The sequence below is a fragment of the Bacteroides cutis genome (assembly GCF_900241005.1).
GTDB lineage: Bacteria > Bacteroidota > Bacteroidia > Bacteroidales > Bacteroidaceae > Bacteroides > Bacteroides cutis.
This window is the reverse complement of the sequence record NZ_OEST01000002.1, coordinates 115,344-173,014: the sequence shown is the minus strand read 5'-3', so window position 1 is coordinate 173,014 and position 57,671 is coordinate 115,344. Positions and strand designations below refer to the sequence as shown.

General features: G+C 38.2%; 59 protein-coding genes and 7 tRNA genes (2 of these 66 cut by a window edge). 21 read left to right on the top strand and 45 right to left on the bottom strand.

From position 1 onward, the window contains the following. Positions 1 to 528: the 5' end (the start) of a DUF2971 domain-containing protein gene (locus C1A09_RS04750; protein ID WP_101542593.1), read on the bottom strand. Its footprint begins 573 nt before the window's first position; only the first 528 of its 1,101 coding nucleotides appear in the window; the start codon lies at positions 526 to 528; the stop codon falls past the left edge of the window. Between the two features lie 291 nt (positions 529 to 819). On the opposite strand from C1A09_RS04750, the gene C1A09_RS04745 reads away from it, so the two are divergent. The 5 genes from C1A09_RS04745 to C1A09_RS04725 all read left to right on the top strand — a co-directional run bounded on the left by C1A09_RS04745 (position 820) and on the right by C1A09_RS04725 (position 3,927). Further along, positions 820 to 1,737, top strand: a complete 918-nt coding sequence (locus tag C1A09_RS04745) for a helix-turn-helix domain-containing protein (protein ID WP_011202722.1) — start codon at positions 820 to 822, stop codon at positions 1,735 to 1,737. 68 nt (positions 1,738 to 1,805) lie between these two features. After that, positions 1,806 to 2,804 (top strand): aldo/keto reductase, encoded by a 999-nt coding sequence (locus tag C1A09_RS04740; RefSeq protein ID WP_101542592.1) that lies wholly within the window; start codon positions 1,806 to 1,808, stop codon positions 2,802 to 2,804. Between the two features lie 57 nt (positions 2,805 to 2,861). After that, a complete protein-coding gene (locus C1A09_RS16475; protein WP_245874972.1) occupies positions 2,862 to 3,050 on the top strand; it encodes a hypothetical protein in 189 nt (62 codons plus the stop codon). A gap of 4 nt (positions 3,051 to 3,054) precedes the next feature. After that, entirely contained in the window at positions 3,055 to 3,474 is a 420-nt protein-coding gene (locus tag C1A09_RS04730; protein WP_180949190.1) for an RteC domain-containing protein, read from the top strand. 129 nt (positions 3,475 to 3,603) lie between these two features. Further along, entirely contained in the window at positions 3,604 to 3,927 is a 324-nt protein-coding gene (locus C1A09_RS04725; protein WP_101542590.1) for a helix-turn-helix domain-containing protein, read from the top strand. A gap of 68 nt (positions 3,928 to 3,995) precedes the next feature. Here the strand turns inward: C1A09_RS04725 and mobA are convergent, their stop codons facing one another. Beyond that, the gene (mobA, locus tag C1A09_RS04720; protein ID WP_008777163.1) at positions 3,996 to 4,445 is read right to left on the bottom strand and encodes a conjugal transfer protein MobA; all 450 of its coding nucleotides are present in this window, start codon (positions 4,443 to 4,445) and stop codon (positions 3,996 to 3,998) included. Between the two features lie 491 nt (positions 4,446 to 4,936). Between mobA and C1A09_RS04715 the strand changes: the two genes are divergently transcribed. Genes C1A09_RS04715 through C1A09_RS04695 form a run of 5 tightly spaced genes read left to right on the top strand, consistent with a single transcriptional unit; the run spans position 4,937 to position 6,395 of the window. Next, positions 4,937 to 5,236, top strand: a complete 300-nt coding sequence (locus C1A09_RS04715) for a DUF3408 domain-containing protein (RefSeq protein WP_101542589.1) — start codon at positions 4,937 to 4,939, stop codon at positions 5,234 to 5,236. Continuing rightward, complete coding sequence (locus tag C1A09_RS04710; RefSeq protein ID WP_101542588.1) at positions 5,233 to 5,538, top strand: helix-turn-helix domain-containing protein; 306 nt, start codon at positions 5,233 to 5,235, stop codon at positions 5,536 to 5,538. Before C1A09_RS04715 ends, C1A09_RS04710 begins: the two co-directional genes overlap by 4 nt. Before the next feature lie 10 nt (positions 5,539 to 5,548). Then, positions 5,549 to 5,851 carry a DUF3876 domain-containing protein gene (locus C1A09_RS04705; RefSeq protein ID WP_032588498.1) on the top strand — a complete coding sequence of 101 codons (303 nt, stop codon included), beginning with the start codon at positions 5,549 to 5,551 and terminating at the stop codon, positions 5,849 to 5,851. 59 nt (positions 5,852 to 5,910) lie between these two features. Further along, complete coding sequence (locus C1A09_RS04700) at positions 5,911 to 6,165, top strand: helix-turn-helix domain-containing protein (protein ID WP_101542969.1); 255 nt, start codon at positions 5,911 to 5,913, stop codon at positions 6,163 to 6,165. A 35-nt stretch (positions 6,166 to 6,200) separates the two neighbouring features. Beyond that, positions 6,201 to 6,395, top strand: a complete 195-nt coding sequence (locus C1A09_RS04695; RefSeq protein ID WP_101542587.1) for a hypothetical protein — start codon at positions 6,201 to 6,203, stop codon at positions 6,393 to 6,395. A gap of 88 nt (positions 6,396 to 6,483) precedes the next feature. Here C1A09_RS04695 and C1A09_RS04690 read toward each other — a convergent pair whose 3' ends face one another. The 3 genes from C1A09_RS04690 to C1A09_RS04675 all read right to left on the bottom strand — a co-directional run bounded on the left by C1A09_RS04690 (position 6,484) and on the right by C1A09_RS04675 (position 9,475). Beyond that, positions 6,484 to 7,803 (bottom strand): hypothetical protein, encoded by a 1,320-nt coding sequence (locus tag C1A09_RS04690; protein WP_101542586.1) that lies wholly within the window; start codon positions 7,801 to 7,803, stop codon positions 6,484 to 6,486. Positions 7,804 to 7,923: 120 nt separating this feature from the next. Beyond that, positions 7,924 to 9,156, bottom strand: a complete 1,233-nt coding sequence (locus C1A09_RS04685; RefSeq protein WP_101542585.1) for a site-specific integrase — start codon at positions 9,154 to 9,156, stop codon at positions 7,924 to 7,926. Positions 9,157 to 9,401: 245 nt separating this feature from the next. Then, positions 9,402 to 9,475 (bottom strand) — tRNA-Asp (locus C1A09_RS04675). Between the two features lie 165 nt (positions 9,476 to 9,640). Here C1A09_RS04675 and C1A09_RS04670 point away from each other — a divergent pair. Both C1A09_RS04670 and C1A09_RS04665 read left to right on the top strand, forming a co-directional pair. Further along, positions 9,641 to 10,957, top strand: coding sequence for an aminotransferase class I/II-fold pyridoxal phosphate-dependent enzyme (locus C1A09_RS04670; protein WP_101542583.1), 1,317 nt, complete (start codon positions 9,641 to 9,643; stop codon positions 10,955 to 10,957). A gap of 104 nt (positions 10,958 to 11,061) precedes the next feature. Then, entirely contained in the window at positions 11,062 to 11,655 is a 594-nt protein-coding gene (locus C1A09_RS04665; RefSeq protein ID WP_101542582.1) for a YqgE/AlgH family protein, read from the top strand. On the opposite strand, the gene C1A09_RS04660 is transcribed toward C1A09_RS04665, so the two are convergent. Genes C1A09_RS04660 through recR form a run of 3 tightly spaced genes read right to left on the bottom strand, consistent with a single transcriptional unit; the run spans position 11,648 to position 13,327 of the window. Then, positions 11,648 to 12,184 (bottom strand): GNAT family N-acetyltransferase, encoded by a 537-nt coding sequence (locus C1A09_RS04660; RefSeq protein ID WP_101542581.1) that lies wholly within the window; start codon positions 12,182 to 12,184, stop codon positions 11,648 to 11,650. The two genes, C1A09_RS04665 and C1A09_RS04660, sit on opposite strands and share 8 nt — an antisense overlap. A 26-nt stretch (positions 12,185 to 12,210) precedes the next feature. Then, the gene (locus tag C1A09_RS04655) at positions 12,211 to 12,666 is read right to left on the bottom strand and encodes a hypothetical protein (RefSeq protein ID WP_101542580.1); all 456 of its coding nucleotides are present in this window, start codon (positions 12,664 to 12,666) and stop codon (positions 12,211 to 12,213) included. A 43-nt stretch (positions 12,667 to 12,709) separates the two neighbouring features. Continuing rightward, entirely contained in the window at positions 12,710 to 13,327 is a 618-nt protein-coding gene (gene recR / locus C1A09_RS04650; protein ID WP_101542579.1) for a recombination mediator RecR, read from the bottom strand. Positions 13,328 to 13,442: 115 nt separating this feature from the next. On the opposite strand from recR, the gene yihA reads away from it, so the two are divergent. Continuing rightward, entirely contained in the window at positions 13,443 to 14,051 is a 609-nt protein-coding gene (yihA, locus tag C1A09_RS04645) for a ribosome biogenesis GTP-binding protein YihA/YsxC (protein WP_101542578.1), read from the top strand. A 6-nt stretch (positions 14,052 to 14,057) separates the two neighbouring features. Further along, complete coding sequence (locus tag C1A09_RS04640; RefSeq protein ID WP_101542577.1) at positions 14,058 to 14,654, top strand: DUF4923 family protein; 597 nt, start codon at positions 14,058 to 14,060, stop codon at positions 14,652 to 14,654. A 70-nt stretch (positions 14,655 to 14,724) separates the two neighbouring features. Here C1A09_RS04640 and C1A09_RS04635 read toward each other — a convergent pair. The 8 genes from C1A09_RS04635 to C1A09_RS04600 form a co-directional block, all read right to left on the bottom strand. Continuing rightward, positions 14,725 to 14,797 (bottom strand) — tRNA-Gly (locus tag C1A09_RS04635). A gap of 31 nt (positions 14,798 to 14,828) precedes the next feature. Next, positions 14,829 to 14,910 (bottom strand) — tRNA-Leu (locus C1A09_RS04630). A 28-nt stretch (positions 14,911 to 14,938) separates the two neighbouring features. Next, positions 14,939 to 15,011, bottom strand: a tRNA-Gly gene (locus C1A09_RS04625). A 15-nt stretch (positions 15,012 to 15,026) separates the two neighbouring features. Then, positions 15,027 to 15,110: transfer RNA gene (locus C1A09_RS04620), tRNA-Leu, on the bottom strand. 50 nt (positions 15,111 to 15,160) lie between these two features. Beyond that, positions 15,161 to 15,242: transfer RNA gene (locus tag C1A09_RS04615), tRNA-Leu, on the bottom strand. Between the two features lie 25 nt (positions 15,243 to 15,267). Next, positions 15,268 to 15,340, bottom strand: a tRNA-Gly gene (locus C1A09_RS04610). A gap of 111 nt (positions 15,341 to 15,451) precedes the next feature. After that, entirely contained in the window at positions 15,452 to 16,591 is a 1,140-nt protein-coding gene (gene nspC, locus C1A09_RS04605) for a carboxynorspermidine decarboxylase (protein WP_101542968.1), read from the bottom strand. A 64-nt stretch (positions 16,592 to 16,655) separates the two neighbouring features. Then, positions 16,656 to 19,025, bottom strand: coding sequence for an ATP-dependent helicase (locus C1A09_RS04600; protein ID WP_101542576.1), 2,370 nt, complete (start codon positions 19,023 to 19,025; stop codon positions 16,656 to 16,658). A 150-nt stretch (positions 19,026 to 19,175) separates the two neighbouring features. Between C1A09_RS04600 and C1A09_RS04595 the strand changes: the two genes are divergently transcribed. Both C1A09_RS04595 and C1A09_RS04590 read left to right on the top strand, forming a co-directional pair. Next, a complete protein-coding gene (locus C1A09_RS04595) occupies positions 19,176 to 19,796 on the top strand; it encodes a superoxide dismutase (RefSeq protein WP_281258220.1) in 621 nt (206 codons plus the stop codon). A 171-nt stretch (positions 19,797 to 19,967) separates the two neighbouring features. After that, positions 19,968 to 20,576 carry a thiamine phosphate synthase gene (locus tag C1A09_RS04590; protein ID WP_101542574.1) on the top strand — a complete coding sequence of 203 codons (609 nt, stop codon included), beginning with the start codon at positions 19,968 to 19,970 and terminating at the stop codon, positions 20,574 to 20,576. On the opposite strand, the gene C1A09_RS04585 is transcribed toward C1A09_RS04590, so the two are convergent. Both C1A09_RS04585 and ppdK read right to left on the bottom strand, forming a co-directional pair. Then, positions 20,573 to 21,454: a sensor histidine kinase gene (locus C1A09_RS04585; RefSeq protein ID WP_101542573.1), complete on the bottom strand. Its 882-nt coding sequence runs from the start codon at positions 21,452 to 21,454 to the stop codon at positions 20,573 to 20,575. The genes C1A09_RS04590 and C1A09_RS04585 overlap by 4 nt on opposite strands. Before the next feature lie 145 nt (positions 21,455 to 21,599). Continuing rightward, the gene (gene ppdK, locus C1A09_RS04580; RefSeq protein WP_101542572.1) at positions 21,600 to 24,320 is read right to left on the bottom strand and encodes a pyruvate, phosphate dikinase; all 2,721 of its coding nucleotides are present in this window, start codon (positions 24,318 to 24,320) and stop codon (positions 21,600 to 21,602) included. A gap of 206 nt (positions 24,321 to 24,526) precedes the next feature. On the opposite strand from ppdK, the gene rlmD reads away from it, so the two are divergent. After that, a complete protein-coding gene (rlmD, locus tag C1A09_RS04575) occupies positions 24,527 to 25,954 on the top strand; it encodes a 23S rRNA (uracil(1939)-C(5))-methyltransferase RlmD (protein ID WP_101542571.1) in 1,428 nt (475 codons plus the stop codon). 52 nt (positions 25,955 to 26,006) lie between these two features. Continuing rightward, positions 26,007 to 26,915 (top strand): RluA family pseudouridine synthase, encoded by a 909-nt coding sequence (locus tag C1A09_RS04570; protein WP_101542570.1) that lies wholly within the window; start codon positions 26,007 to 26,009, stop codon positions 26,913 to 26,915. A 44-nt stretch (positions 26,916 to 26,959) separates the two neighbouring features. Here C1A09_RS04570 and C1A09_RS04565 read toward each other — a convergent pair whose 3' ends face one another. Next, positions 26,960 to 27,376 carry a hypothetical protein gene (locus C1A09_RS04565; RefSeq protein WP_101542569.1) on the bottom strand — a complete coding sequence of 139 codons (417 nt, stop codon included), beginning with the start codon at positions 27,374 to 27,376 and terminating at the stop codon, positions 26,960 to 26,962. Between the two features lie 7 nt (positions 27,377 to 27,383). Further along, the gene (locus C1A09_RS04560) at positions 27,384 to 27,821 is read right to left on the bottom strand and encodes a hypothetical protein (protein WP_101542568.1); all 438 of its coding nucleotides are present in this window, start codon (positions 27,819 to 27,821) and stop codon (positions 27,384 to 27,386) included. Positions 27,822 to 28,059: 238 nt separating this feature from the next. On the opposite strand from C1A09_RS04560, the gene C1A09_RS04555 reads away from it, so the two are divergent. The 3 genes from C1A09_RS04555 to C1A09_RS04545 all read left to right on the top strand — a co-directional run bounded on the left by C1A09_RS04555 (position 28,060) and on the right by C1A09_RS04545 (position 30,987). Next, a complete protein-coding gene (locus C1A09_RS04555) occupies positions 28,060 to 28,572 on the top strand; it encodes an outer membrane beta-barrel protein (RefSeq protein ID WP_101542567.1) in 513 nt (170 codons plus the stop codon). Positions 28,573 to 28,748: 176 nt separating this feature from the next. Further along, positions 28,749 to 29,603 carry a type I methionyl aminopeptidase gene (gene map, locus C1A09_RS04550; RefSeq protein WP_101542566.1) on the top strand — a complete coding sequence of 285 codons (855 nt, stop codon included), beginning with the start codon at positions 28,749 to 28,751 and terminating at the stop codon, positions 29,601 to 29,603. Between the two features lies 1 nt (position 29,604). After that, positions 29,605 to 30,987, top strand: a complete 1,383-nt coding sequence (locus C1A09_RS04545; RefSeq protein ID WP_101542565.1) for a DNA recombination protein RmuC — start codon at positions 29,605 to 29,607, stop codon at positions 30,985 to 30,987. A 92-nt stretch (positions 30,988 to 31,079) separates the two neighbouring features. Here the strand turns inward: C1A09_RS04545 and nhaA are convergent, their stop codons facing one another. The 25 genes from nhaA to C1A09_RS04420 all read right to left on the bottom strand — a co-directional run. Further along, complete coding sequence (gene nhaA, locus C1A09_RS04540) at positions 31,080 to 32,396, bottom strand: Na+/H+ antiporter NhaA (protein WP_101542564.1); 1,317 nt, start codon at positions 32,394 to 32,396, stop codon at positions 31,080 to 31,082. 57 nt (positions 32,397 to 32,453) lie between these two features. Then, complete coding sequence (locus C1A09_RS04535) at positions 32,454 to 33,632, bottom strand: cation:proton antiporter family protein (protein ID WP_101542563.1); 1,179 nt, start codon at positions 33,630 to 33,632, stop codon at positions 32,454 to 32,456. Between the two features lie 79 nt (positions 33,633 to 33,711). Beyond that, complete coding sequence (lepA, locus tag C1A09_RS04530; protein WP_101542562.1) at positions 33,712 to 35,493, bottom strand: translation elongation factor 4; 1,782 nt, start codon at positions 35,491 to 35,493, stop codon at positions 33,712 to 33,714. Positions 35,494 to 35,604: 111 nt separating this feature from the next. Beyond that, positions 35,605 to 35,805 carry a winged helix-turn-helix domain-containing protein gene (locus C1A09_RS04525; RefSeq protein ID WP_101542967.1) on the bottom strand — a complete coding sequence of 67 codons (201 nt, stop codon included), beginning with the start codon at positions 35,803 to 35,805 and terminating at the stop codon, positions 35,605 to 35,607. 155 nt (positions 35,806 to 35,960) lie between these two features. Then, positions 35,961 to 36,419, bottom strand: a complete 459-nt coding sequence (locus tag C1A09_RS04520) for a C-GCAxxG-C-C family protein (RefSeq protein ID WP_101542561.1) — start codon at positions 36,417 to 36,419, stop codon at positions 35,961 to 35,963. A gap of 4 nt (positions 36,420 to 36,423) precedes the next feature. After that, complete coding sequence (locus C1A09_RS04515) at positions 36,424 to 37,188, bottom strand: exodeoxyribonuclease III (RefSeq protein WP_101542560.1); 765 nt, start codon at positions 37,186 to 37,188, stop codon at positions 36,424 to 36,426. Between the two features lie 46 nt (positions 37,189 to 37,234). Next, complete coding sequence (locus C1A09_RS04510) at positions 37,235 to 38,497, bottom strand: Nramp family divalent metal transporter (RefSeq protein WP_101542559.1); 1,263 nt, start codon at positions 38,495 to 38,497, stop codon at positions 37,235 to 37,237. A 168-nt stretch (positions 38,498 to 38,665) separates the two neighbouring features. Beyond that, a complete protein-coding gene (locus C1A09_RS04505) occupies positions 38,666 to 38,911 on the bottom strand; it encodes a TIGR03905 family TSCPD domain-containing protein (RefSeq protein ID WP_101542558.1) in 246 nt (81 codons plus the stop codon). Beyond that, positions 38,911 to 39,654, bottom strand: a complete 744-nt coding sequence (locus C1A09_RS04500; RefSeq protein ID WP_101542557.1) for a YebC/PmpR family DNA-binding transcriptional regulator — start codon at positions 39,652 to 39,654, stop codon at positions 38,911 to 38,913. The genes C1A09_RS04505 and C1A09_RS04500 overlap by 1 nt, the downstream gene beginning before the upstream one ends. Positions 39,655 to 39,700: 46 nt before the next feature. Beyond that, complete coding sequence (gene pheT / locus C1A09_RS04495; RefSeq protein WP_101542556.1) at positions 39,701 to 42,163, bottom strand: phenylalanine--tRNA ligase subunit beta; 2,463 nt, start codon at positions 42,161 to 42,163, stop codon at positions 39,701 to 39,703. A 210-nt stretch (positions 42,164 to 42,373) separates the two neighbouring features. Then, entirely contained in the window at positions 42,374 to 43,624 is a 1,251-nt protein-coding gene (locus C1A09_RS04490) for a DegT/DnrJ/EryC1/StrS family aminotransferase (RefSeq protein ID WP_101542555.1), read from the bottom strand. 71 nt (positions 43,625 to 43,695) lie between these two features. Continuing rightward, positions 43,696 to 44,286: a sugar transferase gene (locus tag C1A09_RS04485; protein ID WP_101542554.1), complete on the bottom strand. Its 591-nt coding sequence runs from the start codon at positions 44,284 to 44,286 to the stop codon at positions 43,696 to 43,698. 9 nt (positions 44,287 to 44,295) lie between these two features. After that, a complete protein-coding gene (locus tag C1A09_RS04480; RefSeq protein ID WP_101542553.1) occupies positions 44,296 to 45,300 on the bottom strand; it encodes a glycosyltransferase family 2 protein in 1,005 nt (334 codons plus the stop codon). Continuing rightward, positions 45,287 to 46,567 carry a nucleotide sugar dehydrogenase gene (locus C1A09_RS04475; RefSeq protein WP_101542552.1) on the bottom strand — a complete coding sequence of 427 codons (1,281 nt, stop codon included), beginning with the start codon at positions 46,565 to 46,567 and terminating at the stop codon, positions 45,287 to 45,289. The genes C1A09_RS04480 and C1A09_RS04475 overlap by 14 nt, the downstream gene beginning before the upstream one ends. 64 nt (positions 46,568 to 46,631) lie before the next feature. Next, positions 46,632 to 47,198 (bottom strand): CatB-related O-acetyltransferase, encoded by a 567-nt coding sequence (locus C1A09_RS04470; protein WP_101542551.1) that lies wholly within the window; start codon positions 47,196 to 47,198, stop codon positions 46,632 to 46,634. Between the two features lie 6 nt (positions 47,199 to 47,204). Next, complete coding sequence (locus tag C1A09_RS04465) at positions 47,205 to 48,344, bottom strand: hypothetical protein (RefSeq protein ID WP_101542550.1); 1,140 nt, start codon at positions 48,342 to 48,344, stop codon at positions 47,205 to 47,207. An 8-nt stretch (positions 48,345 to 48,352) separates the two neighbouring features. Further along, a complete protein-coding gene (locus C1A09_RS04460; RefSeq protein WP_101542549.1) occupies positions 48,353 to 49,453 on the bottom strand; it encodes an O-antigen ligase family protein in 1,101 nt (366 codons plus the stop codon). Between the two features lie 27 nt (positions 49,454 to 49,480). Beyond that, positions 49,481 to 51,025, bottom strand: coding sequence for a lipopolysaccharide biosynthesis protein (locus C1A09_RS04455; protein WP_101542548.1), 1,545 nt, complete (start codon positions 51,023 to 51,025; stop codon positions 49,481 to 49,483). Continuing rightward, a complete protein-coding gene (locus C1A09_RS04450; protein ID WP_101542547.1) occupies positions 51,022 to 52,041 on the bottom strand; it encodes a glycosyltransferase family 2 protein in 1,020 nt (339 codons plus the stop codon). Before C1A09_RS04450 ends, C1A09_RS04455 begins: the two co-directional genes overlap by 4 nt. Beyond that, on the bottom strand, positions 52,038 to 53,135 hold the full coding sequence (locus C1A09_RS04445) for an N-acetyl sugar amidotransferase (protein WP_101542546.1): 1,098 nt from the start codon (positions 53,133 to 53,135) through the stop codon (positions 52,038 to 52,040). Before C1A09_RS04445 ends, C1A09_RS04450 begins: the two co-directional genes overlap by 4 nt. 33 nt (positions 53,136 to 53,168) lie before the next feature. Next, entirely contained in the window at positions 53,169 to 54,215 is a 1,047-nt protein-coding gene (locus tag C1A09_RS04440; RefSeq protein WP_101542545.1) for a nucleotidyltransferase family protein, read from the bottom strand. 24 nt (positions 54,216 to 54,239) lie between these two features. Then, complete coding sequence (locus C1A09_RS04435) at positions 54,240 to 54,941, bottom strand: acylneuraminate cytidylyltransferase family protein (RefSeq protein ID WP_101542544.1); 702 nt, start codon at positions 54,939 to 54,941, stop codon at positions 54,240 to 54,242. Between the two features lie 7 nt (positions 54,942 to 54,948). Further along, positions 54,949 to 56,103, bottom strand: coding sequence for a UDP-N-acetylglucosamine 2-epimerase (neuC, locus tag C1A09_RS04430; protein WP_101542543.1), 1,155 nt, complete (start codon positions 56,101 to 56,103; stop codon positions 54,949 to 54,951). Further along, a complete protein-coding gene (gene neuB, locus C1A09_RS04425; protein ID WP_101542542.1) occupies positions 56,100 to 57,107 on the bottom strand; it encodes an N-acetylneuraminate synthase in 1,008 nt (335 codons plus the stop codon). The genes neuC and neuB overlap by 4 nt, the downstream gene beginning before the upstream one ends. Further along, positions 57,107 to 57,671 carry the 3' portion of an acetyltransferase gene (locus C1A09_RS04420; protein WP_101542541.1) on the bottom strand. Its footprint extends 68 nt past the window's final position, so 565 of the gene's 633 nt are visible here — the last part of the coding sequence; its start codon lies off the right edge, out of view; it ends in the stop codon at positions 57,107 to 57,109. Before C1A09_RS04420 ends, neuB begins: the two co-directional genes overlap by 1 nt.

Genomic DNA, 57,671 nt, shown 5'->3' with positions numbered 1-57,671 from the left:
ATTTTCTTTTATTAATTTTTCAGTAAGGACAACACTTCTTTTTACAAACTCTTTAATAGGTGTAATGTCCCATGTTGAAATAGCTTTTACTCCGTCAACAATATTATCTGTTGACATTGATAAAATATTTTCCAATACCGATTGACATATTTCATCATTGAAGATTGAAGTAAATAATGGTGGAACCTCTTTTTTTTCATGACAATATTCAATAAATTTTAATAGAGAAGCAGGACTCAACGCATTTTTAATCAAGGATTCAATTTTTGTTGTATCTACATATATTAAAGAATCATACATATCATAAAACATGTCTGGCCTAACCAAAGATATAGTATTGTTTTTTAGAGAATCAACACTATAATCATTATATGCCCTAAATCTATAGAGTTTTGAAGGAACATTAGCCATTGTATAACTAATAATATTGTTCCAATCCCTACTACGTTCTTCATCTTTTATATCGCTTGGGAAAATAGTTTTCTCTAACAGTAATTTGAATTCTTCTTTAAATTTCTGATTATTCATTTCTATAAAACTTGAATATCTATAAGCTCCATTTTGTATGTAAGAAATTTCCTATTATGCTTTTGCAATTACTATTACGTTAAATCATAATTATCTGTAATACATATTATTACATGATATATTAAAAAGAAGGGGGTAACGGTTTAATAACGTGCTATCTACCTTTATTTACTTGATATTCCAGAATTTCAAAAATCTCACTACAAAAATAGTTATTTTCTTTTAATTATGAAATATAATTTATTGTATCTTTAGACTTTCTCGTAATTTTGTCATAGCAAATTATAAACTATGTCCGAAAGTATTCCACAGTTCTATAAAAGAATCCAACGTTGTGACCCTCAACTGGGTACAACCTACTCTAAGGAGAAACCATATTTCAATGTTCTCTCCCGACAATGTAATTTTGGGACAGTACAATTCAGTTACAGAGATTTTTACAAAGTCACTTTGATTATTGGTGTGGGAAAACTATATTATGCAGATAAATGGATTTTAGTAAATCGTCCTGCAATGTTATTTTCTAATCCTTTAGTCCCTTATGCTTGGGAATCAATCAGTGAAGAACAGAAAGGAATGTTTTGTATATTTAATGAGCAATTTGTACAGTCAGAAGAAAAAAATAGTTCTTTGGCTAATAGTCCATTGTTCAAAGTAACGGGAGATAAAGTTTTCTTCTTGGATGATACACAAATTACCAAAGTTTTGGATATATATACCAAAATGCAGGAAGAAAACCAGTCAGACTATGCAAACAAATATGATGTTTTACGTTGTTATCTTCATTTGTTGGTACATACAGCTTTAAAAATGCAGGAGTTAAATAAATATGAATCACATCCAAATGCTTCGCAACGTATTACCGAATTATTCATAGAATTATTGGATAGACAATTTCCTGTTGATTATCCACATTCAGTATTAAGTTTGCGTACTCCTGCCGATTATGCAAACCGTTTGTCTGTACACGTTAATCATTTAAATAAAGTGGTAAAAGATACTACTGGAAAAACTACTTCTACAATGATTGCGGAAAGAATAATTAAAGAATGTACCCAGTATTTATTACATAGTAATCTTTCTATTTCAGAAATTGCTTATAGCTTGGGATTTGAAAACATAGCCTATTTCAGTAAATTCTATCGTAAGCATACAGGAAAAACGCCAAGCGAAATTAGAGAGCAACAATTATTTGATTTGTGCAAATGATGCTTTGAATAGTGTTAATCAGCCATATTTGCATTACCTAATTTTGTACCGACTAAAAAATATAAATAATGAAGTACAGAAAATTAGGCAAAACAGAAGTAAACCTATCCGCTATCGGATTGGGTTGTATGGGAATGAGTGCTGCTTATGGAGTAGCCGATGAAAAAGAAAGCATTAAGACATTGCATCGTGCTTTAGAACTTGGCATTAATTTTTGGGATACTGCGGATGTGTATGGAAATGGTGCTAATGAAGAATTACTATCCAAAGTATTAGCAGAAAAAAGAAATCAGATTTTCATTGCAACAAAATTTGGTTTTCGCTTACGCAATAGTCAAGGTAGCGTGTTCGCTGGTGGTGAAAGTTATGTGGATGCTTCTCCAAGATATGTAAAACAAGCTGTAGAGAACAGTCTGAAAAGATTAAATATCGAAACTATAGACTTGTATTATGCGCATCGGATTGACCCCACAATACCAATCGAAGAAACAGTTGAAGCTATGGCAGAGTTAGTTAAAGAGGGTAAAGTGCGCTATTTGGGACTAAGCGAATGTTCTCCCGAATCACTAAAAAGAGCTTGTGATGTTCATCCTATATCTGCGGTTGAGAGTGAATATTCTTTATTAACACATGATGTCGAAAAAGAGATTCTGCCATTGACAAAAGAATTAGGTGTAACTTTAGTTCCATTTTCACCGTTAGGCAGAGGTTTAGTAACAAATACTATTAACGTAAATGCATTGGAAGAACATGATTTCCGCAAGCATTTGCCACGTTATAACGGTAAATATTGGGAAAATAACCAAAAACTGATTGAAATTGCAGAAATAGCAGAAAGCAAAGGAATAACCCCAGCCCAACTTGCTTTAGCTTGGATATTGGCACAAAGTGAAAATATAATTCCTATTCCGGGAACTAAACGGATTAAGTATTTAGAAGAAAATGCAAAAGCGGTAGATGTAAATCTATCAATGGAAGATGTCTCTAATATTCAACTGCTTTTAAAAAAATATCCTAATATTGGTAACAGATATAATGAATATGATTTTCAGTTTGTAAATAAATAACTTATTAAAAAAGCAAGTTCTACCATGTTGGTAGGACTTCTTTCTATAATTCCCATAATGAATAATTTATTGGAACAGAGATTCTTCCGATTATTATCGGAATACTCACAGCGTAAAGTTTCTGCATCCGAATTTACAGAAGCTATTGAAGAACTGGCTACACATTTAGCTGATTTTAGTTTAAACGAACAGGATTATTGCGTTTTACTTCGTTATTTCTCCTTTGGTTTACATCGACTTAAATAGTATCGTGTGCGGTTTGAGCAAGAAAAAAATACCCTATTTGCATTTGATTGATGAAGCAATAGAACTAATCAAAACAGAAGTACGCATAGTGAATCTGCGTATCAAATACCCCGAACAATTCGAGCAACACGCAAATAAACTATCCCTTTCTCCTCTCCATTTAGCAGACAAAACAAGCCTTATCAACATCATGGAAATAGTCAGCGGCTTATTCCTGTCAAAACGTATAATATATCAAAATGAAAAACCTGTTCACCTGACGGACTTAGGAAAAGCCTTTGAATGGCTCTTTAACATTAAATTAGGTGATTATCATCAAAAATACATGGATGTCATCAAGCGAAAGCCAGCCAAACTAACAGAGTTCCTTAATGAACTGGCAAACCTTATCCGCAAAGAACACGAAAATAAAGGGTATAGATAATCAGGTGTTTAGCATCAATTTATACGGGGTAGCGTATGCTACCCCGTAATTTGTTTGCTTCCCTTTTCTGAACTTTGCTTCATCAATCGTTTGGTAATCATTAGTGTATAATCAGAAAAATGAAGCAATATGTATGTAGATAATTACGAGTTTAAAGACTGGATGCAGAAACTTCTTGATAAATTGGAAGAAGTAGGCAAAGACGTAAAGAGTTTGCAAACCAATCCCGAAGTAATACCGGGCGATAAACTTTTGGATAATCAGGATTTGTGCCTGTTATTCAAAGTTAGCACCCGAACATTACAGAGATTGCGAAGTAAAAAGATGCTATCCTTTATGATGATTAGCGGAAAAGCCTACTATCGGGCTTCGGATGTGCGTGAGTTCATAAAGGAACGGTTCGATGTGGGTACGCTCCGAAAGTTCGAGAAAGAACATGGAGCGAATAAGTAAGAGTGAAATTCATCCCGGAACTGTACACGTGGCAGTTCCGGGATGTTTTTCTTTTGGCAAGTCTGTATTTACTTCCCTGCTGATATTGTTCCCTCTTCCCTATAAGATGCTTCAAACTGTTTGGTAAGCGCAATAATCTGCTGGTTCGTCTTTACCAGTTCAACAGTGTATCGTTCCAGTTTGTAAAGCAAGGCAAGTGCTTTCTTTTCCGCAAAATTGGAATGGAGTTCTTTCACCGTTTGGTTATACAGTATGCCTATGCTCCTGAATTGTGAAAACAATTGGGAGAGTTGGATGTAATAATCTACCTTGCTTTTATCAATTCTAAGCACCTTAAACGATTTCCCGAAAATACAGTTCTTAATGAAATGCGCCTTTACCTTGTAGCCTGATTGGTCGTAAAAGGCTAAGAACTTAGCGTTCTCCACATCGTCTAAATTAAGAGAATAGCGGTGTGTTCGTGGGTCAAGTTTAGGCTTGCGCCCACCTTTGTTAAATGGCTTCTTTTTCTGTTCCATAATGATAATTATTTACTGATTTTACGACTTCGGAGTAAAACCAACCACCTTAAAAGGTGGCAAGGTTTTGAGGCACAAAAAGCGAAGCGCGGGTCTCAAAACACAACTTGCTGTTATCATGTGATAACAAAAATCTTCCCTATAGTCAGATTGCAAAAGCAAGCGGTTTGGCTTTATCCTCTGTCTGTTTATCAGTTGCAAAATTACAGACAGTAATTCCCTCCCGAAATATAGGCGGTTGCGCCAAATTGTGACATAAACAGACAAAGTAATCCCATTTTTAAAAGCGTTTGTTTTTACCTCTTTCTTTACTGAAAAATGATTGAGTGGTAGCAATATATAAGACAGTAAAACAAGGTCCGAATATAGTTTTAAACCATATTTGAAAGCTATTTAAAGATAAAGGGACATAGTTATAAAACTGGCTTGCATTTTTTCAATCAGTATCGGGAATCAATCAACTTATTTATAAATCATTAAAAATTAAATGTATGGAAGAAGTAAAACAATCATTACAAGAAACAGCAAGTAAGGAACAGGAAAGTTATAAATCGGTGTTCCTTAAAAAACGGTCGGTTTGCAACCGTCAAAGCGTGTACATAAGCGGAGAGATACAAAAACGTATCGTTCAGATTGTAGGCGTGATTACAAACAAACAAGTAAGCATCGGAAATTTCATTGATAACGTACTGGAAGAACATTTAGGTGCGCACAATGATGTCCTTTCGGCTCTCTACCGGAAAGAAATACAAAAAGGAATATTCAACCAGCCAAAAGAAAAAGACGTATGAATATCGTAACTATTGAGGAACAGACTTTTAAACAAGTATGTGGGCGGTTCTCCAGTTTCGTCAGTCAAGTGGAACGGATTTGTAAAGAGAATACTTGTCAGCCGGATAAATGGTTATCAGGTCGTGAAGTGTGTGCCCTGCTCGGTATCAGCATCCGAAGTTTGCAGAACTATCGGGATAGTGGCAAGCTGGGTCATTCCCAAATCGGTAACAAACTGTACTATAAATCTGCCGATATTGAAAGACTGGTTGCAGAATGTACGGAAAACAAGAAAGCGAATTATAAATCAAACAACAAATAAATATTGCCCTATGGAAAAGAAAGAAGAAAATAATATGGGAGTAAATCAGTCCTTCAAATTGTCTGCTATTGTCGGAATATGGGAAAGTTTAAATCTTCATCCTACGGTAATGATATACCAAAGCAAGAAAATACATTTCCTTTCGATGCTCCATGTATCAGATAACGGACAGGCAAAACCAGCCATTTACGAGATACAGAAAGAAGATAACCGTTACTTTATCGTTGAAGCCTTTAAACGGCTTTATATAAGTTATGATGCGATAAAAGATAGTATTTCCATATCCTATTATGGCGAGTATCTACGTAACTGACAGGTGTATGTATGTCAATCATTCAAACCAATTATAAATCAATTGAACAGTATAACAATATGGAACTTATAAACGGCAATAGTGAGATAATTAAGAATTTCTTCCAGTCTATGGAAAGAATGTTAGAGGGTATCGGTAAACTGGCAAAAGAAAGCAAGCCACACCTGAACGGCGAAAAGTTTCTAAGCAACCGGGAAGCATCCAAATATTTGAAAGTAAGCATCCGGACGCTGCAAGAATGGAGAGATACGGGTGTTATCCCTTATATTCAGATAAAAGGCAAAATAATCTACCGTGAAAGCGATATAGAATAGCTTTTGCAGACCTACTACAACAAGGAACGACAGGAATGACCTACCGTCCTAAAAAAAACACATTTTTTCCGAAACTGACTAAGAACATTAACTCTACCAGTGTAGTAATCCGTCTGTGCAAGCCTTTGGAAGAAAATACTACCCGGAGCGTAGCGCAGGCGTGGAGATTTTCTTCCAAACCCGTAGGGTTTGGACTTGAACGGACGGAATACGGAGCTTACCTTTGTTAATGTTTTATTCAGCTTTGGAAAGTCTATTTACAGAATGAATACTTATAGTAAATTTATGGTTTATCATATTACGAAATAGCAAAATCTATTATTCATCATGTGTCGTTATCAATCTAATCATCTTGTCTAACAATGGTTTTGTCTTTATTTCGACATCTTTTGATTTATTGACCATATTTGAGAAGGCTATGAAAACAAGAAAAGCTTTCAATATCGCACTATCAATATTAGTTGTTATCAGTGGTTCATTATACTGTATTTGCATTAATCCTGATATAGAGAGAAATAAGAAGTATGATAAATAAATAAGAAAATTCACATTATTCTTATTGATAACATAGAGAGCTAATTCAGTCTGAACAGCTTCATATTTATGGTTTTCCCAATTCTTCAATGGAGAGTGTTCTTTTATCATCCAATGAATAAACTTTGCCCCGTGAACACTGATAATAGAACCTACTGCAAGTGTAATGAAAAACATAGTTTCCCATGAAATATTCAGACCAAGTAAGAAGTTTAAAACTATCACAATTACTATAGGTATTCCAAATGCATATGCCCCCAGACACATGTAGCTCATTAAAACTATTATTGTTGGATGCATTAAATTGAACAATATCTTAGTAATTACTATTGGTAAAGAAATTGCAAAATTAATTGTCTTTACTATTCTATTTTTACTCTTACAGATTAGTGATTGTAAAAACATAAATATAACGATATATCCAATAAAAAAAACAATGGCTTTCCATTCTAATTTTATTATTATCCATAAGTATAAAGAAGTTAAAGCAATACCTATGCTAACAAATGCGAGTATAATTAATGAAAGTTTTACTTTTTCGGGTATTGTAATCTGTGTCCACCATTTAATAAGACCCCTTATTTCTATAACTTTTTTATGTTCAGGATTTGTACATTGTATGGGCCTTTTTATAAACTCATGATATGCATGTTCTGTTTTTGTAGGCTTATGATACTTCAATTCATATTCTAAAATTTCTCCATTAGATAATAACACTAACATATAAGTACCAGTTATAATACCGTATGTACCTTTTGTATCTTGATGGAATTTACGCTTCACTTCATAGACGTTTTTATCATACCTTTTTAATTCATTATGCAGACGTAAGTTCACATTTTTATTCATCATTATCTCCTCTACTATTTCATTATCTTTACATGGATAAACACACCAGTACATAAAAGTAAACATAAATAAAAACAGTAGGGGAAATAAACTATAGGTAGTATTAAAGCATAGATATTCAGCAAGTATCACAGTTCCAATACATACACCTATAATTATTAATGGTTTCTCCATTGGTTGTTTCATATTATAGCTAAAACAAAGATTTCCTTCTTTGTTCTTCCAAGTCCTTATGCTCTTTGTTGTCGTATTCATAAAAAATAAGTGCTTATATAATAATATCACAAATACAATTATCTGCTGCTTACCAAAGATATAGTTATTATATATATTATCAAAATACCCGTTAGAGATTTATTGATAAAAAGCGAACATCTACTGTTTTCTATTAAAGTTTTTTTCTACGTTTATCATATCACGCATAATGGAGCTATCCAATATCCGTGCATAATGCTGTGTCATTCTGATATTGGAATGTCCCAAAATCTTAGATACATTTTCCATTGATACATCATTAGCGAGAAAAACAACTGTAGCCGCAGTATGACGGGCAACATGAGTGGTCAGCCGTTTGGCTATGCCGCATACATCAGCAATTTCTTTTAAATAGGCGTTCATGCGCTGATTACTGATTACAGGCAAAAGTACTCCTTTTTTTATGCACTCTACATTATCATCATATTTCCTCAATATCCTTTGAGGAATAGATAAGACGGGAACATTACACATCTGATTAGTTTTCTGTCGTGCCTTGCGTATCCACAAAGCACCGTTATTGTCTTTTATCAGGTGTTCACGGCTTAATTGCTGCACATCCACGAAAGCGAGCGCGGTAAAACAACAAAAGACAAAAACATCTCTTACCTGCTCCAATCGTTTGATAGTAAATTCTTTGTTCATCAGAATATCCAGTTCTTCACGTGAAAGAAACTCTACATTTACTTCATCCTGCTTGAAGTGGATGCCGTAAAACGGGTCTTTCTTTATCCAATCGTTAGCTAAAGCAATGCGGATAACCTTTTTCAAGTTCTTCAAATGTTTCAATGCGGAGTTATTTTGGCAATGCTTGTCCGTTTTCAGCCAAAAATCAAAGTCACGGATAAACTGTCCATCCAGTTCTGCCAACATTATATCATCACGGTGGTAATTACTGCGAATATATTCTTTCAGGCGGTTTATGGAAGTATCAAACTTGGTAACTGTGCTTTCCGTATATTCTTTGCCAATCAGGGCACGACATTTTTCGTTATGCTCTGCATACACTTCCAGCAAGCTACGCTGTACCTTATCCCGTCCGTAGAAACAATCCTTTATTATATCGGCTGTTATCGGTTTGTTGTCTATTTCCAGTTCACGGTGTATCTGCAATACTTTGGCACGAACCGTATTAATATAGTGGTTCAGTTCGGTGGCTACACGGTCTTTTCCTTTGGAACATTCCTTTTTCTGATTCCACAAATCTACAGGAATGCTCCGTTTAATCATAACTTCGGCTACTCGCTTGTTTACGGTGATGCGCATACAGACAGGAGCTTCACCGTTTTTCAGAAGTTTCGCTTTCTTGATGATGAACAATACGCTTAGTGTGTTTCTTTTCACTGCTCCCATAATTCTTTGTTTTTTTTAAGTGGTACAAAATTAGTTTGCTACACTCAAAAACCAGCTACGCAAAAAGCTGACAATCAAAGACAAATGCGTCAATTCGTGGGAGCAAAAACAGCTTTCAAAAAGTCCCACGAATAAGCCACGTGAGAACTGCCTAAAACTGCTATTTTTTGCCGAAGTAGAGAAAAAGAAAAAGCTCTGAAATTCAAGAATTTCAGAGCTTTGCTTTCATTTGCTATTTGCTTTCGCGGTGCGTACGGGACTCGAACCCGTGACCCCATGCGTGACAGGCATGTATTCTAACCAACTGAACTAACGCACCATTATTTCATTTTCTATTGCTATCTCTCTCGATTGCGGATGCAAAGGTAGATAAATTTCTCATATTTGCAATAGGCTATAAGAAAAAAAATCATCTTTTTTTTAACATAGGTTGATTATAAGAGATTTATGTTACCTTTGCAAAACGAACTTAAAATGAATAAGTATGAAAAATACCCCAATTGAACAGAAATTGATTGATGAAACTATTAAAGAATTCAATATAGCAGACTTTTCTAAAGCCACTATTCGTGAAGTAAAAGCAATTGCCGCCAAGGTTGAAGCAACTTCGGGTGTAGAATTTATTAAAATGGAAATGGGAGTTCCGGGACTTCCTCCTTCTACTGTAGGTGTAGAGGCAGAAATTGAAGCTTTGCAAAAAGGGATTGCAAGCTTATATCCCGATATCAATGGACTGCCGACATTGAAAGAAGAAGCCTCACGCTTCATCAAAGCATTTATTGATGTAGATGTTGCGCCTGAAGGTTGTGTCCCTGTTACAGGTTCCATGCAGGGTACTTTTGCTTCTTTCCTCACATGCAGCCAATGTAATGAGAAGAAGGATACCATTCTCTTCATTGATCCGGGTTTTCCAGTCCAAAAGCAGCAATTGGTCGTCATGGGACAGAAATACGAGACATTCGATGTATATAACTATCGTGGTGACAAACTGAAAGAAAAACTGGAAAGTTACCTTAAGAAGGGGAATATATCTGCCATCGTTTACTCAAACCCTAATAATCCCAGTTGGATTTGTCTGAAAGAAGAAGAACTTCGTATTATCGGCACATTGGCCACTCAGTATGATACAATCGTCCTAGAGGATCTTGCTTACTTTGCCATGGATTTTCGCCAAGATTTAAGTAAACCTTTCCAAGCTCCCTTTCAACCGTCAATAGCACATTATACAGACTATTATGTACTGCTCATTTCCGGTTCCAAGGCCTTTAGCTATGCAGGACAGCGAATCGGTGTAACTTGTATTTCGGACAAGTTGTATCATCGTGCCTATCCAGGATTTACGAAACGTTATGGTGGTGGAACATTCGGTACTGTATTTATTCATCGTGTACTCTATGCTCTTTCTTCAGGAACAAGCCACTCGGCACAGTACGCACTTGCTGCTATGCTGAAAGCTGCCAACGATGGAAAATATAATTTTCTCAATGAAGTAAAGATTTACGGTGAACGCGCCCGCCGCCTGAAAGAAATCTTCTTGCGCCATGGTTTCCATCTGGTATATGATAATGACCTGGGTGACCCTGTCGCTGATGGTTTTTATTTTACGATCGGTTATCCAGGTATGAACAGTGGAGAACTCGCCAAAGAATTGATGTATTATGGAGTAAGTGCCATTTCACTGGTAACTACCGGAAGTGACCAACAGGGATTGCGTGCCTGTACTTCATTCATCCAGGATCACCAATATGCTCAACTAGACAAACGTATGGCTATCTTTGCCGAAAATCATCCGACTAAATAATATTAACTGAGCCAGAAAACTTTAATATCAATAAAAGCATTCTATTATTGATAAAAAAAGGAAATATAATTTGTTTTTTATAGAATATTCTGTAAATTAGTGGCATGTCTATTAATACAGATATATTCAAAATAGAAACTAATCATATAGTTCCTGCACGAGGAAAGGTTCTGATTTCTGAGCCTTTCCTTTGTGATCATATATTTGGACGTTCGGTTATCTTATTGATAGATCACACACAAGAGGGTACAATGGGATTGGTAATGAACAAGTCTCTACCCTTATTTCTGAACGATATATTCAAAGAATTTGATTATCCAGAAGATATACCTATATATAAAGGCGGTCCGCTTAGCACAGACACGCTTTTCTATTTGCATACTCTGGAAAATATTTCAGGATCACTCCCTATCAGCAAAGGTTTCTACCTGAACGGTGATTTTAACGCTATCAAAGAATACATTATGCGGGGAAATCCCATTAAAGGTAAAATACGTTTCTTCCTTGGTTATTCCGGTTGGGAATACGAACAATTGTGCCGGGAAATCAAAGAAAACACATGGCTTGTAGGAAAAGAAGATTTAAACTCACTGATGAACGTGAACAACAGCAAAGAGCTTTGGAAAAACGCTCTCGGTAAGTTGGGAAGTAAGTATGAAATGTGGTCCCATTTCCCACAAATACCTACCCTCAATTAACGTTCCGGATATATTGCATCAAGATGACGTCTTTGTAACGCCCCCCTACACACCACCATTCCCTCAAAAGCCCACATTGTTTAAAACCACATGATTTGAATAGCCGTATACTTTTCTCGTTATCCGAAGTCACATGAACGATCAATTGTTTCAGATAAAGAAAGCCGAAAGCGTAATCACATATAAGTTTTAATGCTTCTTTAGCATAACCGTTTCCCTGATACTCTTTCCGTACCGCGATACCAATTTCACCCCGTGCATGCATAGGAGCAAAATCCGTAATATCAATTGTACCCACTACGGTTTCATCCTTACATCTCACAATCATCATCCGTAACTGGCGATCAGCAAACATATCACATTGGGAATTTTCGATATATTGTTTTAGGACAAACTTAGAATATGGTACCGAGAAGTTAGTTATATCCCATGTTTGTGGATCATTTTCTATAGCGTACATCACCTCCAAATCCTCCGGTTCCATAGCACGGAGACGTATATGTTCGCCTATAAAATAAGATACTTTCATACTTATAATAACCCTGTCTTTTCTGTTTATTTTTCTTCTTTATCTATGTGTAATTCCTTGCGCAAACGCTCCTCACCAGGCAAGCAAAATAGAGAAGCTGTTAAAGCAATGAGTGCACAAAGTGCCCCCGTATCACTCAATATCATATAATAGGTGAAAAAACCTGCTAATACCGGTATGGCAAGTAAAGCTAACCGTATCCTACACCAAAAAGAATAGAGACGCAATGCATCCTGAATGGCTACTGTATCAATCCTTCTCACCAGTATCCACGAGAAAAGCTTCAAAGACAACGGCACGCATGTGGCAACCAGCAGAATAGTAATTGTTTCGGCAAAATAAGTGACACGTACATTACCTGCATATATTCCTATCCAGTCGCCTCCACTCTCTCCAAGTATTACAAGAAGGATAGGCAACAGCCAGAAATAAACGAAAGTAACCTTTATCCGCTTTACAACTTGTTTTATTTGTTCTTCCATTGAAATTTAATTGATAATTGACAATCAGCAGTTACCTACGGGGCTAGACGATACCTGAGAACGGAGTACGATTTACAATACTACGCCCCAAGGTTACTTCATCAGTATATTCAAGTTCATCACCCACAGAAACACCTCGGGCAATGACAGAAAGTTTCACGCCCATCTTCTCCAACTTACGGTAGATATAAAAATTAGTAGTATCTCCTTCCATCGTAGTACTCAAAGCAAGGATTACCTCTTTGATATCTCCGGCAGCAACACGTTGCACAAGACTTTCTATCTCCAAATCTCCAGGGCCAATACCGTCCATCGGAGATATAACCCCTCCTAATACATGATACAATCCACGGAATTGTTGGGTTGCTTCTACCGCCATCACATCCCGGATATTCTCTACCACACAAACTACAGATGTATCCCGTTGCGGATTAGAACAGATACGACACGTTTCAGTATCTGATATGTTGTGGCAAACCTTACAATATTTCACCTCACGTTTCAAAGTTATAATAGCGTTACCGAAAGCTTCTGCCACCGCCAAGTCCTGGCGCAGCAAATAAAGTACAAGCCTCATCGCTGTCTTCCGCCCTACACCGGGTAGTTTGGCAAACTCATTTACTGCCTTCTCTAATAATATCGAGGGAAATTGTCCATTCATATTTAAAATTTTCCTATTAGTGGACAAAGATATACAGAATTCCGAATTAAGAACGAAATTTTTTGAAATAAGTACTACCTTTGCAAATGGAAATAACTAAAGAATTGATAACAAAATGGAGATTACAAATGCTGAATTCGTCATCAGTAATACGGACGTAAATAAATGCCCGGCAGGGAATTTCCCCGAATATGCTTTTATAGGACGTTCTAACGTTGGAAAATCCAGTCTCATCAATATGTTGACAGGGCGCAAAGGACTTGCCATGACTTCTGCCACTCCCGGAAAAACGATGCTCATCAATCACTTCCTGATTAACAAAAACTGGTACATCGTAGACCTTCCCGGATACGGCTATGCCAAACGAGGACAAAAAGGGCAGGAACAAATTCAGCGTATCATTGAAAGTTATATATTACAGCGAGAACAGATGACCAATCTCTTCGTCCTCATTGACAGTCGTCACGAGCCACAACCCATTGACCTTGCTTTCATCGAATGGTTGGGCACGAACAGTGTTCCTTTCTCCATTGTTTTCACTAAAGCCGACAAACTGAAAGGAGGTAAATTGAACTCAAATATCCGTGAATATCTGAAAAAGTTACAAGAACAGTGGGAAGAACTCCCCCCCTATTTCATCACTTCCTCTGAAAATCGTATGGGGCGGGAGGAACTGTTAAACTATATAGCATCCATTAACAAAGAGATAAACTCAAATAAATAAAAAGACATGAAAAGGACTTTTTTTTGGTACATTTTTATTGCCACACTGCTATTGACTACCAATAGTCAGGCACAATCTCTAAAAAATTTATTTAATAAAGAAAACATTGAAAAGGTTGTCAGCACTGTGACGGGTAAAACCTCTATTAACATGATCGGTACATGGACCTATTCCGGTTCCGCCATCGAGTTTGAGTCAGACAATATGCTAAACAAAGCAGGTGGTGCTGTTGCTGCAGGCGTAGCCGAAAAGAAACTTGACGAACAACTTTCCAAAGTAGGTATTAAAAACGGGCAAATGACATACACATTCAATGCCGACAGTACTTTCAGTGCCAAACTGGGAACCCGTGATCTGAAAGGCACTTATTCGTACGATGCTTCCAGCCAACAAGTAAAAATGAAATTTGCAAAGTTACTCCCCCTGAATGCAAAAGTGAACTGTACTTCTACTTCCATGGATTTATTATTCAATTCTGACAAACTCCTGAAACTGATTACCACACTTTCTGGTAAAAGTAATAATTCCACACTGAAAACAATCAGTTCATTAGCCAGTAGCTATGACGGTATGATGCTAGGATTTTCTCTAAAGAAAGAATGACGTATAGAGACAAAAAAAGGCCCCACAGATAATGAAACCTGTGGGGCTTTTTACTATAAAATAAAGAAAGAGCGGAAAACGAGACTCGAACTCGCGACCCTAACCTTGGCAAGGTTATGCTCTACCAACTGAGCTATTTCCGCATTTGATGACTTTCTTTTCACAAAGAAAACGTGCCCAGAACAGGACTCGAACCTGCATGCCTCTCGACACACGCACCTGAAACGTGCGCGTCTACCAATTCCGCCACCTGGGCATTGTCATCATAAAAATAACAAAAAAAGAGCGGAAAACGAGACTCGAACTCGCGACCCTAACCTTGGCAAGGTTATGCTCTACCAACTGAGCTATTTCCGCATTTATATCAACATGTGAAGAGAAGGAGACTCGAACTCCCACGACATAATTGTCACTACCCCCTCAAAGTAGCGCGTCTACCAATTCCGCCACCTCTCCATCATTAAAAAGAATAAACAATTTCATAGAACTGACCGCCCTCTCCCTTGTGCCCAGAACAGGACTCGAACCTGCATGCCTCTCGACACACGCACCTGAAACGTGCGCGTCTACCAATTCCGCCACCTGGGCATAGGTAATTGCAATCAAAACATTGAGCGGAAAACGAGACTCGAACTCGCGACCCTAACCTTGGCAAGGTTATGCTCTACCAACTGAGCTATTTCCGCGTTTGCGGTTGCAAAGGTAGATATTTTCCTTAAACCTGCAAATATTCCGCACACTTTTTTCATACATAAAATAGTACATTCATATTCAAAAGGTAAACAGACTTTTGATTATCAACTCATTCTATTACGATAGTCTTCGTAAGAAAACTGCTTAAATACTTCAGCAGCCCCCTCCTTTGTCCACATTGCAATGGCAGGATGATGAATTCCATTGAACATATTGGTCTTTACCATAGTATAGTGTATCATGTCTTCAAAAATAATTTTCTCTCCAATCTGTAATTCATGATCGAAACTCCACATTCCCATGTAGTCGCCGCTTAAACAAGAATTTCCTCCCAGACGATAAACATACAACCCCTCGTTTCCCATTTCAGCGCCACGGACTACAGGTTGGTAGGGCATTTCCAGGCAGTCGGGCATGTGACAGGTAAAACTTACATTAAGAATAGCCGTACGGATACCCCTGTTCTCTACAATATCCACTATCTCGGAAATCAGTACACCTGTCTGCCAAGTAAAAGCCGAACCGGGTTCCAGAATAACACGAAGATGTGGATAACGGACTTTTAATCCTTGGAGCAGGTGAACAAGATGCTCTACATCATAATCCTTACGTGTCATCAAATGACCTCCCCCCAGGTTTAACCATTTGATTTGAGGAAACCAACGGGAGAATTTCGCTTCCAGATGTTTCAATGTACGTTCCAGTTCGTATGAAGAAGATTCGCAGTGGCAATGGCAATGAAATCCCTCAATACCTTGCGGTAAAGTATCGGGAAGTTGATCCGCCATCACTCCGAAACGGGTTCCGGGTGCACATGGGTTATACAGTTCAGTCTCTACCTCTGAATATTCAGGGTTAATGCGTATGCCAGAAGAAATTCCTTCTCCCGTCACCTGCACCATCGGATAAAAACGATGGAATTGCGCTAAAGAATTAAAAGTAATATGACTACTGCAACGCAGAATCTCAGGAAAATCCGCTTCTGTATAGGCAGGAGAATAAGTATGCGCCTTACTTCCAAACTCCTCCAACGCAAGGCGTGCTTCGTACACAGAACTTGCAGTGGAATGATCTATATATTCCCTGAAAATAGGAAAAGAGCGCCATAAGGCAAATGCCTTAAAAGCAAGAATAATCTCAACTCCCGTACGATCGGCTACACTTTTTATCAAAGTAAGATTCTTCCTCAGAAGTTCTTCTTCCATAATGTAACAGGGAGAAGGAAAAAGAGCAAAATCTATCATCATATATCTTCTATTTATTAAAATCCAATAAGAATACCCTATATACCAAAGGCTGGTACAGACCTTATCCTATTACTTTGAACCGAGCAAAGCGTAAAAGGAGCTGCTTGTCTCCCGCATTCTTAAAATGAATGGTTGCCTTAGCATTATCGCCCTCACCTTCCACTTTAATCACTTCACCCAGACCAAAACGTTCGTGCTCTATCAATTGCCCTTGGTACACACCACCCGCCATACAAGTTTCCGAAGCAGCGGATGCCGACGAAGACATGCCCATAGATGGAGTGACTCGCTTCAAATTGCGAGGTACACTCGGTGCAATGATCTGCTGTTTAAGATGCGAAATTTCTTCTCTTTTCCGATAAAGCTTTTCTTCCCTATTTTTATAGAAAGATGAAGAAAAACCTCTTTCATTCTCTCTACGGAAATTTACTGCCATCTCATCGATTTCAGGACTCAATCTTACATCTTGCGGCATATGTAAGAAATGTACATCAATATCTTTCAAGAAACGGCTGGGACTACTGAATTCCATCTTGCCATAGCGAAAACGACTTTTGGCGTATGAAAGGAAACAATGATCCTCTGCACGGGTAATGGCAACATAAAACAATCGGCGCTCCTCTTCCAGCGCATGCGGAGAGTCTCCTACCATGGCACTGGGAAAAAGATTTTCTTCCATTCCCACTACAAATACGTTTCTAAATTCCAATCCTTTGGCAGAATGTACCGTCATCAAGGTTATCTTTTCACCATCTCCGTCTTTATCAGAGTCCTGATCGGTCAATAAAGAAACCTCCGAAAGAAAATCCCCCAAAGAAATATTTACATTTCCTTCTTCCTGGCGTTGAGCACAGAAGTCACTGATACCGTTTGTCAACTCCTCTATATTTTCTTTGCGGCTGAGGTTCTCAGGAGAATTATCCTGGCACACATCATTAATGATACCCGATTGACGAATAATCTCCGTACCTATTTCATATGCATTCTTTTCTAGACCGCTTTCAATAAATTCCTTTATCAAATCACGAAAACCTTGCAACTTACCTACTGTACCTTTGTTCATGTTCAGTCCATAAGCCAATGGCTCACAAAGCACTGCCCAAAGACTGGTATTATGTTCAGTAGCGGCAGTGATTATCTTCCCTACTGTTGTATCTCCTATTCCACGCGCCGGATAATTGACAATGCGTTTAAAAGCTTCTTCGTCATTAGGATTTACCACCAGGCGGAAATAAGCAATCACATCCTTTATCTCTTTACGCTGATAAAAGGACAAACCACCATAAATTCTATAAGGCATCCCACGTTTGCGCATAGCTTCTTCAAAGACACGGCTTTGCGCATTCGTACGGTATAATATCGCAAAATCAGAATAAGCGTAATCCTTCTGACGACGGAGTTCCGCAATCTTATTGATTACAATATCGCCTTCTTCCACGTCGCTATATGCCTGATAAACATCAATAGGCTCTCCCCTTTCTTTTTGGGAAAACACTTCTTTGGGTATCTGGCGCTGGTTCTTCTCTATCAAACTATTGGCAGCGGAAACAATGTTTTGCGTGGAACGATAGTTCTGTTCCAACTTAAAGACTTTAGTACCCGGATATACTTTAGCAAAATAAAGAATATTATCAATATCAGCTCCACGGAAAGAATAAATACTTTGGGCATCATCCCCCACCACACATATATGCAGATGCTCTTTAGCCAATTGAAGCACAATACTGTGTTGCGCATAATTGGTATCCTGATACTCATCCACCAAAATATAACGGAATTGCGATTGGTAATTGGCAAGTACGTCGGGATGGTCACGAAACAACAGGAAAGTATAGAACAACAAATCATCAAAATCCATTGCATCAGCCTGCCGGCAACGTTCCCAATATCGACGATAAATGTCACGGACAGCTGGCATCTTAGCCGCACAATCCCCCTCATATGCCTCTTTGTTATTGGCATATGCCACCGGAGATACCAAATGATTTTTGGCGTTGGAGATTCTTGCCTGTACCGTGCCCGGTTTATAAACCTTTTCATCCAATCCCATTTCTTTAATGATAGAACGTAATAGGCTTTTGCTGTCCGCAGTATCATAAATAGTAAATTGCGAAGTAAAACCAAGATGCCTTGCCTCAACATGCAGGATACGCAGAAAGATGGAATGAAAAGTACCCATCCACAAATGACGGGCACGCTCCGGACCGACCTGCCGTGCGATACGTTCTTTCATTTCACGCGCCGCCTTGTTGGTAAACGTCAGAGCAAGAATATTCCATGGCTGGTAACCATTCTCCAACAGATAAGTAATTTTATAGGTCAACACGCGCGTCTTACCGGAACCGGCACCTGCTATCACCAGTGACGGACCGTCGTTATAGAGCACTGCCGCACGCTGTCCTTCGTTTAATTCTTTTATATAATCGGGCATATTCCGTACTATCTAATGAGTTATCTTCGTGCAAAGATAGCGCAAACCGAAAGTAGAATAAAATAAACCTGTTTATTTTTTATGTTTATGAACAATTCTTCGTGTTATCATGTTAATATAGTAAAGTTTCAAAACTTAATAATTGAACTTATGAATACGTTATTAATGTCTTTAATGATAATGATTATGACACATGAAATGCCTAAACTTCCTTACGCTCACAATGCGTTGGAACCTGTAATCAGTCAGCAAACAATAGATTACCATTATGGTAAGCACCTGCAAACGTACGTGAATAACCTCAACAACCTTGTTCCGGGTACGGAATTCGAAAACAAAGATTTAGTGACCATCGTAGCCACTGCACCCGACGGCGCTATTTTCAATAATGCCGGACAAGTACTGAATCATACCTTATACTTCCTGCAATTCTCTCCTAAACCAATTCAAAAAGAACCGACAGGTAAATTGGCAGAAGCCATTAATCGGGATTTTGGCAGCTTCGAGAACTTCAAGAAAGAGTTCAATGCAGCATCCGTAGGTCTGTTCGGTTCGGGCTGGGCTTGGCTTTCCGTAGATAAAAACGGAAAACTCCACATCACAAAAGAAGCTAACGGTAGCAATCCCGTACGTTCCGGATTAATTCCGTTGTTGGGTTTCGATGTTTGGGAACATGCATACTATTTGGATTATCAGAACAAACGTGCCGACCACATAAATGCCCTATGGAGTATCATTGATTGGGACGTAGTAGGTAAACGCATGAAATAATAAACCCACAATCCCATAAAACCAGTTGTAAGAGCGCATCTACAGGCTATAAAAAGCCTTGGATGCGTTTTTTTATTACTGAAAAAACAATGTAACATATTTTAAAGAAAAACATTGGCATCTGAAGCTACGATTGATTAACTTTGCTAAACTTAACAGTTAACAAACGAAATGAAACTCATTGTAGTCACAGCACCCACTTTTTTTGTGGAGGAAGACAAGATTATCACGGCACTCTTTGAAGAAGGCTTGGATATACTGCACCTGAGAAAACCAGAAACCCCTGCTATGTATGCAGAAAGACTTTTAACGCTTATACCCGAAAAATATCATAGACGTATCGTCACCCATGAACATTTTTATCTGAAAGAAGAATTCGACTTGATGGGAATTCATCTGAACTCCCGCAATCCCAAGGAACCGCATGATTACTCCGGACACGTGAGTTGTACTTGCCACTCTATAGAGGAGCTGAATAATAAAAAGCACTTCTACGATTATTTGTTTATGAGTCCCATTTATGATTGTATCACCAAAGAAGGAATACTTTCAGGTTATACTCCTGAAGAACTCCGCCAAGCGGGAAAAGATAAAATCATAGACAGTAAAGTGATGGCATTGGGAGGCATAACGCCCGAAAATATTTTGGAGGTGAAAGATTTCGGATTTGGAGGAGCCGTAATACTGGGGAACTTATGGAATAAGTTCAATGCTTGTACCGATCGTGATTATCTGGAAGTTATCCGCCACTTCAAGAAACTGAAAAAAATGGCTGATTAAAACTTACCGTATTCATTATATTCTATGGATGCAGGCAGAGTAAAATAAAAAGTAGAGCCTTCCCCTTTCTTAGACTCTACACCAATACCGCCACCATAGTGTTCTACAATAGATTTCGTTATGGAAAGTCCCAAACCTGTACCACGGATATTATAATTCATCTTTACAAAACGTTCAAAGATGGCACGACGTCCTTTTTCGTCAATGCCACATCCGGTATCGGTCACATAAAAGTAAAAATTTTTATTACTCAATCTTCTGTATCCCACTGTGACACTACCTCGTTCCGTAAACTTCAATGCATTCTTTATCAAATTACTGATTACCTGGGAAAAACGTACCCGGTCAATCATTAAACGACATTGTGGCATTTTTTCGACAAACTCAACTTGGATACCCGACTGGCGTGGATGTATATTTTCTGTCACACAGATTTCCATAATTACCGCATTGATATCAACTTCCGTATTATTATATTCCATAGTATTTGCTTCAATCTTGGAATAATCCAGCAAGTCATTCACCAACTGCAACAGTACATCTTTGTTCTCATTAATCTCTTTTTGAAAAGCCATACGTTCTTCTTTACCCAAATTATCTGTCTCAGCAAGAATAGTGGTAAAACCAACAATTGCATTGAGGGGAGTACGTATTTCATGAGTCATATTGGCAATAAAAGCATTCTTTAGCTGATTACTTTCTGCAGCTACTTCGTTCAATCGTTTCAACGTCTTTACTCGCCGCGACTTACTGATAGAAACAATAATCATAATAACCAGAAGTAAGAAAATAATCATTGCAGAAAAAATGAGCAATAACTCATTATTTTGATAAAAGGCAGAAATCCACCCAATATAAGTTGCAATCATTGATTCCATGGTTATTTGTTTGTTTCAATAAATGATAAGAAATATTATAAATGCAAATATAGGAAGAAAATATAGATATATTAGGAATATCATATTATAAAAAAGGGGAGGATCCATAATGAATCCTCCCCTACCATATATTGCGGTTATATTTTTAACCTTCAATAGCCGCCTGCGCCGCAGCCAAACGGGCGATAGGCACGCGGAATGGAGAACAACTAACATAGTTCAAACCAACTTTATGACAGAACTTCACGGAAGAAGGTTCACCACCATGTTCACCACAAATACCACACTTCAAATTCGGACGAACAGCACGTCCTTTTTCTGTTGCCATACGTATCAATTGTCCTACACCATTCTGGTCAAGCACTTGGAACGGGTCTACCTTCAATATCTTCTTTTCCAGATAAATCGGAAGGAAGGAAGCGATATCATCACGAGAATAACCGAAAGTCATCTGAGTCAAATCGTTCGTTCCGAATGAGAAGAATTCGGCAGAAGAAGCAATTCGATCGGCTGTCAAAGCCGCACGAGGTATCTCAATCATTGTACCTACCTTGAAGTCGATACTATCACCTACTTCTTCAAACAACTTGGCTGCTTCGGCACGAATAACTTCTTCCTGCTGTTTGAATTCATAAAGGATACCGGTCAACGGCACCATTATTTCCGGATGAGTTTCAATACCTTCCTTCTTCAATTCCAAAGCTGCACCTAAGATAGCACGTGTCTGCATCTGTGTAATCTCAGGATACGTATTTCCCAAACGGCAACCACGGTGACCCAACATCGGATTGTGTTCGCAAAGAGCTTCAACACGCTGCTGGATATATTGCAGACTTACACCCATTGTGTCTGCCATTTCTTGTTGTCCCTTCAAATCATGGGGAACAAACTCATGCAAAGGAGGATCGAGCAGACGAACGGTCACCGGACAATCTGCCATTGCCTTGAAGATACCTTTGAAGTCAGCCTGTTGATAAGGCAATATTTTAGCTAAAGCCTTGCGACGTCCTTCCGCATTTTCTGCCAAAATCATTTCACGCATAGCTTTAATCTTTTCACCTTCAAAGAACATGTGTTCCGTACGGCAAAGACCGATACCTACAGCACCGAAATTACGTGCAACCTGCGCATCATGTGGAGTATCCGCATTGGTACGTACCTGCAACTTGGTATATTTATCAGCCAAATTCATCAATTCGGCAAAATCTCCGGAAAGTTCGGCAGCCTTTGTTTCTACTTTACCTTTATAAACTTCACCGGTACTACCGTTTAAAGAAATATAATCACCCTCTTTCAATACTATACCGTCCACTTCTACCGTACGAGCCTTATAGTCGATATTCAAAGCACCTGCACCCGATACACAACACTTACCCATACCACGGGCAACCACAGCTGCATGTGAAGTCATACCACCACGAGCCGTAAGAATCCCTTCAGCAACTGCCATACCTGCCAAATCTTCGGGTGAAGTTTCGATACGTACCATAACCACACGCTTACCGGCAGCATGCCAATCGGCAGCATCATCAGCAAAGAAAACGATTTGCCCACATGCAGCACCCGGAGAAGCCGGAAGCCCACGGGTCAACACTTTAGCCTGTTTCAAAGCAGCTTTATCAAATACTGGGTGGAGTAGTTCATCCAGTTTATTAGGTTCACAACGCATCAAAGCTGTTTTTTCATCAATCATACCCTGATGGAGTAAATCTGTGGCAATCTTCACCATAGCCGCACCTGTACGTTTACCATTACGAGTCTGGAGAAACCAAAGCTTACCTTCTTGTACAGTGAACTCCATATCCTGCATATCTCTATAGTGGTTTTCAAGTTTAGTCTGCAATGCATCCAACTCTTTGTAGATTTCCGGCATCGCCTCTTCCATAGAAGGATACTTAGAAACACGGTCTTCTTCACTAACACCCGCCAATTCAGCCCAACGTTTGGAACCGATTATTGTAATTTGTTGTGGAGTACGGATACCGGCAACAACATCTTCACCTTGTGCATTAATTAAATACTCACCGTTGAAAAGATCTTCACCAGTTGCGGCATCACGGCTAAAGCAAACCCCTGTAGCAGAAGTATCACCCATATTACCGAATACCATTGCCTGAACGCTAACCGCTGTACCCCATTCATCCGGTATACCCTCCATCTTACGATAAAGAATGGCACGCTCATTCATCCATGAATTGAACACCGCGCAGATAGCACCCCACAACTGTTCGTATGCACTAGTCGGGAAATCCATTCCAGTTTGAGCTTTTACGGCAGCCTTGAACTTCTTTACCAACTCCTTAAGGTCTTCTACTCCTAACTCATTATCCAATTTCACGCCTTTAGCATGTTTCACCTCTTCTATTATAGCTTCAAACGGATCAATATCTTCCTTGTTGGTTGGTTTCATGCCTAATACAACATCACCATACATCTGTACAAAACGGCGGTATGAATCCCACGCAAAGCGGGCATTACCAGTTTTACGAGTCAAACCTTCCACCACTTCGTCATTCAAACCCAAATTCAAGATAGTATCCATCATACCCGGCATGGAAGCACGTGCACCAGAACGTACAGAAACCAATAACGGATTTTCAACGTCACCGAATTTTGAACGCATCAATGTCTCTACATGTGCAATTGCATTTTCGACTTCGTTTTTCAATAGAGCAACTACTTTATCCTGCCCCATTTCATAATATTCTGTACAAACTTCTGTCGTAATTGTAAAACCCGGAGGAACCGGAACTCCGATAAGGTTCATCTCAGCCAAGTTAGCGCCTTTACCTCCCAAGAGGTTTCTCATATCGGCCTTACCCTCTGCCTGGCCATTACCAAAGGTATAAACTCTTTTTTTGTCCATAATATAAATTTAAAGTTTTTGATTGTGATTTTTCTCTTTTTCTGTTCGCAAATCTAAGTATATTTCACAGACTAGAAAATTTTTTTAGAGAAAACTTTAATGCAAAATGTAATTTCGACATTGCAAAATTTAATATTTCAATTCATAGAGAGAATTCGCAAAAAAATACCTACTTTTGCCACAGAATTTATTATACTGGTGTAAAAGTGGCAAGAAAAAGAAAAGAGCTTCCCCTGTTAGAAAAGGTGGAAATTACAGATGTGGCTGCCGAAGGGAAAGCCATCGCAAAAGTCAATGATTTGGTAATCTTCGTACCCTATGTTGTTCCCGGTGATATAGTAGATCTGCAAATCAAGAGAAAAAAACATCATTATGCCGAAGCTGAAGCAGTGAAGTTCCATGAATATTCTCCGGTAAGAACTGTCCCGTTCTGCCAGCACTATGGTGTATGTGGCGGTTGTAAATGGCAGATACTTCCCTACTCGGAACAAATCAAATATAAGCAAAAACAGGTAACTGACAATCTTATCCGAATCGGAAAAATAGAGTTACCGGAAATTTCCCCTATACTCGGTTCTGAGAAAACCCAATTTTATCGGAATAAACTAGAATATACTTTTTCCAATAAACGCTGGCTGACAACAGAAGAAGTACAACAGAATGTGGTATACGAACAAATGAACGCAGTGGGTTTTCATATTCCCAATGCGTTTGATAAAGTGTTGGCCATAGAAAAATGTTGGCTGCAGGATGACATATCCAACCGTATCCGTAATGCCGTACGTGACTACGCTTACGAACACAACTATTCTTTTATCAATCTACGCACTCAAGAAGGAATGTTACGTAATATGATCGTACGCACTTCCACTACAGGCGAACTCATGGTAATCCTTATCTGTAAAATTGAGAAAGAAGAGGAAATGGTTCTATTTAAACAACTGTTGCAGTACGTGGCCGATACATTTCCTGAAATCACTTCATTATTATACATTATTAATAATAAATGTAACGATACCATTACCGATCTTGATGTTCATACTTTCAAGGGAAAAGATCATATCTTTGAAGAGATGGAAGGCCTGCGCTTCAAAGTAGGACCAAAATCATTTTATCAGACTAATTCAGAACAAGCGTATAACCTTTATAAAATAGCACGTAACTTTGCAGGGTTAACGGGTGATGAACTTGTCTATGATCTCTATACAGGCACGGGAACGATTGCCAACTTCGTATCTAAAAAGGCTCGTCAGGTAATTGGTATCGAATATGTACCCGAGGCTATCGAAGATGCAAAAGTCAACGCTGAAATTAACGGTATAAAGAATACCTTATTTTTTGCCGGTGACATGAAAGACATGTTGACGCAAGATTTCATCAATGAATATGGTCGCCCGGATGTCATTATCACCGACCCACCTCGCGCCGGTATGCACCAAGATGTAATAAATGTCATCTTGTTTGCCCAACCGAAACGCATCGTTTATGTCAGTTGCAATCCTGCAACCCAAGCACGTGACCTTCAGTTGCTCGATGTGAAATACAAAGTAAAAGCTGTTCAACCAGTAGATATGTTTCCACACACACATCATGTAGAAAATGTGGTGTTGCTTGAATTAAAAGATAAAAATTAAGAATTGAAAAATTTAAAAGTCTGAGTAACTTCAATCGTAAATCAAAAATTACATGGTTAAACAGAAAATCGTAGCAAGAGCCCGTACACAATATACGGACTATATAGTAAAGGAACCCATGGAACTGATGGAGTTTCTAAATGCCAAAATGCCGGATGCCAGTCGTACCAAACTGAAATCATTATTAAGCAAACGGATAGTATATGTGGACAGTGTAATCACCACGCAATATAATTTCCCTTTGAAACCGGGTATGAAAGTACAAATCAGCCGAGAAAAAGGAAGGAAAGAATTTAATCACAAATTGATTAAGATTGTGTACGAGGATGCCTATATCATTGTTATCGAAAAGATGCAAGGTTTACTTTCCGTCAATACCGAAAGACAGAAAGAACGTACCGCTTATACTATATTGAATGAGTATGTTCAACGTTCAGGCAAGCAACACCGTGTATATATTGTACACCGACTCGATCGTGACACTTCGGGGTTGATGATGTTTGCCAAAGATGAAAAGACACAAAATACATTACGTGATCATTGGCATAACATTGTAACCGACCGCCGTTATGTCGCTGTTGTAGCAGGAGAAATGGAAAGAAATGCCGGAACCGTAAGTTCATGGTTAACTGACCGTACTATATATGTATATTCCAGTCCTACAGACGATGGCGGTAAGGAAGCTATTACACACTACCGCACTATCAAACGTGCTAATGGATACTCTTTAGTTGAATTGAATCTGGAAACCGGACGTAAGAATCAAATCCGTGTACACATGCAAGATTTGGGACACCCCATTATAGGTGACGGCCGTTATGGACTGGAAGATGTCAACCCCATAGGACGTTTAGCGCTACATGCTTTCAAACTTTGTTTCTATCATCCCGTCACGGGAGAATTGATGCAGTTTGAGACCCCCTATCCGGCAGATTTCAAGAAATTGTTTCTGAAGAAATAAAAAAGATATTGAATAAAAAACGGGGCAAATGCCCCGTTTTTTATTCAATATCTTTTTAGCACAATAGGTCCATCAATCCTTCCATCTACATATAAAATACCAGACATCTTATTCCCGGTAATGTACACATCATAAATTTCAAACAAAGGATAATCAGATCCATAATCTATACTCAAGATCCCATTATAAATATTCCAACGAAACGGTAAAGAGAAAACAACCTTTCCTGTCGGATCATCATAATACACCTGATCATCAATCCCCAAACCATTTCCTTTAAAATAAAGTCCACTTTCCAATTCATCATCATAACTATCAACGAAACCTAAATCTCCGATCCATGTTTCGCCTACCAAATAATCATAAATAAAATTATCATTATCATCATCTTCGCAAGAAGTTAAACTTATAACCAAAGAGCAAATAAACAGTACCTTGAGGTATTTCATCATATTCTTCATATCTTTATTATTTTATTGCTTCAGGCAAATCTGTTAATACAATTACTCTTCCATCTAATTTTCCTGAAAGATAATGTTCTCTAACCCATACATTCTCAAAATATTGAATATCACCTGCGCCATAACTCAATATCAAACCTTCCATTGTATTATCAATCCATTTCCAAGTAAAATCTTTAGAAGTGGTTTCAGTTGTACCCGTTTTCTGAACTATCGTAGTTTCTTTTCCGGAATACACTTCCTTATTGTCCTGTCTCACTTTCTTAAACTCCAATTGGTGTCTGCATAAATAACCATCTTCCGTTTCATATTGTTCCATCCAAACTTTATTGCACAATTTATCATCACTATTTTGCATAGTATAATAAATGTCGTCACCACATGATACCAAACTCAACGTAAACACTGTTAATAATAATATTTTCACAAAATCCAAAGTCTTCATAATTTATCAAGTTTAGTTAATACTTGCGGACAAACATACATAAAAATATCGAAACACTTAATATTTCACTTGAAAATTCTTATAAAAGATGACAAAGAGAGTTCTTTATTTTATAAAAAACTAACTAAATATTTGTATTATACAAACATAAGATATACTTTTGCGCCCCAATAAATGCAGGTATAACTCTGCAGACATAACTAACCACAATTTATTAATTAAAAAGGTAAAAGAAAAGATGAAAAAGATTGTAATGTTTTTATTTGTGGTAATGATTGCTCTATCAATCAAAGCACAGATTTACGTGGGAGGAACAGTTGGCTTATGGCATAACGAAGATGCTGATGCAACAAGCTTTGCTCTATCACCAGAGATTGGTTACAATTTAAATGAAAAATGGGCTGTTGGTGGTATTTTGAATTTTGTACATACAAAAGTAGACGGAATAAAAGCTAACGCATTTGCACTTGCTCCATACGCAAGGTATTCTTTTTACGAAAACAAAATTGTTCGCTTGTTTATTGATGGCGGCCTTGGTTTTTCTACTAAGAAGATAAAAGAGCACGATTCAGTAAACGGTTTTGAAATAGGTTTTAAGCCGGGTATTGCAATTAAGTTGAATGATAAATTCAGTCTTATCGGTAAATGTGGATTTTTAGGCTATCGTGATGACTATGTAGTTGGCGATAATGGTTATGGTTTTGCTTTCACCAGTGAAGATCTTTCATTCGGTTTCCATTATGAATTCTAGTTTCAAATAAAAATTCTATATAAGAAAGGGATGTTATGAATGGCATAACATCCCTTTCTTATATTTTCTGATTATCATAAAGATAGAAATATATCCAAAATTACACTTCCTTCCGAAGAAAGTAAAAGAAACAATAGAAAAATTGTACTTTTGCAATACCAAAAATAAGAGGAACAATGAAAAAATTTATGAGTGGAGCACGATTTACTCCTAAAAGCTACTCTGACGAAGTAGAAACCAAAATCCAACATTATAAAAAAGAAGGGTATAAACTGCCAATGCGGAATGTACTACGTACCGCAGAACAATTAGCTGGTATTCGTGAAAGTGCCAAAATCAATACCGCACTATTGGACTATATTTCCGCAAATATCCGTGAAGGTATGTCCACTGCCGAAATCGACCACATGGTATATTGCTTTACGACAGACCATGATGCCATCCCAGCTCCTTTTATGTATGAGGGATTTCCAAAAAGTGTATGTGTCAGTATCAATGACGTCGTGTGCCATGGTATCCCCAGTACTAAGGAGTTTCTTCGTAGCGGGGATATTGTAAACGTAGATGTATCTACCATATACAAAGGATATTTCTCTGATGCGTCGCGTATGTATATGATTGGTGACGTAAAACCCGAACTACAACGATTGGTACAAGTGACCAAGGAATGCCGTGACTTAGGTATTCAGGCAGCACAACCCTGGGCACGTCTCGGTGATGTGGGGGCAGTCATTCAGGAACATGCCGAAAAGAATGGTTATAGTGTTGTACGCGACCTTTGCGGACATGGTGTCGGCATCAAATTCCATGAGGAACCGGACGTAGAACATTTCGGTAAGCGAGGTACGGGTATGTTGATTGTACCGGGCATGACATTTACCATAGAACCTATGATTAACATGGGAACCTATGAAGTCTTTATTGATGAAGCCGATGGTTGGACCGTATGCACCGACGACGGACTGCCTTCTGCACAATGGGAAAGCATGATTTTGATTACTGAAAACGGAAACGAGATTTTGACGCAATAAAATGGATATATTGTTATTGGTAATAGGGATTGTTGTAGGCTTTATTGTGGGTTATCTGATCAACGGCAGAAAAGTCGCTGCACAGAAAGCGCAATTAGACGCAACTAAAGAAAGAGAAATATTACTCAATCAGATGCTCTCAGAACGTATCAACGAACAATCTCGTTCGTACGAAGAGCGTCTCAGCGAGCAGGCACATTCGTATGAGGAACGTTTTTCCCAACAGGAACGTTCTTTCAATGAACGCCTGGTTGAGCAGCAGAAACAATGGGAACAACGTCTTCTCCAACAAAAAGAGGAAGCCGAGACTCTGCACAAACGTATGAACACGGAGTTTGAAAATCTGTCTAACCGTATTTTTCAAAGCAAAACCGAAGACTTCACGAAACTGAATGCCGAACACATTAATAACCTGCTCCGTCCGTTCGGGGACAATCTCAAAGATTTCAAGGAAAAAGTAGAACAAGTGTACAGTACAGAAGCCAAAGAACGTTTTTCTCTTGGAGAGCGTATCAAAGAATTGGTAGAGTTGAACAACCGTCTCAGTGAAGATGCCAACAACCTGACGCGTGCCCTGAAAGGTGATTCCAAGATGCAGGGAAACTGGGGTGAAATGATACTGGAACGCCTGTTACAATCCTCCGGTTTGATAGAAGGTGAACACTATTTCCGCCAGGAGTTTCTGAAAGACGAACGGGGCGAAGTGCTAACCAACGAAGAAAGCGGGCAGAAAATGCAGCCGGATATTCTCATCAAATACCCTGATGAACGGGAAATGATAATCGACTCCAAAGTATCGCTTACAGCTTACAGCGCCTACACCTCCGCCGGCGATAAAGAAGAACAGTCGCGCTGGCTCAAGGCACACCTGCAATCCGTCCGTAACCACATTGATGAACTTAGCCGGAAAGATTATTCACGCTACGACACCAAAGCACCTGATTTCGTGATGATGTTTATTCCTACCGAAGGAGCTTACTTACTCGCCATACAGAGCGACACCAATATCTGGGAATATGCCTACAATAAGAAAGTGGTATTAATGAGTCCAACTAATCTGATCAGTGCTCTCCGTTTATCACTCGACTTGTGGAAACGGGAGAATCAAGTAAAAAATGTGGAAGCAATCATCAAACGCGGTACATCCCTTTACGAAAAAATAGTAGGTTTCACCGATACTTTCCTATCCATTGGTGACCGATTGAACAATTTGCAAAAAGACTATGACAAGGCATGCAACCAGTTATCCGAAGGAAACGGCAGTGTGGTGCGCCAAGCCGAAATGCTGAAAGACATGAGTTTGACCCCCAAGAAAAGAATTTCGGCAAGACTATTACCAAAAGAAGAAATACAGGAAGAGGGAAAAATGAAAAAACCGGAATAAGAGTAAATATATTAATAGTTTTCATACTATATATGATCCAACGGCACGCTATTATCAGGCGTGCCGTTCTCAAATGGATATATAGAGGGTTTCTATTTGGGGGCTTTTGGTAATACCGCATTCAGTACAATATACCCCAGTATACCTGCAAACACAGTTCCCCAAAGTACTCCGAACTTAGCTTGGTTCAGCAGTTCAGGATAAGTCCCTGCAAAAGAAAGATTGGCAATGAACAGGGAAACAGTAAACCCGATACCACCCAGCAAAGACACACCGGCAATATTCTTCCAGTTCATACCGGAAGGCATCAATACCAATCCGCTTTTAATCGTGAGCCAAGTAAACAGATAGATACCCAAGAATTTGCCCAAAAGTAGACCTGCAGCAACAGCTATACTTACGTCTCCCACTACACTACTTTCTCCACTAAACACCACTCCTGCATTGGCAAAAGCAAACAGCGGCAAGATAATGAAATTTACAGTACCATGTAGATTATCTTCCAATGATTGTAACGGACTTATCACAAAATCAGAAGCTTGCTCCACTTGTTTCAATGTGGCTATTTGTTCATTTGTCAATACTATTTTATCCGAATCGGACACTGGAAATGTACTAATTACATCACGAATGCGCTTTATATATTTTCCGACATCCAAACGGGGACGGGCAGGAATAACAAATGCCAGTATCACCCCCGAAATAGTACTGTGAACACCTGATTGAAGAAATAAATACCAAATAATTATTCCAAAGAAGAGAAAGAAAATTTTTTGTGTCATACCGAACTTTCCCATATAATAAAGGAATACATACAATATAGCCGCCACAATTAAATAGCCATAGGCAACCTCAGAACTGTAAAAAATGGCAATCACCAGAATACCACCAATATCATCTACTACAGCAAACGCTGTCAAAAATATCTTCAAACTTAGTGGAACACGTTTTCCCAATAAACTGAGGACACCCAATGAAAAAGCTATATCCGTAGCCATCGGTATTGCCATACCTCGTGTCTCGGGAGTATCAGAAACTACTAAACATGAATAAATTAAAACCGGTACCAACATACCGCCACAAGCAGCAATAAATGGCAAGGAGGCTTTACGAAAAGAGGACAATTCTCCTACAAGCAATTCCCGTTTTATCTCCAGTCCTACTGCCAAGAAGAAAATGGTCATCAAACAGTCGTTGATAAACTCAATCATTATCAACGGATGACCGGCATGAGACAACAAGTTAAAATCACCGATACGCAAATGCAATTCTTGCGAAAGAAAATTCAAGTAAACGGGTGCCATCGATGAGTTTGCAATAATGGCAGCCATAATAGCTGTCAAGAATAGCAAAATACTCGCCACGATATTCAGCGACGAGATGTTTTTCACAGTACGTAGAATAATCATAAGTATTATTGATTTAAGATTTTGGTCTTTTCGTCAAGAAGGAAAGTCCATATAGGACTATTCCTTATAGCTTATCAGCGCCAACCTCTTCACCCACAGTACAAATATACCTGTTAAAATCAAGTTAAGTACTATAGTGAGTACCGAAATTATCAATGCCGGTCCACCTAAATTGTATCCCAAGGCTATAAATATGACCCCTGCTCCTACTTCCCCACGGGTAAACATACCAATGGAGAGTGCCAGTCGCTCACTGAACTTACGGTCACGGTAGAAAAAGACAGGAAACAGCTTACCGACATTAGATAGTAGCGAAACGATAATCACGTGTAATGTAATCATTCCCCAAGACATCATTTCCTGTGAACCAGTGACGGAATGTTGTCCGGCAGAAGCTTCTGTAAAGTCTACTCCCAAGAAACGAGGCATACTGACACCTACCAGAAACATGAAAATAAATGAAATTCCCGTAGATACTTTTTGCTCCATAGGAGTATCATGTTCCCTATGTTTCATGACCATTCCAAGTACAAAAGCAGGTAACAGAACTTCTATATGAATACTTCCGTCTTCTCCATACAGATGCTTACTGATGAGATAAAGTGATTGGGTACATATAAAAACAACTATGGAATACAACAGAATAGCTTTCCAATCTTGACGCCAGTTATACCTACCCAACTGTTTCCAACCCAAAGATAGTAACAGAAACACTATCAAAATAATTACCAGAAGCTGCCAACGAAGCCCAATCATCATGATCTGGAGAGGAATCATTAAAAGAATAGTGTCCAAGTCATCGAAGATTGCCAATACCTGAATTTTCTTATAAATCCAACTGGATTTTAAACCGATGGCGGCAAGCATTGTGAACAATATACCGGCAGAGGTTGGCGCCGCAAAACGGCTCAACAGCAAGTTTTCCTTCCAAGCCTCCCAACTATTCCAATATTCGGGAGGAAGTAAGACATAAATGTAATAAATTGCAATAAAGAACCAGGGCATAGCAGCCGTAGCCATTGCGATAAAGTAGTCTTTTGCATAGGTTTGCCAACGGGATTTATCCACCTCGAACTCACGTCCTACATTAATCATAATAAACCCAAGGCAAACATATAGAAGTACATTCGATACGGCCTTTACCGCATCATAGTTTCCACCTGCCCATACAGGGAGATATTGGGAAACAAACAAGCCCACCATCAGGAAGGCCGAAAACGATAGAACTTTTCTCATTTAGTTAAAATTAAAAGGGGATGCCAAGAGAGCCCTACGGAAAGAGAACAACCCCCAAGTTATATGAATTGTTTAAAAACTAATCCAATTTCAGTACTGCCAAGAACGCTTTCTGTGGCACTTCCACATTGCCAATCTGTTTCATACGTTTCTTTCCTCTCTTCTGCTTTTCCAGCAACTTACGTTTACGGCTCACGTCACCACCGTAACATTTTGCCGTAACGTCCTTACGCACTGCCTTGATAGTTTCACGGGAAATAATCTTAGCACCGATAGCTGCCTGAATAGCAATATCAAACTGTTGTCTCGGAATTAGGTCTTTCAACTTCTCACACATACGACGTCCTAATTCATAGGCATTATCGAAATGTGTCAAAGTAGAAAGTGCATCCACCGGTTCACCATTCAACAGAATATCCAATTTTACCAACTTGGACGGACGGAAACCGTGAGGGTGATAATCAAAGGAGGCATATCCCTTAGAGATGCTCTTTAATTTATCATAGAAGTCAATAACAATTTCACCTAACGGCATATCGTAATATATCTCTACACGATTACCGGAAATATATTCTTGTTTCACTAATTCACCACGTTTACCCAGACAGAGTGTCATGATGGGACCTATATAATCGGTAGTAGTAATTACAGAAGCACGGATATAGGGTTCTTCAATACGGTCTATCAAGGTAGGATCGGGCATACTACCAGGATTGTGTACCTCGGTCATATGCCCTTGCTTATCATATATATTATAAGATACGTTCGGTACGGTAGTAATCACGTTCATATCGAACTCACGGTCCAGACGTTCCTGCACGATCTCCATGTGAAGCAATCCCAGAAATCCGCAACGGAAGCCAAACCCCAATGCCAATGAAGACTCCGGCTGGAAAGTCAGCGAGGCATCGTTCAATTGCAGTTTCTCCAAAGAAGAACGCAAATCCTCAAAATCTTCCGCCTCAATAGGATATACCCCCGCAAAAACCATCGGTTTCACTTCCTCAAAACCGGCAATAGCTTCCTTGCACGGCCGGGCTATATGAGTAATCGTATCTCCCACTTTCACCTCCTTAGAAGTCTTGATACCCGAAATGATATAACCTACATCACCAGTACGCAATTCCTGACGAGGCACCATATCCATCTTTAAAACACCGATTTCATCCGCATCATATTCTTTACCCGTATTGAAGAATTTTACTTTATCTCCTTTACGAATTACACCGTTTACAATCTTGAAATAGGCAATGATACCCCGGAAAGAATTGAATACAGAGTCAAAAATCAAAGCTTGTAACGGTGCCTCTTCATCCCCCTCAGGATGAGGAATACGTTCGATGACCGCAGCCAGAATTTCTTCAACTCCCATACCCGTTTTACCGGAAGCACGGATAATTTCCTCACGCTTACAACCGAGCAATTCTACTATTTCATCCTCCACCTCTTCGGGCATCGCACTAGCCATATCACATTTATTGATAACCGGAATAATTTCCAGATCATGTTCAATAGCCATATAAAGATTGGAAATCGTCTGTGCCTGTACTCCCTGCGAAGCATCTACAATGAGTAGTGCTCCTTCACAAGCCGCGATAGAACGGGACACTTCATAAGAAAAATCCACATGCCCCGGAGTGTCAATCAAATTAAGAATATACTTCTCGCCCTTATACGTATACTCCATCTGGATAGCATGGCTCTTGATAGTGATACCTCTCTCCTTTTCCAAATCCATATCGTCCAACATCTGTCCTTCAGTCACTTGTATAGTATTAGTGAACTCCAACAGACGGTCAGCTAAAGTAGATTTACCATGATCGATATGAGCGATGATACAAAAATTACGTATATTCTTCATTTGTTTCTAAAATTTTGGTGCGCAAAGATACAAAAAGAAGAAGACAAAAAAAAATGCGTTGGTAGCATAATGTACCAACGCATTTTTTTATAACATACAAGTTACTTTCTTTTAGTTCAATTTTACGAACAGTTCGCCTTCAACTTCCATTGTCGAGATTTTATCTTCTCTCAACAACCATCCAAGACCTAAAAACAAATCTTTATCTACCAATTTTGTAGCTTTCTTGATTTGTTTAGCAGTTAAACCCTCAGTTTCATTCAGTGCATTCCAAATTTTTCCTGCAGTTTCACCAGCTTTTTCTCTTAACATTTTCTCTTTGTTTTTAATTAGACATGCTTTAAAACCCAATTCTAAAAAAAGAATTCAGATTTTATTTCCGCGACAAAGATAGTTATTTTTATGTTATATAACACGTTATCACTGTTTTTTTTCAATATTATGTCAGAAAAACAGCAAGAAACATTTCATTTCTGTTGCATCTTCAAGTATTCGACCCATATTCTGGCAGCTTCTTCCACCATTTTAACACACGGACGTTTAGAATAATATTGTTCTGTACGTGCTTCCGGTATAGAAGAACCCTCCGGTTTCTTGAGTCCCAATAGTTCTGCACAAATCATAGAACCATTACGTTTCTTGAATTCTTCCGCCAATTCCTGTACCAAAGCATAGTTGGCAGCTTTGCCTTCACGGTCTTTACCATCAATGGCACCTTTTTCCAATCCTGCTAGCAGAAACATACCACAGGCCGCTCCACACGTTTGTCGCATACGTCCAATACCTCCACCAAATGAAGCTGACATACGCAATGCCTGTTCCTCAGTAAATCCATACATATCCGCAAAAGCGGCCACTACAGATTGTGAACAATTAAAACCGCTTTTAAAAAGTTCTACCGCCTTTTCTATTCTATCTTCCATCATCTTTTTAATCCGTTATTTCCAGTAACATCGGACAGTGATCCGAATGAACGGCATCATTGAGAATTCTAGCTTCTTTCAATTGCGAACGTACCGGTTCACTCACCATACAGTAATCAATACGCCACCCTTTATTCTTGGCCCTCGAATTGAAACGATAACTCCACCACGTATATTCCTGTTTTCCTGGGTGGAGACAACGGAATGTATCAATAAAACCCGCATCCAGAAAACGCGTCATCCATTCCCGTTCTTCCGGTAAAAAACCAGAATTTGTTGCATTGCGGACAGGGTCATGGATATCTATTGCTTCATGACAAATATTATAATCTCCGCAAAGTATTAATTTCGGACGTGTACGTTGCAACTCCACCACATACTCCTGAAACTTTTCCAACCAAGCCATTTTAAAAGCCTGACGTTCGTCCCCACTCGTTCCTGACGGATGATATACACTCACCACAGAAATATCTCCATAATCTGCACGTAGAAAACGTCCCTCGTTATCATATTCCTCAATACCCATACCATATTCCACATGGTCAGGTTCTTGCTTCGTAAGAATGGCTACTCCGCTATATCCCTTTTTTTGTGCGGAATACAGATAATGTTTATATCCCAATGGTTCCAATACCTCTGCAGGATACTGTTCAGGCTGTAGTTTTGTTTCCTGCAAGCATAACACATCCGGCTGTTCTTTTGCCACCCATTCGGAAAATCCCTTCGTCACGGCGGCACGCAATCCATTTACGTTGTATGTAATAATCTTCATATCAATTCATTTCTAATAAATAATCATTTAGTACACCAATCGGCATTCAAGATAATTCTGAAACCAATAACATGATATTCAGAACCGTCACAATGGCAGCAATAGCATAAAGTACAAATGTACTCCATTTACTGTTTACATATTGTCCCATTACTCTGCGGGAAGAAGTCAGGCTTACCTGTAAAAACACTGTAAAAGGTAATTGGATACTCAGTATCATTTGGGAAATCAGCAATCCTTTAAAAGCATCACCGATAAAGAATATCAGCAACAAAGCAATTCCCAACGACAACATCACACCCACTTGCGAGTGACTATCCTTTATATGATAAGATTCTCCAAAGATACCGGCAAATATGGAGCCTGCCGCCATACCACTCGTTATTGTAGAGGAAATACCCGCCATCAATAATGCCAAAGCAAAAACGACAGCCGCACTGCTTCCCAACAAAGGCTCCAGTAAAGATTTGGCCTGTTGCAACTCTTCCACTTGAATACCACTTTTAAAGAAAGTAGCGGCAGCCAACAATATCATGGCACTGTTGATAGCCCATCCCACAATCATGGAAAACAACGTATCAAACAATTCATATTTCAACACCTTACGAATAGAAGTATCATCTTGTTTATTATATTCATGGCTCTGGATTACCTCCGAATGCAAAAATAAATTATGCGGCATCACTACCGCCCCCAGTACACTCATAATAATCAACATGCTTCCATGAGGAAACGAAGGTGTCACCCACCCCTGTACAGCCATCGGCCAATCTATCTTTACAAGAAATAACTCATAAATGAAAGAGAGTCCGATAACCGACACAAAAGCGATGATGGAACGCTCAATCTTTTTATAAGAGTTTGTAAAAAGCATAATGGACACAAAGAGTGTAGTCAACACAGAACCCCATATTATCGGAATATCGAATAACATCTGTAAAGCTATGGCACCACCTAATATTTCAGCCAGTGAAGTAGAAATAGAAGCCAGCACAGCCGTCCCCAATATAGGGCGAGATACCCATTTGGGAGTATATTGCGTAGCAGCTTCCGACAAACATAAACCGGTCACAATTCCCAAATGCGCTACATTATGCTGCAATATAATCAACATGATAGTAGACAAAGTCACTACCCAAAGTAATGAATAACCAAACTCGGAACCTGCCGCAAAGTTAGAAGCCCAGTTTCCCGGATCGATAAAACCAACCGTCACCAGTAATCCCGGACCGATATATTTAAAAACATCCAGACCACCCAGATAGCGTTTATGGTCTTTCCGCTTCAAATCTTTAAAAATATTCTTCATTGTGTTCGTCTATTTTGAGTGTAAAAATACTCAAATAATAACAAATATAAAGCATTTATAGTTTAAAATAAAGTCAGTACTATCCCCTCCCCTATATTAAGTAAAATAAAAAAGCCGTTTGATACAACAATCAAACGGCTTTGCCAGTATATTCAAATCCAAATAGACTTAATATCCCATTTCATGCAGCGCTTTACATAACTGATCGGGACATGAAGTCGGACGTCCACCACAACGAATACCTTCCAAACGGGAAATAACAGCCTCCACCGGCATTCCCTTTACTAATCGGGAAATACCTTGCAGATTACCATTACAGCCACCCCAAAACACAATGTCCTTAATGATTCCCTCCTCAACTTCAAGCTCAATATTACTACTGCATGTACCTTTAGTCTTGTAAGTGTAGGTCATTACGCTTCATCTTCGCCTTCTTCAGGCTTCATGTTAGTATAAACAGTTTGTACATCATCAAACTCTTCCAGACGCTCAATCATTTTATTAATCGTCTCACGATGTTCAGGCTCAACCTCTTTCAAGTCATTGGCAATATAAGTAAAATCACCACCCACATCTTCAAAACCACATTCTTCCAAATGTTTCTGAATGGCAGCATAACTTTTCGGATCACCATAAATTGTGATTGTACCTTCTTCGTCATCTACTTCAAAGTCCTCATCCACATCATAATCAATCAGGTCAAGAATGAGTTCTTCCATATCCAAACCTTCTTTTTGTTTGAAAGTAAACATACATTTATGATCAAACAAGAAAGCCAAAGATCCCATTGTGCCTAAATTTCCTCCAAATTTATTGAATACGGAACGTACATCGGCAACAGTACGCGTTGTATTGTCAGTCAATGTATCAACGAATACAGCTACGCCATGAGGGCCATATCCCTCATAAGTCATACTCTTATAATCACTTTGATCTTTACCTAATGCGTTCTTGATAGCACGTTCAATGTTATCCTTCGGCATATTTTCACGCTTACAAGTAGCGATTACCGAACGTAATGTCGGATTGTTCTCCGGTTCAGGTCCACCGGCTTTTACCGCAATAGCAATTTGTTTACCCAGTCTTGTAAAGGTCTTAGCCATGTGCCCCCATCTTTTCAGCTTGGTAGCCTTTCTATATTCAAACGCTCTTCCCATTGGAACAAAATATTTAATGTTAAATTATTAATTCTTCAATTATTAATTAACGCAACTTGGCACCTAATTTTTCTTCCAAATTCTTTACCAGTTTCGACATGATTTTATCAATCATCTTATCATTCAACGTCTGTGTCTCGTCTTGCAACAAGAAACTGACAGCATACGATTTCTTACCTGCCTCCAAATTTTTGCCTTCATAAACGTCAAAGAGAGAAACCTCCTTCAGCAACTTCTTCTCAGTGTCGTATGCGATTTTTTCAATTTCAGCAAACTGCACTTTCTTGTCAATCAGCAGAGCCAAATCACGTTTCACAGCCGGAAATTTGGAAATCTCCGAATAGCTTATCTTCACATTCTTGATAGCTTTCATCAATTCTTTCCAATTCAAATCGGCATAATAAACTTCATTGTCTATATCAAATGCTTTCAGTAACTTTTTCGTCACTACACCGAAAGTTGCCAGTCTTTTACCACCTCTTGTCTGTACAGACAAAGCGGCCGCATAAATATCATCCGTCAAATTACCAATAACCAAATCGTGCATCCGCAATCCCAAACGGGCAAAGATATTCTCAACGTATGCTTTCAACTCATAAACGGAAGAATTTTCATCCGGATGCGCCCAAGAATTGGAAACCTTCTTTCCGGTTACCCACAAACCAAGATGATAATTTTCAGAATAGGCTGCAAGTACTTTTTCCGGATTTTTCTTCTCTTCGTTATAGTGATAACAGTTACCGAATTCAAAGAACTTCAAATCAGCATTCTTACGATTGGCGTTATGAGAAATACTTTCCAGTCCCCCGAACAACAAAGTCTGACGCATCGCATTCAAATCCGCACTCAACGGATTCAACAACATTACAAGATTCTTTGACGGATAAGATTCCAAACCATCATAATATGCGGCACGAGTCAATGAATTATTCAGAATCTCATTGAAACCACATCCTACCAATTGCTCGGCAACCAAATTTTGTAATTTATTCGACTTGTCATGCTCACCCTTCGTAGTCAGACTCGACTTCAAAGTTGTAGGAATTTCTACATTATTATATCCATAAATACGAAGAATATCCTCTATCACGTCACAGTCGCGTTGTACGTCTACACGATAAGGAGGAACATCCAATGTCAATCCTTCAGCAGTTTCATCAACAATCTTCATTTCCAAGCTTGTCACGATACTCTTAATGGTCTCTACCGGAATAACCTTACCTATCATCGTATGTACCTTTTCATAAGAAAGTTCCACCCTGAAATCCTGAGCAGGAGCCACACATACATCTTTGATTTCAGAGGAAATCGTACCACCGGCAAGCTCTTTGACCATCAATGCAGCTAACTTCAGGCAGTAAAGCGTACCATTAGGATCTATACCTCTTTCAAAACGGAAAGACGCATCGGTATTCAACCCATGACGCCGGGCAGTTTTACGTACCCACGTCGGATGGAAGTATGCACTTTCAAGGAATACATCTTTGGTAGTCTCCGTAGAACCGGAATCCAAACCACCGAAAACCCCGGCGATACACATAGCCTCTTCCTTGTTACAAATCATAAGGTCACGTTCATTCAACTTACGTTCTACCCCATCCAATGTGATAAACGGAGTACCTTCCGGCATCGTTTTTACAATTACCTCACCGCCTTTTATCTTATCGGCATCAAAGCAATGGAGAGGCTGTCCGAAAGCATGAACAATATAATTAGTGATATCCACTACATTATTGATAGGACGTAAACCGATGATACGCAGTTTATTCTGTAACCATTCCGGGCTTTCCTTCACAGTTACCCCTTTCACCGTAACTCCGGCATAACGAGGACACGCCTCACTATTTTCCACCGTTACCATCATATCCAAATCATGGTTTTCTACAGCGAAAGCATCCACAGACGGTTTCTTCAGAGCAGTCTGTTTTCCGTTCTGTACCAGATAAGCGTACAAATCACGAGCCACACCATAGTGTGAACAAGCATCAGCACGGTTTGGAGTAATATCTACCTCCAGCACATAATCACTCTTAATATTATAGTAATCCTTGGCAAGTGTTCCCGGCACAGCCGTTTCCGGCAATACGATAATACCTGCATGATCTGTACCAATTCCTATTTCATCTTCCGCACAAATCATTCCATTGGATTCTACACCACGGAGTTTTGATTTCTTGATTGTAAAACATTCATCACCATCATACAGTTTAGCCCCCAGCGTAGCAACCACCACTTTCTGTCCGGCAGCCACATTCGGCGCACCGCATACAATCTGCACAGGTTCCCCCTGTCCTAAGTTGACAGTAGTAATGTGCATGTGGTCTGAATTCGGATGAGGTTCGCATGTCAACACTTCCCCAATGACCAACCCTTCCAGTCCGCCTTTAATGGTTTGCACCTCCTCTACACCTCCTGTTTCCAATCCTATGGAAGTCAAGGCAGCAGCGACTTCATCCGGCGTCAAATCAAAATCGACATACTCTTTCAACCAATTATAAGAGATATTCATATCATTATTTTTTTATTGTTTCCAAAAGTGACCCGCAAAGTTAATAAGTTTTTTTGGTTGGCAGGGAATTATCCAGTAAGAAAATAATAAAAAAGGCTCCCGAACGGTATATAAATCACCGTTCGGGAGTCTTTACTTATAAAAGCTCGAATTATCAAAAGGCTCAGGAAAACTGAGGCAGATAACCTGGCTTTCTAAAAGATTCAAACGCTACGATATAGCCTCCTTGATACTCTCCACAATATACCTTACATCCTCATCCGTCACATAAGGACCGGCAGGAAGACACATCCCTACCTTGAAGACCGCTTCCGATACACCATTCACATAAGCAGGGGCATTCTTGTATACCGGCTGCTTATGCATCGGCTTCCACACCGGTCGAGCCTCAATCTTCTTCGCAAGCAGGAACACACGCAATGCCTCCACATTCTCGTTCGGCTGGCAGTCCGTCGTGGCACAGTTCACGGCATGAATCACACCCGCAGCACCACCCACAGCCGTCCTGATTATCTCCTTGTAGGCATTCTCCTGTCCCTTGATGCGAAGCGAAGGGTCCAGCATAATGGTACTAAGCCAGAAGTTCGAATCATATTCACCCGTAGCCGGCTGCTTGTGCACCGTAACCCCGGAAACATCCGCCAACAGTTCCTCATAGAGAGACTGCACATGCTTGTGATGAGCAATATGCGCATCCGCCACCGTCATCTGTCCGCGGCCGATACCCGCACAAATATTGCTCATGCGATAGTTATAGCCTATCTCCTCATGCTGATAATACGGATACGCCTCGCGAGCCTGCGTAGCATACCACATTATCTTGTTCTTGCTCTCCGCATCAGCACATATCAATGCCCCGCCGCCACTGGTCGTAATCATCTTGTTACCGTTGAACGACAGCACACCAAACTTGCCGAACGTACCCAGCACACGACCGTTGAAGCGTGAGCCGAAACCCTCCGCAGTATCCTCTATTACCGGAATACCATAACGGTCGGCAATCTCCATAATGCGCGTACAGTCATAAGGCATGCCATACAGCGCCACCGGCACAATCGCCTTCGGCTTACGTCCAGTCTTCTCGATACGGTCTTTTATCGCCTCCTCCAATAGCGTCGGATCCATGTTCCATGTCTCTGGTTCACTGTCCACAAAGACCGGAGTTGCCCCCAAATAGGTGATAGGATGCGAAGAAGCACAGAAAGTAAAACTCTGCACCAGCACCTCATCTCCGGGACCGACGCCACATGCCAACAAGGCAAGATGAACAGCAGCCGTACCTGCGGAGAGAGCTACCACATGCCTATTCTCACCTACAAAAGCTTCCAAATCCTGTTCGAAGCCATTTACATTCGGGCCGAGTGGAACAACCCAGTTTGTGTCAAAAGCTTCTTTTACATATTTCTGTTCAATACCCTCCTCGCTCATGTGAGCAAGGCAGAGATAAATTTGCTTGTCCATAAAATATATGTGATTATTTTAGCGATTCAATTTTCTCGCATAATTGAAGAATAAAAAGAAAGGAAAGAATTCTATAAATCCTTTCCTAACACTGTATAAATAATGATTTTAATATCATTCCAAAAAGACCAATTATCCAAATATTCTATATTAATCCGCACTTTATCCGGAAACAGGACTTCGTCATTATATTTTTGAGGATCTTCCTGCTCTGCCAACAGTTCCTCCTCATTTCGATATTTCAAACTGGCAGGACCCGTAATGCCCGGCTTCAACAGTAACATTCTCCTATCCTCCCCTTCTAATTTATCCGCATAACCAGGAACATCCGGACGAGGACCAACAAGGCTCATATCACCAATCAGAACATTCCACAGTTCAGGTAACTCGTCTAATTTATACTTCCGTAATTTGGCCCCTAAGGGAGTAATACGACTTTCTCCTTTCACAGACACTGAACTGCCGGAATGAGCGACAGTCATTGAACGGAACTTATACATCGTAAATAACCGTCCATGTTGACCTACTCTTTTTTGTTTGAATATAACAGAACCTCCCGGCATCTTGACACGTATCAAAATACTGACTACTATTAAAATAGGAGATGAAAAAATTAAGCCAAAGAGCGAAGCTCCTCGGTCAAAAACTGATTTGATAAACATGGAAGCTTATTATTTTATTCTCAATAAACTCATAAGACCCATAAAAGAACCCCATCCATATGATAAGTGCAATATTGGGAACGTTATAAACAAGTAGAAAAAACTCAATTCTTTCCTTATACTTAATAGAGAACAAATTATAAAAAAACAAAGCATATAAGAGACTAAAGACAATAGTGCAACTGCAACAATTGGCAAATAAAATAGAGATACAAACAAAGGTAAGGCCAAAGATAACAAGAAAAACAAAGGAACAAAATGACGGATGGATAATGAACTAAATTGTTTAGTATAAAATACAGTCAGAATATTCCATTTACCATTTAAATAGTTATTTTTTGCAATCCCCTTGAATGTTTCACGTGCTAAATATGTAGAATAAGTATCAGGAATGATACAGATATGCCCTCCTCCACGAATGATGCGTTTATTTAATTCTATGTCCTGATTACGTATCAGCCGTTCATCATAATAACCATATTTCTCAAAGACCTCTTTTCTCCAACAACCAAAGGGTACGGTATCTACTTCCATCACTTTATCAACTCCTAAACGGAATGTAGAATTACCTACTCCAAACCGATTGCTCAATACCTCTTTAATGGCAAGTGTCTTCTGATTTTTATTCAATACATCTGTTCGACATGCCGCTCCTACATTATCAACCCCTAACATTACAAGTTGATTCACCAATGCAGAAAAATAGTTTGTAGGATATAAAGCATGGGCATCCAAACGAATAACAATATCTCCTTTTGACGATCTGATACCTATATTCATAGCAATCGGTACTATACGCTGAGGATTATCCACTAACTTGATAAATGGATTAGATTTTGCATATCCATTTATCAAATCACGTGTTCCATCCGTACTCATTCCGTCTACAAATAAGATCTCAATGTTTTCTTTTGAATAATCTTGTAGTAAGATAGATTGAATGCAAGCATCAATATATTTTATTTCATTATAGACAGGACAGATTACTGAAAGTATAATTCTACAATCTTCCATCAATAACCGTTTTATCCAATATTCCTTTCACATCATAAACCACTCCATTGGATGTTGATAGAAAATCACGAATATTCACACTCTTAAATTCATTGTGGGCCACCCCAAGAATTACTGCATCAAATTTTCCTTTTAATTCGTTTATATCTTGAGTAGTCAACTCTATACCATATTCATGTTTTACTTTATCTGCATTTGCCCAAGGATCATATACTACGATATCTGAAGTATATTCCTGCAAGGTGGAATAAATATCCACAATTTTAGTATTACGAATATCAGGACAGTTCTCTTTAAAAGTTATACCAAGTAATAAGATTTTACTATCTTTTACTAAAATTCCTTTCTTATTCATTAATTTAATTACCTGATTGGCAACATAATCACCCATACCATCATTTAAGCGACGAGCAGCAGACATTACACGAGGAAGTACACCATATACTTGAGCCTTCTGAATTAAATAATAAGGATCTACACTGATACAGTGTCCGCCAACCAAACCCGGTTTCAGTTTAATAAAATTCCATTTGGAAGAGGCAGCCTCAATAACATCATTCGTATCAATACCCATAGCATTGAATATTTTGGCAAGTTCATTCATAAATGCAATATTCACATCACGCTGCGAGTTTTCTATAATCTTTGATGCCTCGGCAACTTTTATAGATGTGGCTTTATGGGTACCATTTACAAGCACAGAGTTATATACCTCATCCACCAAATCAGCTATTTCAGGTGTAGAGCCAGAAGTTACTTTCTTTATTTTCTCTACTGTATGTTCTTTATCACCTGGATTTATACGTTCGGGCGAATAACCGGCAAAGAAATCTTCATTAAATTTCATGCCGCTTACCCTTTCTACAACAGGTAAGCATTCTTCTTCCGTCACACCAGGATAAACAGTAGACTCATATACCACAATATCCCCTTTTGAAATAACCTTACCCACAGTTTCACTGGCACCCCACAAAGGTTTCAAATCCGGGCGGTTATTAACATCCACTGGAGTAGGTACAGCCACCACATAGAAATTACAATCTTTTATTTCTTCAAGATTAGTTGTACATTCGAAACCATGATTATGAATGGCATCCTGCAATAATTTATCACTTACTTCCAACGTTGCATCATGTCCAGCCATTAAAGCATCCACACGTCGTTGGTTCATGTCAAAGCCTACTGTTTTATACTTTGTAGAGAAAAGTCGAGCCAAAGGAAGCCCTACGTAACCGAGACCGATTACGGCAATTTTTATTTGTTCCATAAATTTTAAGTAAGATTCTTTTCTTTTTATTTTAATCTTATATAAAAATCTGTGATTATCAATTCTATAATTTTAATAGTATACCCAATTTTATATCATCAATTATTCTTTTCCCCTTCTGAGGGGGATAATCCCAATATTTAGATTGATAAATATGATTAATAGTGTTTTCATCAAATCTATATTTCATAATTTCGGCAGGTGTTCCTACCACAATAGCGAAAGGAGGAACATCTTTTACTACGAATGAGTTTGCTCCAACCACAGCTCCATCTCCAATAGTAACACCCTGTTTAATAATACAACCTGCTGCAATCCAAACATCATTCCCTATACATGTAACATTATCAGAAATACATTTATCACTTAACCATGTAGACTGACTAATGTGCCAATAACTATGTTCCATTCCACCTATCTGTACACCTGGAGCAACTGAAACATAATTTCCTATTTTTGTATTATTCATCACTACACCCCTTGCTATATAACAATATTTACCTATTTGAGATGAAGCCAGTAATGTATTACGACCAACAAAACTTGAATAATGTACCTTACTATTATGTAATAGAAAACAAGGTTGTTTGAAAAGACAAAAAAACAACCTTACAAATCGTTTTAGTTGCATATTTAATCACTGATAATCAGACAATTTTTCACATTGCACTGTGGTTAGATAATAGTTTACATCCTTAAGTTGCAAGAATATCTCTTTATAAGTAATATCATCTAATATCACTTTTTTCCCTGAATTAAATGCTTGATTTAAAACCGTACTATAACTCCCAACAGCATACTCCATACTACTTATTGAACTCAATATTGGAACTTTAAAAGGATCTTCAATATTGGATTTTCCTACAATTTTTTCTATTATTTTAGGATTACTATAGCGTGGATGCAAACGATATTTCACAGTCTTCCCCCTATCAATAGCAAATTTCATAGTTTCAGCAATAGATATCATTTCTTTTTCTGTTACTTCCTCTAGAAAATACTTAAAATCAGCATAATATTTTTGTTGAAAATAATATTGACAATCTATTTTAATCGAGGGAGGTAATGCTATAATAAACTGTGATTCATCCGCTTTCATTGAAATAAATAAATCTTTATAGTATTTATTCCAAACATAACATTCATCATAACGAAAATAAGCATCTACAATATGAAATAATTTCTCGCCATGCATTACATTTATATGTTTAACTCCGTGGATATTACAATAATTAGTCAGTATTGAACTTGCATACGAATATTCATGATGAACAGCTATTGCAGTAGGATTAAAAAAATTTATCATATAACTGTATTGAGCAATTCTAATCATTAACTTTAATGCAAAATAAGGAGATAGAGGATAGTTTATCACTATTTTTGTTATATACTTTATATCAAAATGTGATATATATGTGCCTTTCATCCATACAGAAGAGTCAATATTGTATTTAGAAGAAAGTTCTTTAGGAATTATTTCTTCAAGTCCCTCATATGCACCAATACAATCTACAATCGTTCTAGTTCCTCGTTTTTCATTTTTTATAAGCAAATAAATAAATAAAAAAGGGAATATACATAACGAAATTATATTCAACACCCAAACTTTCCATACAGGAATAAATAGGTTTTGACATTTATACTGTTTATATGAACGATCAAAATCGTTTTTAGGAACCCCTAATCGTTGTAAATAGTTTTTCTGTCTTTTTATAGGAATATCAAATAAAGTTTTATTGAACTTATTTAATATCTGCATCAATTCAAATTGCGTCATTTATACTATTAATTATATAAAAAACAATATTTTTTATCTTTTCCATGTGATATTTTAGAGTGACAATGGAGTATGAGAATAAATAAGAATATATCTGCATTTGAAAGTCCCCAATATATGGTAGATTGTGTTATTGAGGTTAACATAATACTCAATATAGGAATGAAGTTATATCTATTTATAAAACGTAGAGTATAATAATAGTAGAGTAAAGCAATAATTATTCCATTGGATGCTAAAACCCAAATATAGGAATTATGTGCATGTTGACCTGTACTTGATCGCATCTTTACGGATCCATTTCCTGTTATGGGATTATCATAAAAAAAATCAAGAAATTCTTTCCAAATAATATCTCTTGATGTTAATGCAGCAGTTGTATCATTATTCCCTCTAAAGAATTGCTCTATAATTAACGGCAAAAGGAATATTATTATAAAACAAACAATTACACATAATACTACAAAGAATATCATTTTCCTAAAAGTTCCTCCCGTTTTAATATATTGATATATAAAATATAACAATAAAGGGGTAGATGCAATAATTGCGCTCCTATTAAAAGAAATGATCAACCCTATCAAAAGAATGATAACATACAAATATTTAAACTTAGGTTTAATCAAATAAATAATAATAAATCCAAGCAACATCTTTTCTGCGAAATTACTCGAATTATTATTTATCCCACAAATTCTTCTAAAATATAAAAGATCTGATGATTCGTCAAAAGAGATATCTACATTCCAAAAAGAAGCAATTCCTTTTTGATACTCTGCTAAACCAACAAAAACGTCTATAACAAAAAATAATAACAATAATTGCAATTCCTTTCTTGTTATAGTTTTAGCTAGGACATACGAAAAGAACATAAAGATAGCATAAGGATAGTAAGCAGTAGAATTATCATTGGGCACACCGCCTAATATAATTAAATATGCAAAAAAATTGATTACACAAAGAAATGATATTAAACATATTATCCTAAATAATGGTGTATTCCAGTTTTCCTGTTTTATCCTATTAACTTTTAATAAAGCAGCAATAGCAATAAAAGATACAGATCCCCAAACAGAAGAGGAAAGAAACATTAATAAAGCAACTAACATATATTACTTATCATAATTCAGCTTTATTTATGACTTATAGGATCTTAAAAGATCTCCAATTTTTGCATTCACAAGTGCTTTTGTATTTATATCTATAATAAAAAAATAAAGAACAAACACTATAGCACTCAAATTGAACATAAACACCAGAACCAAACGCAATAATGATTGAAAAAAAATCAGATTAATAATATAGCTACTTGCCAAAGAAATTAAAGTCATTATAATGCAAGGTAATATCACTTTTTTTATATATAGCACAATACTAAATTCATTAAAAAGCTGCCTCACTAATAATATAGTATAAAAACTAGCTAAAATATCCATTATCGCATTTATTACAATAGGTATATATGGTATATTGTAGAATTTTAATGCTACATATGATATAGGTAATGTTAACAAAATAATTGTTCCACGATAAAAACTGAATTTTTTCATCCGTCCTATAGCATGAACTAGCATAGTTAATACTGATGAGCAGCAAACAGCAAACAAACTTTTTATAATAAATATTCTACAAAAGATATTCAAATGTTCAGGGACTTTTCCCAACCAAATTCCCAATATGAAATCTACTTCAAAAAAAAAAGGAACAGCTATCAATAACAAAAGGAAATATGAATATTTTGCGGAATTATATATTAATCCCATTAATGATGTATATTCTCCGTTCGCATACCTCTTTACTATTTGCGGACGAACTGCCAATAAAAAGTTATTCGAAAATACATTTATCCCAGAATTAAATTGGTTAGCTATACCTATAGCAGCATTAACAGCCACACCAAAAAAGATATTGAGAAGAAAATTTATTCCCTGTGATGCTGCTAATGCTGACGAATTACCATATAAATCCCAGCCCGAGAAAGAAAGCATAGATTTCGCTTTAGATGTATTATATGAAAAATGAAAGTCACAACCTGGCAAATAAGAACTACAATAAAATACATAAAAAGCAAATATCAAACAAACGACAATAAACAGAAATAAAGCATATAAGATTAGGCTGTCATAAGTAAATATATCAACTATATATAATATTAGCAATTTTAAAACAACATCCACAACACTAATAATAGCATATATATCCATCTTTTCATTAGCAATAATTGATGCCTGGTATGGAACTTGTATTACCGATACCATACAGACCAATATTGATAATTGATAAACTATTCGAGCAGCAAACATTCGATTTTCAGATATATTCAATTGGTTTTCCAAAAACCATAATCCAACAGTTTCAGCGATTAACAAAATAATAAGTGCTATAGCAATATGAATAATCAATGCTGTATTAAAAACTTTATTTACTTCTATTAAATCATTTCTTCCTAACTCAAAAGTAATAAATCGAGAAGTAGAACTACTCATCGTAGTATTTAAGAAAGTAAATAGTACCACGATTCCACCAACCACATTATATATACCATAATCATCCACCCCTAAGACTTCCAAAATGACTCTGGAAGTAAAAAGATTGATGATTATTACAAAGAACATCCTAACATATAGTGTTAAAGTGTTCTTCATGATATGATGCGATGATTTATTTGCTTTTTTTGTCATAATGAAATAGCACGCTTAATTTTCGAAGCTAACTTAAAATTAAGTACATACCATTTAATATTTATTTGAAATAAACAAAACATCATACGTTCTAAAAATGAATATTTACATTTATACCATCTATTATTGTAATAATTGGGAACTTCTTTTTTAACAAATTCTTTACACCGTTTTAAAATATCATAGTTAATATAAGTATATGTAGTCATACTTGCTTTAATAGTCCCGGAAAAACCATTCAAAATAAGAAGAAAATCTAATTCTTCTTTATAGACTTTCTCCAGATTCAATTCTTTAAATCGCAATTTCAAAAGATTTGCGATTTCAAATCTGTCATATAAGTAAGAAGTATTCTTCTTCTTTGTCGTAGAAGCAGTATTGACAAAATAATGATAGTTACATCTTCTGATATAACTATAAGACTTCATTTGAGAATAAATTAAAGGAACGAAATAATTATCCTCATAAAAAAGGTTTTCCGGAAAATAAAAGTTATTTTCAAGTAAGAAAGTGCGTTTATATATTTTCCCCCATACGCTCCCCCCCATAGTCATAAGTTTTTTTCGATTATGCTCTACTAACTCATCATGGATATCCTTATCAAAAATATAACATCTACTTAGTACTTTTCCTTTTGCATTAATTATATCATAATCAGTATCGACCACATCCAAATCATACTTCTTTGCCTCTTCATAGAGCTCTTTATACATATTTTTCTCTACCCAGTCATCACTATCCACAAAACCAATATACATACCTCTTGCAGTCCGTATGCCTGTATTCCTAGCACCGCCCTGCCTTTTATTTATTTGATGGTTTATTACTATAATATTTGAATAACGATGGGCATAACTCTCTAAAACACTTAATGTTTCATCAGTTGAAGCATCATTCACACAAATTATTTCATAATTCTCTATTGACTGATCAACTAAGCTGTTCAGGCATTTATGAATATATGAAACTGCATTATAAACAGGTATTATTATACTAACCGAAATTTGATTATTCATTTTAATTTCCAACAACCATTGGTGTCTTTCTCAAAAAGATCACGATTATATTGCTTATCAATAATATCCCAAAACTCTTTTTCCGTATAACCTAAGAAGTTGCAGAAATCACGTACAGAAAGAGGATCCAAAGCATGATCATGCTCTTTAACCAGTTTGAAAGCTTCTTCACGAGTAATCATTCCATAACGTACCATACGTGCTGCATAATCGGTAGCAGATGCATGACCAAATTTAGGATACTTCAACCACGAATGAACTAAATAAGCGCGACTATCTACTTGATCCATATCTTCAACATGATGGGTTCTTTTCCACTCGTGAGTCAAATCATGGAATCCATAATGCCTGGCTATTTCATAATTTTTGAAACTGTTCCACTCTACAAAATAACTCATATAAATAGGATCGAGCTTATTTATTTCTTCTACCGTAGGAGGATTAAAGAAGTTTAAATCTTTCATTGTTACGCCATCACCCAAAAGTTCTTCTTCGGAAATACCGGATCCTACACCATTAGAAATCTGGTCACGAGCTGAATAGGTTTCAACACACCCGCTACCACCGTATTCATAACTTACATTCTCACCATAAACCAACAAAGGAGTATTGAATTTCAAAGCCATCCATAAAGGATAGGTATAGATATAACGGTCAATGAAATAGGTAGGTTTACCATACTTCTCAAACGTTTTCTTCATAATAGCTTTCTGAGCTCTTATATTAGGCTTCATACTGATTATATCACAACCAAAAGCCTCTGAGATATTTTTGATATTATGCATTCCCGCAGCAGTCATAGGAAAATTATCTTCTACAGAAACCAATAACGGATTCATTCGAAGGATCTCTTTCATAATATACGTCTGATAATGGGAATCCTTACCTCCGGAGACAGCAATCATGCAATCGTAGCCGTTAGGGCCATTCATTCCACGATATTTGTCACACAAAGCTTCCAACTCTTTGAAGCGAGCTTTATAATCTACATTTTTACGATTTTCATAACTCTGACAAGCGGAACATACTCCATTCTCATCGAATGTGATACCCGGTCTTGTAGAGGGCATCACGCACTTAGTGCAATACTTCATACCTTTATTATTAAAGTGATTTATATTTATGAATTAAAATCCTTTCATGTGTTTTACCATCTCTCTGGCACGTGCAAGTTCCTCGTGTTGGCCTATATCTATCCAAAAGCCGGATATCGGATAACGAATTACTCTATGAGAGGTAGCTATCAACTTATCCATGAAATCTGTGGCATTGAAAAATTCATTTTCAGGAATCAGATTGAGACATCCCTTTTTAATCAGATAAATGCCGGCATTGGCATAATAGCTGTAAGTCGGCTTCTCCATTACTCCCTTTATCTCACGCCCATTAAGATTGAACACACCATAAGGAACCTTCACAATATATGGCACAGCAGCAACACTCATATCGGCATCATGCTGACAGAAATGGAGATAAAAATCTTCATAATCAATGTTCGTAAAGAGATCAGAGTTCATCACCAAGACAGTATCATTACAAAAAGTATCTACAAACTTAATACTGCCAATAGTACCAAGATATTTGGGTTCACGCACTATTCTTATTTTCACCCCTTCACGCTCTTCTCTGAAATGTTCTTCAATCTGTTCTCCTAAATAATTAACAGTCACAGAAACATTATTCACTCCATAAGAGAGCAAACGGTCAATATTATAATCAATGATGCATTTATCTCCCACTTTGATAAGCGGTTTAGGAGTATGCTCTGTCAAAGGTCGAAGACGCTCACCCTTCCCTCCAGCCATGAGCACTGCATCAATCGGGAGTTTTGTGCGATAACGTTCAAAATTAATAATTTCACATATATGATTGTCACCATCCAAAACAGGCACCAGACGCATATTTAACTCACGTTGCCTATGAATATCTACTACTCCATCATTTACGCCAACACGTAAAAAATTAAAATTGCGATGCATAGCATCGACGATAGGAGCATTCACATTTATACCTTTAATTAAAGCACGACGTACATCCCCATCGGTAAGCGTACCACACATAGCATTGTTTTCATCAACTACAAAAAGTACTAGCGGTTCGTCGTGTATCTCATTTATGCGCCGAATTGCGTCAATAATAAGAAAGTTTTTTGAAATAATATGAATTTCATTCATCCTGACTCTCTAATTATTTCATAGTTAGATCTGCGAGACAATCACACCTGTATTAATCATATATTCTGCCATATGCCAATCCATCATAGTATCAAGGTCCAAAGAATGTTCCCTATCCATAACATACTTAACTCGTTTTGTGAATTTATTAAGGGGCATGGATTTCAAACTATTTGGATTAATAATATAGATTGCTCCATTATATTCGTACACCGGTGGGCAGTCTTGACGACGCGTATAGCCACCTTCACCTTTCGCTATATGAAGAAATCCATCTTTATTTTCTTCAAAACAGATATAATAAGGATTGGAATCCGTCTCTTTTACGCTCACGACCATATCTATACCAGGATGGTAAAGTTTAAATGCTTCCTCAACATGCTTTCCTGTTCTGAACGGAGAAGTAGTTTGCAAGAGGATAACAACATCTATTGATTCTCCACACTGTTCATAATGATTGAGGGCGTGAAGTAGAACCTCATATGTACCAGCTGTATCGGTTGCCAAAGCATCGGGACGTTTAAAAGGAACATTAATACCATAATCCTCAACTGTTTTAATTATCTTATCATCATCTGTAGATATGCAAATATGAGTATCGTCGGTAATACATCGCGCCGCATCTATGGCATAATAAATAAGCGGTTTGCCTTGAAGTGGTTTTATATTTTTATAAGGTATTCCTTTACTGCCTCCACGGGCAGGAATAATTACTAACGGATTCATTAATCTTCTACAAATTATAAAATGATTTTTGCTGTAATTTATCAAGCGGATATGTAGCTATCACATTAAAGATATTCTGAGCTGTATCCGCCTTTTCATAAGGATTAGTTGCACAACAAGCTATTTCACGGAACTCATCCGACAGAACCGTATTCAGTCCCGCAATAATCGAGTTTGTATCACTCCCACAATCAAATACAGACTCGCCATGCGTACGACCTTTCTGACGCTCCCCGATATTGAGCGTTGGAATGTGTGCAGAAGGAACCTCAAGCAAGCCACTGGATGAATTACCCGCTACAGCGGCCACATATCGCAAAACTGAAAGGTAACGTTTCAAACCTAATGAACTGTAACAACGGCAACGTTCACTATTCCTGCTGCAATAATCCTCAATGGCCTGGCGTATCATCTCGCCTCCCTGGTCGGAGTTAGGCATCGTGAAGAGCACCTTTAAGGCAGGAAAAGCATCCAACGCAAGCAGTAAATCGCTTATTTCATCTTTGGGGCTACGATTGCCCAAGGTTACAGGATGATAAGTCACCAGGATAGTATTTCCATCCAAAGTGAAATTCAAGGAATCCTCCAAGTCTTGTTTACTCATCAAAGGTACCAGCTTCAAGTTTTCCACTCCGAGAGAACCTACATAAAATACCCGTCCGGGCTGTTCTCCCAGTTGGATAACCCGTTTACGGTACTCTTCAGTAGATGTAAAGTGAAGTGAACTCATCTTCGTAATGGAATGGCGGATACTGTCATCTACGGCACCTTCACTGATTTCTCCCCCATGAAGATGGGCTATAGGTATACGCTGTAACATGGCGACAATGGCAACGACCAACATTTCGTAACGGTCGCCCAATATCAGAACCATGTCCGGTGAGAGTCGGTGCAGGGCTTCATTCATACCATTCATTTCTTCCGCCATAGAAGTAATCACCCCGAAAGCGTCATCCGTGGGTTTCTTCATCGGAACCCTGGCAGTTATACAGAAACCATCTTGCTCTATTTCCCGGTAGGTGTTTCCATATTCGGGAAGCAAATGCATATTGGTGGCTATGACCTGCAACTGACAATCCGGAGCTTCCTCAATCAGGCGCATCAATCGGCTGAGCAAACCATATTCGGCACGAGTACCGGTTACTACACAAATTTTTCTCATAACTCAATCAGTTCATCTTCTTTGAAATCACGGGTAGCAATAAGACCGATTATATCGGGCCAGCGCATGGGACTGATGCCATTCCCGGGGCGTTTCACCGTCAGATTTTTTTCAGTAAAGATTTCTCCTTTCCTGATGGTTCCAGCAGCCACAATACTCTTGCGGGCCACAGCTTTATTCTTATCTTCAGATGCTGATACAACTTTATGGCTTACTCCAACAGCCTGCTCTATATTGCGGATAGCAGATACCATCGCTTTCAGTTCGAAGGGTTCAAGCGAAGCCTTATGATCGGGGCCTGGTAAGTTCCGGTCCAATGTAAAATGCTTCTCAATAACTTCGGCACCCAAAGCAACGGCTGCAACAGAGACTTCTATGCCCTGTGTATGGTCGGAATAGCCTATCGATACACCTAACTGTTGACGCATCTCATCCATAGCAGAAAGATTGACATCACACATAGGGGTAGGATATTCTGTATTGCAATGCAAAACAGTAATTTGCTCTTTCTGCAAACCATAATTGAGGAGTACTTCCATTGCTGATTTGATTTCTTCAAGGGTACTCATGCCCGTAGAAAGAATAACCGGTTCATGAAAGCCTGCTATCTTTTTCAGATAAGGATAATTGGTAATCTCACCGGAAGGTATTTTCCATAATCCCAGATGCAATGAGGCTAAAAAGTCAATACTGCCAAAATCGAAGGCTGTAGAAAAGAATTTCACTCCCCTTTCATTACAATAAGATATCAGTTCTTTATGCTGTTCAGGTGAAAGTTCCAATTTTTTCAACATGGAATATTGGCTGTCGTTACAATCATGCATATTATTCTGTTGGTAGTCGGCCTTTCTGGCTGACTTCAACACAAGATCTTCCGTCTTAAAAGTCTGAAATTTCACATAATCAACTCCCGCGTCGGCAGCAGCATCTATCAGCCGCTTTGCCTGGGCAATTGAACCGTTATGGTTTACACCGGCCTCAGCAATTATTAAAGTATGTCCCATCAGAGTTTAATTTTCAAAAGAGCGGGATTACCCGAATAGATTCCCTTGTGGAAAAGATTTTTACGGATCATAGAACCGGCAGCTATTACACACCCAGCCGCTATTTCAGTACCATTTACCATCACAGACTGGCTGCCCAGGAAAGTGCCTTCACCTACCCGGCAATTTCCATTGACCATAGCGCCCGTAGAAATATGGCAATAGTCACCAATCAGGGCATCGTGTTCGATATTGGCAAAGGTATTGATAATGCACCCTTCACCTATCGATGCGCCTACATTGACGCAGGCCTGATGAAGGATAACCGTACCGCACCCGACTGTCGCATATCGGGATATACGGGCTGTTGAAGCAACAACCGTTGCAAGTCTTCCGCCCGCTTCTTTTATTCTCTCATGAAGACGGATGCGCAAATGTGGATCTTTGATAAAGCCTAAAGTAACTATAAAATCAGAATCAGATACAAAACGGGGAATATCGTCATCGGTACCGATAACCGAATAGTCCAATATTTGTTGTCCCACACATTCGGGTAAATCCAATATGCCTTTAATGGCAAGACCT

What these genes read in the sequence shown, in the direction of transcription:
- nspC (WP_101542968.1), bottom strand. Translation starts at nt 16,591, where the DNA reads ATGATAGATTTTGCTCTTTTTCCTTCTCCCTGTTACATTATGGAAGAA.
- C1A09_RS04740 (WP_101542592.1), top strand. Translation starts at nt 1,806, where the DNA reads ATGAAGTACAGAAAATTAGGCAAAACAGAAGTAAACCTATCCGCTATC.
- C1A09_RS04445 (WP_101542546.1), bottom strand. Translation starts at nt 53,135, where the DNA reads ATGAAGTATTGCACTAAGTGCGTGATGCCCTCTACAAGACCGGGTATC.
- C1A09_RS04670 (WP_101542583.1), top strand. Translation starts at nt 9,641, where the DNA reads ATGAAAAATACCCCAATTGAACAGAAATTGATTGATGAAACTATTAAA.
- C1A09_RS04600 (WP_101542576.1), bottom strand. Translation starts at nt 19,025, where the DNA reads ATGCCCGATTATATAAAAGAATTAAACGAAGGACAGCGTGCGGCAGTG.
- C1A09_RS04595 (WP_281258220.1), top strand. Translation starts at nt 19,176, where the DNA reads ATGAATACGTTATTAATGTCTTTAATGATAATGATTATGACACATGAA.
- C1A09_RS04695 (WP_101542587.1), top strand. Translation starts at nt 6,201, where the DNA reads ATGACCTACCGTCCTAAAAAAAACACATTTTTTCCGAAACTGACTAAG.
- C1A09_RS04665 (WP_101542582.1), top strand. Translation starts at nt 11,062, where the DNA reads ATGTCTATTAATACAGATATATTCAAAATAGAAACTAATCATATAGTT.
- C1A09_RS04685 (WP_101542585.1), bottom strand. Translation starts at nt 9,156, where the DNA reads ATGGGAGCAGTGAAAAGAAACACACTAAGCGTATTGTTCATCATCAAG.
- ppdK (WP_101542572.1), bottom strand. Translation starts at nt 24,320, where the DNA reads ATGGACAAAAAAAGAGTTTATACCTTTGGTAATGGCCAGGCAGAGGGT.
- nhaA (WP_101542564.1), bottom strand. Translation starts at nt 32,396, where the DNA reads ATGATTATTCTACGTACTGTGAAAAACATCTCGTCGCTGAATATCGTG.
- C1A09_RS04725 (WP_101542590.1), top strand. Translation starts at nt 3,604, where the DNA reads ATGTATGTAGATAATTACGAGTTTAAAGACTGGATGCAGAAACTTCTT.
- C1A09_RS04640 (WP_101542577.1), top strand. Translation starts at nt 14,058, where the DNA reads ATGAAAAGGACTTTTTTTTGGTACATTTTTATTGCCACACTGCTATTG.
- C1A09_RS04570 (WP_101542570.1), top strand. Translation starts at nt 26,007, where the DNA reads ATGGTTAAACAGAAAATCGTAGCAAGAGCCCGTACACAATATACGGAC.
- C1A09_RS04585 (WP_101542573.1), bottom strand. Translation starts at nt 21,454, where the DNA reads ATGGAATCAATGATTGCAACTTATATTGGGTGGATTTCTGCCTTTTAT.
- C1A09_RS04470 (WP_101542551.1), bottom strand. Translation starts at nt 47,198, where the DNA reads ATGCAACTAAAACGATTTGTAAGGTTGTTTTTTTGTCTTTTCAAACAA.
- C1A09_RS04535 (WP_101542563.1), bottom strand. Translation starts at nt 33,632, where the DNA reads ATGAGAAAAGTTCTATCGTTTTCGGCCTTCCTGATGGTGGGCTTGTTT.
- C1A09_RS04435 (WP_101542544.1), bottom strand. Translation starts at nt 54,941, where the DNA reads ATGAATCCGTTAGTAATTATTCCTGCCCGTGGAGGCAGTAAAGGAATA.
- C1A09_RS04655 (WP_101542580.1), bottom strand. Translation starts at nt 12,666, where the DNA reads ATGGAAGAACAAATAAAACAAGTTGTAAAGCGGATAAAGGTTACTTTC.
- C1A09_RS04690 (WP_101542586.1), bottom strand. Translation starts at nt 7,803, where the DNA reads ATGAATACGACAACAAAGAGCATAAGGACTTGGAAGAACAAAGAAGGA.
- C1A09_RS04710 (WP_101542588.1), top strand. Translation starts at nt 5,233, where the DNA reads ATGAATATCGTAACTATTGAGGAACAGACTTTTAAACAAGTATGTGGG.
- lepA (WP_101542562.1), bottom strand. Translation starts at nt 35,493, where the DNA reads ATGAAGAATATACGTAATTTTTGTATCATCGCTCATATCGATCATGGT.
- map (WP_101542566.1), top strand. Translation starts at nt 28,749, where the DNA reads ATGAAAAAATTTATGAGTGGAGCACGATTTACTCCTAAAAGCTACTCT.
- C1A09_RS04440 (WP_101542545.1), bottom strand. Translation starts at nt 54,215, where the DNA reads ATGAATGAAATTCATATTATTTCAAAAAACTTTCTTATTATTGACGCA.
- neuB (WP_101542542.1), bottom strand. Translation starts at nt 57,107, where the DNA reads ATGGGACATACTTTAATAATTGCTGAGGCCGGTGTAAACCATAACGGT.
- C1A09_RS04460 (WP_101542549.1), bottom strand. Translation starts at nt 49,453, where the DNA reads ATGTTAGTTGCTTTATTAATGTTTCTTTCCTCTTCTGTTTGGGGATCT.
- mobA (WP_008777163.1), bottom strand. Translation starts at nt 4,445, where the DNA reads ATGGAACAGAAAAAGAAGCCATTTAACAAAGGTGGGCGCAAGCCTAAA.
- C1A09_RS04705 (WP_032588498.1), top strand. Translation starts at nt 5,549, where the DNA reads ATGGAAAAGAAAGAAGAAAATAATATGGGAGTAAATCAGTCCTTCAAA.
- C1A09_RS04555 (WP_101542567.1), top strand. Translation starts at nt 28,060, where the DNA reads ATGAAAAAGATTGTAATGTTTTTATTTGTGGTAATGATTGCTCTATCA.
- C1A09_RS04480 (WP_101542553.1), bottom strand. Translation starts at nt 45,300, where the DNA reads ATGGAAGATTGTAGAATTATACTTTCAGTAATCTGTCCTGTCTATAAT.
- C1A09_RS04475 (WP_101542552.1), bottom strand. Translation starts at nt 46,567, where the DNA reads ATGGAACAAATAAAAATTGCCGTAATCGGTCTCGGTTACGTAGGGCTT.
- C1A09_RS04490 (WP_101542555.1), bottom strand. Translation starts at nt 43,624, where the DNA reads ATGGACAAGCAAATTTATCTCTGCCTTGCTCACATGAGCGAGGAGGGT.
- C1A09_RS04455 (WP_101542548.1), bottom strand. Translation starts at nt 51,025, where the DNA reads ATGACAAAAAAAGCAAATAAATCATCGCATCATATCATGAAGAACACT.
- C1A09_RS04520 (WP_101542561.1), bottom strand. Translation starts at nt 36,419, where the DNA reads ATGATGGAAGATAGAATAGAAAAGGCGGTAGAACTTTTTAAAAGCGGT.
- C1A09_RS04485 (WP_101542554.1), bottom strand. Translation starts at nt 44,286, where the DNA reads ATGTTTATCAAATCAGTTTTTGACCGAGGAGCTTCGCTCTTTGGCTTA.
- C1A09_RS04700 (WP_101542969.1), top strand. Translation starts at nt 5,911, where the DNA reads ATGGAACTTATAAACGGCAATAGTGAGATAATTAAGAATTTCTTCCAG.
- C1A09_RS04525 (WP_101542967.1), bottom strand. Translation starts at nt 35,805, where the DNA reads ATGTTAAGAGAAAAAGCTGGTGAAACTGCAGGAAAAATTTGGAATGCA.
- C1A09_RS04510 (WP_101542559.1), bottom strand. Translation starts at nt 38,497, where the DNA reads ATGAAGAATATTTTTAAAGATTTGAAGCGGAAAGACCATAAACGCTAT.
- neuC (WP_101542543.1), bottom strand. Translation starts at nt 56,103, where the DNA reads ATGAGAAAAATTTGTGTAGTAACCGGTACTCGTGCCGAATATGGTTTG.
- C1A09_RS04590 (WP_101542574.1), top strand. Translation starts at nt 19,968, where the DNA reads ATGAAACTCATTGTAGTCACAGCACCCACTTTTTTTGTGGAGGAAGAC.
- C1A09_RS04660 (WP_101542581.1), bottom strand. Translation starts at nt 12,184, where the DNA reads ATGAAAGTATCTTATTTTATAGGCGAACATATACGTCTCCGTGCTATG.
- C1A09_RS04505 (WP_101542558.1), bottom strand. Translation starts at nt 38,911, where the DNA reads ATGACCTACACTTACAAGACTAAAGGTACATGCAGTAGTAATATTGAG.
- yihA (WP_101542578.1), top strand. Translation starts at nt 13,443, where the DNA reads ATGGAGATTACAAATGCTGAATTCGTCATCAGTAATACGGACGTAAAT.
- C1A09_RS04450 (WP_101542547.1), bottom strand. Translation starts at nt 52,041, where the DNA reads ATGAATAATCAAATTTCGGTTAGTATAATAATACCTGTTTATAATGCA.
- C1A09_RS04515 (WP_101542560.1), bottom strand. Translation starts at nt 37,188, where the DNA reads ATGAAGATTATTACATACAACGTAAATGGATTGCGTGCCGCCGTGACG.
- C1A09_RS04560 (WP_101542568.1), bottom strand. Translation starts at nt 27,821, where the DNA reads ATGAAGACTTTGGATTTTGTGAAAATATTATTATTAACAGTGTTTACG.
- C1A09_RS04465 (WP_101542550.1), bottom strand. Translation starts at nt 48,344, where the DNA reads ATGACGCAATTTGAATTGATGCAGATATTAAATAAGTTCAATAAAACT.
- C1A09_RS04565 (WP_101542569.1), bottom strand. Translation starts at nt 27,376, where the DNA reads ATGAAGAATATGATGAAATACCTCAAGGTACTGTTTATTTGCTCTTTG.
- recR (WP_101542579.1), bottom strand. Translation starts at nt 13,327, where the DNA reads ATGAATGGACAATTTCCCTCGATATTATTAGAGAAGGCAGTAAATGAG.
- C1A09_RS04500 (WP_101542557.1), bottom strand. Translation starts at nt 39,654, where the DNA reads ATGGGAAGAGCGTTTGAATATAGAAAGGCTACCAAGCTGAAAAGATGG.
- C1A09_RS16475 (WP_245874972.1), top strand. Translation starts at nt 2,862, where the DNA reads ATGAATAATTTATTGGAACAGAGATTCTTCCGATTATTATCGGAATAC.
- C1A09_RS04745 (WP_011202722.1), top strand. Translation starts at nt 820, where the DNA reads ATGTCCGAAAGTATTCCACAGTTCTATAAAAGAATCCAACGTTGTGAC.
- pheT (WP_101542556.1), bottom strand. Translation starts at nt 42,163, where the DNA reads ATGAATATCTCTTATAATTGGTTGAAAGAGTATGTCGATTTTGATTTG.
- C1A09_RS04715 (WP_101542589.1), top strand. Translation starts at nt 4,937, where the DNA reads ATGGAAGAAGTAAAACAATCATTACAAGAAACAGCAAGTAAGGAACAG.
- C1A09_RS04545 (WP_101542565.1), top strand. Translation starts at nt 29,605, where the DNA reads ATGGATATATTGTTATTGGTAATAGGGATTGTTGTAGGCTTTATTGTG.